Genomic DNA, 57,671 nt, shown 5'->3' with positions numbered 1-57,671 from the left:
GCGGACTTTAATCCTATAGTTCCTGAAAATTACAAAGATGCCGCTGTGGTTATGTTGGGCAACTTACACCCAAGTGTTCAGCTTAGTGTAATCAATCAAATGAAAAAGCGACCAAAGCTTATCATTTTAGACACCATGAATTTTTGGATGGACAATACTCTGGATGAACTGTTGGCCGTTATAAAAGAAATCGATGTTATTACCATAAATGACGAGGAAGCTAGGCAATTAACTGGAGAATACTCCTTAGTTAAGGCGGCAGAGAAAATACATACAATGGGCCCCAAATATGTTGTTATTAAAAAAGGAGAGCACGGCGCCTTATTGTTTCATGACCAGCATATCTTTTTTGCACCTGCTTTACCCTTAGAAGAAGTATTTGATCCTACTGGGGCAGGTGATACTTTTGCCGGTGGTTTTGCCGGTTATTTAGCAGCAACGGAGAATATTTCGTTTGAGAATATGAAAAACGCCGTAATACACGGTTCAAATCTGGCTTCTTTTAGTGTAGAGAAGTTTGGGACCGAGCGTATGCAGGCTTTAGATAAAACAGAAGTCGATAGTAGATTGCATCAATTTAAAGCATTGACACAATTTAATATTGAATTACAATAACCCACGCCCTGAACAATCGGGGCTTTTTTATTTTATGGAAACATGAGTGATGCCATTAAACACGAATGTGGAATTTCTTTAATTCGATTGTTAAAACCCCTCGAATACTACAAAGAAAAATACGGTACGGCTTTTTACGGCGTAAATAAAATGTACCTGATGATGGAAAAGCAGCACAACCGAGGCCAAGACGGAGCTGGTTTTGCAAGCATTAAACTAGATATGAACCCAGGGGAGCGCTATATGAGCCGGGTAAGGTCTATAGAGCAACAGCCTATTCAAGATATTTTCAAGCAGATTAACGGTAGAATAAATGCTGCAATTACAGAAGATTCTTCGCTAGCGACAGATGTTGCCCGTCAGAAAAAAGAAATCCCATACATAGGTGAGCTTTTATTGGGCCATGTTCGCTACGGCACTTTTGGAAAAAATAGTATTGAAAGCGTGCACCCGTTTTTAAGGCAGAACAATTGGATGCACCGTAATCTGATTGTAGCCGGTAATTTTAATATGACCAATGTTGATGAACTCTTTGGGAATTTGGTGGAATTGGGTCAGCACCCAAAAGAAATGGCGGATACCGTAACCGTTATGGAAAAAATAGGTCACTTTTTAGATGATGCCGTTGCCAAAATATACAAGCAAATAAAAAAAGAAGGCTATAATAAAAGAGAAGCTTCTCCATTAATTGCTGAACGTTTAAAATTGGCCAAGGTACTGCGCAAAGCAGCAAAAAACTGGGATGGCGGTTATGCAATGGGCGGATTGGTCGGTCATGGCGATGCATTTATGCTGCGTGACCCGGCAGGGATACGGCCAAGTTACTACTATAAAGACGATGAAGTTGTTGTTGTCGCATCAGAAAGACCTGCTATACAGACCGTATTTAATGTAAAGTATGATGATGTAAAGGAATTGGACCCAGGTCACGCCATTATTATCAAAAAAAGTGGCGCCGTGTCTTTTGAAGAGATTCTTACCCCTACAGAACGTAAGGCATGTTCCTTTGAGCGTATCTATTTTTCTAGAGGAAGCGATAAAGAGATTTATCAAGAAAGAAAAGAGCTAGGAAAATTGGTTTTTCCTCAAATTCTAAAAGCGGTAAAGAACGATATACAAAATACCGTCTTTTCATATATCCCGAATACCGCCGAAACTTCCTTTTTCGGTATGGTGAAAGAAGCCCAGAATTATTTAAACCGAAAAAAAGAAGAGCAGATTTTAAATATTGGTGCCAGTATAACTAAAGAGCAACTACATGAAATTCTAGAAGTTCGCCCAAGAATTGAAAAAGTGGCTATTAAAGATGCAAAGCTAAGAACCTTTATTACTCAAGATAGTAGCAGAGATGATTTGGTCGAGCATGTATATGACATTTCCTACGGGTCTGTAAACAAAAATGATAATCTGGTTATCATAGATGATAGTATCGTGAGGGGAACAACCTTGAAAAAGAGTATTCTAAGAATGCTGGATCGATTATCTCCAAAGAAAATTATCGTGGTGTCATCGGCACCTCAAATTCGCTACCCTGATTGTTATGGTATTGACATGGCAAAATTGGAAGACTTTATAGCCTTTAAAGCAGCCTTGGCTTTGCACAAAGAAAGGGGAACTATGAATTTAATTGAAGACATCTACAAAAAGTGCTTGACCCAAGTAAACTCTAAAGATAAAGATGTGGTAAATTATGTGCAGGAGGTCTACAATCCTTTTTCACCAGAAGAGATTTCTAAAAAAATAGGAGAGCTTTTAAGTTCTGAGGCGATTAACGCAGAAGTTGAAATTATTTATCAGACTATTGAAAACCTGCACACCGCCTGTCCTAAAAATCTAGGTGACTGGTATTTTACCGGAAACTATCCTACCCCTGGCGGAAATCGTGTGGTAAATCGAGCTTTTATCAACTTTTTTGAAGGGAAAAACGAACGTGCCTATTAGTTTTTACACTTTGTCCTATAGTTTGTGTAATTCATCGATGAAAACAACAATTCACCGTCTTTTTAGTCGGTTTGGAACAGGCAAAAAGTAAATTAGTACTTGCCATAGCATAAGTAGGTTAAGTTCATGGTAAGATTTGGGGCAAAAAAGGTGGAGACTTCTCCGCCTTTTTTATTTATACTACTTTCATTCTAAACCACTGTACTCTTTTTCTTCAGCTTTTATACTACATATATTCAAGTAGGTATTTCAACGCAATAGTAAGGGTTCTTATCTAAAACCTTTTGTATACGCAACACGCTATCATACATTTGAAGAACCATAGCATAAGTAGGTTAAGTTCATGGTAAGATTTGGGGCAAAAAAGGTGGAGATTTCTCCGCCTTTTTTATTTGTGTTATTTTGCCCTTAGTACAATGTAGTTCTTTTCTTTCGCCTTTATAATCTGTTTATTTCTGTTACGTATTTCAACCGAATAATTGGGGGCTTGTCCAAAACCTTTTATTCCCCATGGGCAATACAATACATTTGTAGAACCATAGCATAAGTAGGTTAAGTTCATGGTAAGATTTGGGGAAAGAAGGCGGAGATATCTCCGCCTTCTTTATATTTGAACATCAATGTTTTATCTTCTCTTTACTCGAAAGAACAGTCCTTTACTTTATTTTTAAAATCAAAAAAGTGTTAAATATCCTTTGTTATTTCTCACAATACCAGTAATTTAGTTTCGCCATAGCATAAGTAGGTTAAGTTTATGGTAAGATTTGGGACGAAAAGGGTGGAGACTTCTCCGCCCTTTTCTATTATGCCAATTTGAGGAAACTCCATAAAAAAAGCGTGACTTAGAAAGACACGCTTTTTTTTAATTAGAAAACTTATTTCTTTTACTTGTTCGCCGAGTATAGCTCAGCCACTTTATCCCAGTTGATTACATTAAAAAAAGCAGATACATAATCCGGCCTTCTATTCTGGTAATTTAAGTAGTAAGCGTGCTCCCAAACATCTAATCCTAATATTGGATGTCCTCCACAACCAACACCTGGCATCAAAGGGTTGTCTTGATTTGGAGTAGAACATACCTCTAACTTGCCCCCTTGGTGTACACAAAGCCAAGCCCATCCAGAACCAAAACGTGTTCCTGCAGCTGCACTGAATTTTTCTTTAAAGGCATCAAAAGAACCAAAAGCATCATCTATTGCACTTGCCAATTCTCCTGAAGGATTTCCTCCTCCGTTAGGGGACATCACACTCCAAAAAAGAGAATGGTTGTAAAATCCTCCTCCATTATTTCTAACTGCTCCGTTAGACATATCTAAATCAGAAAGAATATCATCTATTGATTTTCCTTCAAGCTCAGTTCCTGAAATCGCAGCATTTAATTTTGTAGTGTATCCGTTATGGTGTTTCCCATGGTGTATTTCCATAGTACGGGCATCGATATGTGGTTCTAAAGCGTCATGCGAATATGGTAAACTCGGTAGTTCAAAAGGCATAATTGTTTGTTTTTAAGTTATTACTATTGTCTTTCAAAAGTACGGGTTTTAACATAAAAATTCATCCAATTTTATGTTAAGAACACTATAAGAATGTGTAATTTGCAAGCAAAACACTTGCTCACAAACGCCTTTAAAATATATAGTGCTTCTGCTGGTTCGGGTAAGACCTACCAACTTACCAAGGCGTATCTCAAACTTATTCTAGCGCCTCTTTCAAAACAAAAATACCGTGAGTTACTGGCAATTACCTTTACCAATAAGGCAGTGGCCGAAATGAAAGAACGAATTTTAGAAAGTCTCTATGCATTTAGTCAAGAAAAAGTGCCTGAAAACAAAATTGCGCTCTTTAACGATATGCTTAACAGCCTTAATGTGGCTCCTGTAGAATTGCGCTCAAAGTCAAAACAGGTTTTAAAAGAACTACTGCACAATTACGCCTTCTTTGAAGTATCTACAATTGATAAATTCACTCATAAAATTATTCGCACTTTCGCAAGGGACCTAAAAATTTCACAGGGTTTCGATGTTGTTCTTGACACTGACGCACTGCTTGAAGAAGCAGTTGGCAAACTGCTAAATCGGGCAGGTGAAGACCAGGAACTTACTCAGGTGTTACTAGACTTTTCATTAGAAAAAATTGAAGATGACAAAAGCTGGAATATTACCTATGACCTTTTCGAATTTGGAAAGTTACTTTTTCAAGAAAATCATAATTACCATTTAAAAGCCATTGCTAATAAAACCATAAAAGATTTTACCCATTTACAAAAAACCATTAGAAATGAGACTAAAGCCTCTGAACAGACCATAAAAAAATATGCTGAAGAAATTTTGGAACTTATTAATGCCAACCAGTTTGAGTTTACAGATTTTACGAGGTCTTCTTTTCCAAAATTCATAAAAGGATTGGCAGATGGCAACTTTAAAGTAGATTTTACCGCAAATTGGAAACAAAATTTCGATTCGGTCAAGCTTTACAATAAAACTTGCCCAGAGACCATAAAAGCAAAATTAGATAGCCTTCATCCTCAATTTTCAATTCTTTTCGCAAACATAAAAGAACAGGTTCATCGGTCAAGTTTTTTGAAAAATTGCTATAACAATATTGTGCCCTTAACTGTCTTGAATGAAATTTCTAAAGAAGTAAGAACGCTGCAAAAAGAAAAAGACATTTTGCCTATTTCTGAATTCAACACCATAATTTCAGAGGAGATAAAAAATCAGCCTGTACCTTTTATCTATGAAAGACTAGGAGAAAAATACCGCCATTATTTTATAGATGAGTTTCAAGATACTTCTCAAATGCAATGGCAAAACCTTATACCTTTAATTGGCAATGCGGTAGAAAGTGAAAATGAACGTGGAGAAAAAGGATCTTTACTTCTAGTAGGCGATGCCAAACAGGCAATATATAGGTGGAGAGGTGGAAGGGCCGAACAATTTTTGAATCTTCTAAGTTTAAAAACAAATCCGTTTGTTCTCGAACCAAAAGTTGAGAGCCTTGACACCAATTGGCGCAGTCTAGAAGAGATTATTGCTTTTAATAACAGTTTCTTCAACTTCGCCGCAAGCAAACTGAACAATTCAGATTATAAAAAATTATTTGAAGATGGAAACCGCCAAAAGACCAATTCAAAAAATGGCGGCTATGTAGAAATTGATTTTGTAAAACAAGATGTATCCATAGAAAATGATTCCTATTGTGAAAAGACATTAGAGCTTCTAAAAAAAGTTTTGAGCAATGGCTTTCAGTTAAAGGATATTTGCATTTTAGTGCGAGACAACAAAAAAGGGACTCTGCTTGCTGACTTTTTGACCGAGCAAGATATTCCCGTAATCTCTCCAGATTCATTACTATTGGCCAATAATAGTGAAGTCTCGTTTTTAGTATCGCTGCTGCAGTTCATTGAAAATTTTGAAAACAAAGAAGCGGTGTATGCGATGCTAGTATATTTATTTAAAGATGAAGGCAACGAGCATGATTTTATAATTCAACACCTTTTATCCTTTAAATCGTTCTTGAAAGAAGCGTATGGTTTTGACGTTGAGCTTGTAAAAACATTATCAAGCTATAATTTGTTGGAACTGGCGATTACCCATTTTCAACTGGCAGGAAATTCAGATGCGCACTTGACGCAATTTATGGATGAGGTTTTTGACTTTTCTCAAAAAGAAGATTCAAGTATTTTCTCTTTTCTTCATTTTTGGAGCCGCAAAAAAGAAAAGCTCAGTGTAAAAGCCCCCGAGAGTCTTAACGCCGTTCAAATAATGACGGTACATAAGGCCAAAGGCTTGGAGTTTCCAGTGGTGATCTTTCCTTATGCAGATGCAAAACTAATTGATCATAGAAGCAAAAAACTTTGGCTTCCTGTAGATGCCGCAACTTATGAAGGTTTTAACGAGTTGCTTATCAATTCAAATAAAGATTTAGTTAATTACGGTGATACCGCTGCTAAAATTTATAATGATGAACTTCAAAAATCTGAGTTAGATTCATTTAATGTGCTTTATGTGGCCTTGACCAGAGCTAAAAATGCCTTGTTCATAATCTCATCAGAAGAAAATACAGGCAATACCTATGCTGAATTGTTTATTGATTATCTAAAAGAACTTCATCTTTGGAGTTCTGAAAGATTGAATTATAGTTTTGGTGATTTTACAGAAAATAAAATAGCTTCCTATATTCAAGAGAAAGAACAAAGTATACCTTATATATATAGCCAAAAAAACAACTCAAACTTCAGCATAGTCGCTAAGGCCAATATGCTTTGGGATACGGAAAGGCTAGAAGCCATACAGACAGGCAATCTTATACACAAGGCCTTGTCAAAAGTTATTTTTTATAATGATGTCGAAACGGCAATTACAACACTTATAACTGATGGAGATATTACGGCTTCTAATGCGCATCAACTAAAAGAAATTTTAAAACAAGTCATTTTTCACCCACAACTAAGCTCTTATTTCAAGGATAATCTGATAGTGTATAATGAAATAGAACTGTTAACTCCAGAAGGTCAACTATTGCGCCCGGATAGATTAGTTGTAGCTGACCAACATATTTCAATAATAGATTATAAAACGGGAAGCGCCAATGAAACACATAAAAGTCAATTGTTAGAATATGCTAGTGTTTTAGGAAGGATGGATTATGTTGTCGAAGACATGATTCTCGTTTATATCAATGAAACAGTGAAGCCAATTTTTATATAAATTAATACCCATGTACGGAAAAATAAAAGAACATCTTCAGAAAGAACTAAAAGAAATAGAAGAAGCAGGATTATACAAAAAGGAGCGTATTATTACATCGCCCCAAGGGGCAGTAATCAAAATCTCAACGGGAGAAGAGGTTATCAATTTTTGCGCAAATAATTATTTAGGGCTATCATCACACCCAGAAGTTGTGCAAGCAGCTAAAGACACTTTGGATACCCACGGATTCGGAATGTCTTCAGTAAGGTTTATTTGCGGAACTCAGGATATCCACAAAGAGCTTGAACAAAAAATAGCCGAGTTTTACGGCACTGAGGATACCATTTTATATGCCGCTGCTTTTGATGCTAACGGAGGGGTTTTTGAACCGTTGCTTACAGCAGAAGATGCCATTATTTCAGATTCTTTGAATCACGCCTCTATTATAGACGGTGTTCGTTTATGCAAAGCAAAACGCTACCGGTACGCTAATAATGATATGAGGGATTTGGAAAAGCAGCTCCAACAGGCCAATAACGATAACGCTCGATTTAAGATTATTGTTACTGATGGTGTCTTCTCCATGGATGGGCTACTGGCCCCATTAGATGAAATCAGTGTTTTAGCAGAAAAATATGATGCCATGATACTTATCGACGAATGCCATTCCGCTGGTTTCATTGGAGAAACAGGTAGGGGCACACTGGAAGAAAAAGGAGTATTGGACAAAATAGACATCATAACCGGAACCTTAGGGAAAGCTCTTGGTGGAGCTATGGGCGGATATACCACTGGCAAAAAAGAAATTATTGAAATCCTAAGACAACGCTCAAGACCCTACTTATTTTCAAATTCTTTGGCTCCGGCAATCGTAGGGGCTTCAATAAAGGTCTTTGACATGCTCAAAAATGATACATCACTTCGTGACAAACTTGAAAAAAACACGGCATATTTCAAAAACGGCATGAAAAAAGCTGGTTTTGATATCATTGATGGCGACTCTGCTATAGTTCCTGTCATGTTATACGATGCAAAACTATCACAACAAATGGCCGATAAACTTCTTGAAAAAGGAATTTATGTCATCGGTTTCTTTTACCCTGTTGTACCCAAAGGCAAAGCGAGAATCAGGGTTCAACTCTCCGCTGCCCATGAAAAAGAACATCTTGATCATGCCATAAAAGCATTTATCGAAGTGGGTAAAGAGTTAAACATCGTTTAACGGTATGGTTTTTTCTATGTAATACGTTAAAAAAAATAAGTAATTGATTTTGTTAATAGTTCTTAACAACTTACATTTGCAGCTAATAAACACTTAAACTTAAAATTTTGAGCATGAAACATCTTAGCAAATTTTTAGTTGTTGCCTTACTATTTGTAGGAGTAAACAACCTACAAGCGCAAGACGAGAATAATCCATGGCAGGTTAGTTTTGGAGTAAATGCAATTGACACCTATCCGGCAAGTGCAAGCCAACTTTCTGAAGCCTTGGGCCAAACAAGTTCTTTCGGCAACCAATTCTTCAATGTGAATGACCACTGGAATATTTTGCCTTCTGTATCTTATGTATCTGTGTCTAGATATATTGGTGATGGATTTTCTATTGGAGCTAGAGGTTCTTTGAACAGAATAGATCAATTAGGAGATGTAAGTGTCGATGATTTATCTCATTATGCTATCGATGGAACTATCAAATATAACATACTTAAGAACACCAAATTAGATCCTTTTGTTGAAATCGGAGGTGGTTATACTTGGGTTGATGAAATAGGAGCTGGTACCGTAAATGGTGGCCTAGGCTTAAATTATTGGTTCACAGATAATCTTGGTGTAACTGTTCAATCTTCATATAAGCATGCTTTTGAAGATTACGGAGTAACTCATCTTCAACATTTAGCTGGTCTTAATATCCGTTTTGGTGGAACAGACACTGACGGTGACGGTATCTATGACAAAGACGATGCTTGCCCAGAAGTTGCTGGTCTTGAAGCATTTAATGGTTGTCCTGATTCTGACGGAGATGGAATAGAAGATGGTAAAGATAGCTGCCCTAATGCAGCTGGTTCTAAAGAAATGAACGGTTGCCCTGATTCCGACGGAGATGGTATTGCTGATAAAGATGATGCTTGTCCTAATGAAGCTGGTATTGCCGCTTTAGCTGGTTGTCCTGATGCTGATGGTGATGGCGTAGCTGATAAAGATGATGCTTGTCCTAGTGAAGCTGGCCCTGCTGAAAACAAAGGTTGTCCTTGGCCAGATGGTGATGGTGATGGCGTTCTTGATAAAGATGACCAATGTCCTCAAGTTGCTGGTACTGTAGCTAATAATGGTTGCCCAGAAGTAACTGAAGAAGTACAGAAGCAGTTGAATGATTACGCTAGAACTATATTGTTTGATACTGGTAAAGCATCTATAAAAGCTGAATCTACTTCAGTAATGGTAGATATCATTCAAATTTTGAGTGAGTATCCTAACGCTAAATTTACAGTTGAAGGTCATACTGATAGTGTTGGTAGCGCTAAGCTAAACCAGTCTTTATCTGAAAAACGTGCTAATTCAGTTCGTGATTTCTTAATCGATAAAGGAATTGGATCAGATAGATTAACTGCAATTGGATACGGAGAAGACAAGCCAATCGCAACAAACAACACTAGAGCTGGTAGAACTCAGAACAGAAGAGTTGAAATCAACTTAGTGAAATAAGTTTAAGACAAATATTTATAAAAAGCCTCAGCAATTGCTGAGGCTTTTTTATTTTTAAGAAATGCAAAGCTTCCTTGAAAATGTTCTTTTTCAATTAAACAAAGATGGTGATAGGTTAGAAGAATTAACCTATATCGTGCCTAGTAAAAGGGCAGTTATATTCTTAAATAAACACTTATCCTCTTATTTAAATACTCCTGTATTCGCACCTAAGATTTATAGCATAGAAGAATTTATAGCTGAAATAGCAGGTTTAGAATATGCAACCAATACTGAATTACTCTTTGAGCTTTATTCATCCTATTCAAAGGTTGCCCTGGAAGAAAAAGATGATTTCAGTTCTTTTCTCAAATGGGGGCAAACACTGCTTCAAGACTTTAATGAAATAAATCGATATCTGGTCGACCATAATTCGCTATTTCAATACTTAACATCAATTCAAAAATTAAACAACTGGGGCCTTAGCGCTAAAAAATCTGAACTAATAAGTAATTATTTAGCTTTTTGGAATAGCCTACCTGCAATTTATACGGAGTTTACTCAACACCTTCTTCAGAATAAAAAAGGTTATCAAGGTTTGGTATACCAACAAGCTTCCGCAGCCATTGAAAGCTATCTAAAGTTAAGTCCAAATAAAACATTCGCCTTTATTGGATTTAATGCCCTTAATAACGCCGAATCGAGAATAATTCAAAAATTTCTGGTTGATGGTAGTGCTAAAATATACTTTGACCTTGATGCTTACTTTTTAAAAGATCCTATTCACTCTTCTTCGCATTTTATACGTTATTATAAAAACACATGGCCTTATTTTAAAAGTAATGACCTTCTTGGAATCACTACTAACTATGCCTCTAAAAAGTCAATTCAGATTATTGGTGTGCCAAAATCCGTTCCACAAGCCAAATATGCTGGCAACCTAATAAGCAAGATCTATTCCACTAATCGGAATGATTTAAAAAATGCTGCATTAATTCTAGCAGATGAGAGTTTACTGGAACCCGTTTTAAATTCCATCCCCAATACACTTAAAAAAGTAAATATTACTATGGGGCTCTCCTTACAAAATACAGCCCTCGCAAGCTTTTTTGAAGCACTTTTTGAACTACATATCAATAAAAGTAAAAATGGATTTTTTTACCAAGACTTTCTCAAGTTTTTATCGAATCCATATACCGCAACACTATTTACTGAAGGAGTCATTGATTACTCCAAAAAACTACAAGAAAAGATACACAACAACAACTGGGTCTTCTTGAGCCTAAATCAAATATTAGCTGCGATACCCACACTTCAAAAATTGATTTCCAAGATTTTTATTGACCGTGTTAATGGGCAAGACCTTTTAAAAATTCATCAATATACTATTGAATTGCTAAAAGAAAAAATTAGTGAAAGAAACAGTTTTTATGACTTGGAACAGCTTTATCATTTCTATAGAATAACAAACCAAATTGAAGCCCATTTAGACACCTTTAAATTTGGGATGGACTTAAAGGCCCTTAAGAATCTGTTCTTTGAATTATTAAGTAAAGAAGCCTTAGATTTTAGAGGAGATGCAATGGAAGGTCTACAGATAATGGGAATGCTGGAGAGCCGGGTTTTGGACTTTGAAACCGTAATTATAACCTCGGTCAATGAAGGTATACTACCATCAGGTAAAAGTAATAACTCTTTTATTCCGTATGATGTGAAACAAGAGTTCGGCCTACCAACTTATAAAGAAAAAGATGCCATTTATACCTATCATTTTTATCGTATTCTACAGAGAGCGAAAAACGTATATCTTATTTACAATACGGAACCTGATGTTCTAGAAGGTGGTGAAAAAAGTAGATTTATCAATCAACTTTTAACAGATGAAAACATAAACAAATTTATTACCCACAGTATTGCCTCTTCAAAGGTAAAATCGAATATACCCAGAGAAGTGGTTATAAATAAATCTCCAATGCTACTAGAGGAGTTACAGGTACTTGCCGCCAAAGGGTTTTCACCTACATCACTGACCAACTACATCAGAAACCCGATTGAATTCTATCGAAATAATATCCTCAAAATAGATACTCTTAATGAAGTAGAGGAAAGTATAGCGCTTAATACTTTCGGTACTATTATACACGATGCCCTAGAAGATCTGTATTCAAACTTTGTTACTCAAAGACTGACACAAGACATGCTTTTAGATGCAAAGCAAAAAGTGCCATCAGTTGTTCAGCGTCATTTTAACAAAAGTCATTCAGAGGCTGATTTGACCAAAGGAAAAAACCTTATTATCTATAACGTCATCATAAAATATGTTGCAGATTTTATTGCATACGAAATAGAACAACTGAAAAAACATCAAATAAGATTATTGGGCGTTGAACTGAATCTTAGGTTGGAATTGAACATCCCAGAATTGGCCTTTCCGGTAGTTCTAAAAGGTAAAATAGATCGGATTGATGAAATAGATGGCCAACTAAGAATACTTGATTATAAAACAGGTACTGTCAACCCCAGTGAAGTAGAGCTTATGGAATGGGATAGTATTGTAACAGACAAAAAGTTTAGCAAGGCATTTCAACTATTATGTTACTCACTAATGTATCGTAGAAAAGAAAAGAAAGCCTCGTTTGAAGCTGGCATCATCTCCATAAAAAAAATAAGTGCCGGTGTATTTCGTTTCGCAACTAAATCATCAACAAGAGGCCCTAAAGAGCATACAATAGATTCTGATGTGCTTTCAGTCTTTGAATCACGTTTAAAACAACTTATCCTGGAAATATTTAATCCTGAGGTTCCGTTTACAGAAAAAGAATATTGACTATTTTAAATCGGGCCGAGTTGGTCTAACTTCAATTTTACTAGGTAAGGTTCTTGGATGCATGTTTAATAGGTCGACTACCAATTTTCCAATATCCTCAGGTTGAATTTTCCATGCATCCTTAACAGAAGGTTCGTTATCATTAAAATAAGTTGATACGGAACCAGGCATAATTGTACTCACCTTAATGCCATACTTTCTCAAATCTAACATTACGGCCTGGGTGAAACCTACAACTCCGAACTTTGTTGCATTGTACCCCGCACCCTGGGCAAAAAAATTGGTGCCGGCTAAACTGGCCAGTGTCATATAGTAACCCTCTGTAACTTTTAGAGCCTCAACGGAAGCCTTTAAGGTATGAAAGACGCCTGTTAAATTGGTGTCTATCATTTGTTTCCAGCTATCTTCTTCCATTTGGTCCACCGGAGCAAAATGACCTACCCCTGCATTCGCCAAGACCACATCTAATCTACCCCATTTATCTAAAATAGTGCTTATCACATCTTTTTCGTCGTCTAGAACAGTAACATCTGAACTTAAGGGCAGAACATAGTCTTCATGTTCTAAAGTCTTGGCAGCCGCTATAACCGTCTCTAAATTTCGGCCGCTTATTGCAACTTTCATTCCTTGCTCAAGCAAACTCTTGGCAACACCCAAGCCAATTCCTTTACTACCTCCTGTGATATAGGCAACTTTATCTTTTAACATCTTTAATTCTTTATTACAAAAATAGTATCATACTTCTGAAGAAATGCCTCATTGTGATAGATTAACTTCCTTTTAGTAAAATCTTAAATTGTTAAAAGTCCGGTTTATAATCGGTTGGAGGTCTTTTTCTTTTTAAGTGAATCTTGTATGATAGGAATTACCAAAACCAACATATACACAAAAGCGAATCCGGCCAAACCTAAACAAAGACCTAGAATAAGATTTATTGTAGTATCATTCATATTACTTTGATTGATTGTTGTACTACATTGGACACCAATCACTTAGAAAAGTCACTTTTCTATATATCTTTATCAAAAAAGCCTCCACATCTCTGAAGGCTTATATTTACTAAGTGGAGAATACCGGAGTCGAACCGGTGACCTCTTGCCTGCCAATCAACAGTCTTTCCAAACGGTCTAGCCGTTCGAGTATTAAAAAATTGTCCATTTTGTTTCTTTTTAGGGATGTGAAATGAACAAAAGCGGTTTTGTTTTCCTTCAATATTATTGTTGAATAAATGTATGAAAATAGGCGAATAAAGAAATGGACCATTACAACTAGTTATTCACAAATAACTGATATACAACAAATTAAACCAAATAATACTAAACTAGATAGTGCTAAAGGACCAGTAATTTTATTTGGTTTCGTTTGATACCAAACGAAACCATTCTAAATAAGAGTGTAATCTGTGATTTAGCAGAAAATTGTGGGTTATCAACAATTAAAAATGAAGGAATTAGAAAATAAGGACTTTAAAAAGACGGATTTTAATATCTAGGTTATTTTAATTAAGGTTTGAAATTTTATTAATGCGTGAAGAAAGATTGGTATTTCATTTGAAAGTAATGCCTCAAAAAACCTTCGTTTTACGGGACAAATTCTCAAATGAAGATATGAACGTGTTCATGTATGAGGAGTAGCGGATTTAAAGACTAAACCTGATACCTGTACTAGTTTTTAAAGGCTTTTTATAAAACTATCAAAATCCAAATCTTTATCAATGTTCAACTTCTGTTTTAAACGATACTTTGAAGTGTGAATACTTGCTGGAAGAACATTGAGAATATTGGCAATCTCACTATTGTTAAGCCCCATTTTCACATAAGAGGCTAAGCGCAGTTCTTTATCAGTAATTTTATTTGATAAGGACTTTAATTTCTCTTCAAAATCTTGGTGTACTTCTGAGAAATATGATTTAAATACTTCCCAATCTTTATCTGCGGCATTCTGCTTTTTTAAGAGCATTACAATACGTTTAAACTCTATTTTAAATTTTTCAGGAGAGTTCTTTAAGTTTTCAAGATTTTCTTTTATTTCTGCAATGAACTGACTTTTTTGAACCAAATGCAGCGTTTGACTCGTCAATTCTTTTTGTTTATGTTCTAATTCCTTGGAAATTTTTTCTTTTTCAATGCGATTCTTTTTAATGCGCTGTCGAAGCCCAAAAACCAATAGCCCAGATAAGGCTAGAGCAGAGGCCATGCCACCAGCATAAAGTCCTTTCCTTAATTTATCTACCTTAGCTTTTTCATTCAAGGTTTTAATTTCCTCTTGCTGCAAAGCGATTTCGGCCTCTTTCTTTTCGGTATCGAATATTATTCTCAGTTCTTCAATTTTTTTAATCTTTTCTGAATCTATCAGTGAATCATTGATTCTTTTGAATTGTTTATGTTGATTAAGTGCTAAACTGGTTTCTCCAACCTCCTCATTTGCCTTGCTACTAAGCTTGAGCGCAAATTTTAAAATTGATAAGTATTCAAATTTCCTTGCATATTCGATGACCTCATGCAAAATAGCATTTGCTTCTTGTGGTCTTTTTAACAAGATATAAGCCTCAGCAAGTTTATTTTTTGCTATGGCAACTCTTCTTAAGCTATTAATAGTTTCTCCTATTTCAATTGAATTTTTCAAGAATTCAACACCCTGTATAGGCTGTTCTAGTTGAATATAGGTGGAACCAATATTTGTTAAAGCAGCGACTTCTAGTGATTTTACTTTTGCCTCTTGAGATTTCTTAATGCTTTTTTTAAAATATTCCAGAGCCTCCGTTTCCCTTTTAAGGAGTTTTAACATGATACCAATATCATTAAGAGCTTGCGCTTGGTAATAGGTATCTTCATAATCTTCATAAATAGATAAAGACTTTTTATTGTATTCTAAAGCCTTTTCATAGTTTTTTAAGTTATATTCAAGTGTGGCCAAATGATTATAACAATCGGCTATGCGTATTGAATCTCCTATTTTTTCAAAAAGATCAAGACTTTTAAGGGCATATTTTAGACCAATTTCGTAAAAGCCCATATTTTGATTTATGTTTCCCTTGAAATCATATGATAATGCAATTCCAACTGAATCTTTTAGTTTTATAACATGTTCAAGATCTTTGTTGTTGATACTATCTGCATTTTTTAAATTGCCTTGTGCGAATTCCAATATGGCCAAGCCTCTATATGCTTTAGATATTTGTTTTCCATCATCGATTCTCTTTGCAATTTTAAGACTAGAGTTATAATAGAATTTTGCGGAATCAATTTTATCAAGATTGTTATAGATAATTCCTAATTGATAATTTGCCATCGAAACCCCCAAATCATAATCTAGCTGATTAGATAATTCCAGTTCTTTTAAGGCAAACATTTTTGCCTTTGTTGGATTCCGATACATATAATAATTAATTATGTTTTGAGCAGTATGGACTTTAAGGGTGTCAATTGGTTGTTCCTTAAAATGTGATAACAAACTATCAATACTCATTTTGTTTTGTGCTGTTAAGCTAAAACTGCACATTAAAAAAAGTATTAGGGCATTTTCTACTGTTTTCATCTTTCGTTGTTTGTTTTGGCAAGATACTCATTATGTAAACTAATTAAACATGTTGTCTATTTATTCAAAAGCGACTGTCAATACAATGTCTAGATATAAAATACACTTCGGTATTACTGAAATACTTGTCAGGTATTGTTTTTATTGACCTTATGGGTTTTTAAATCACTTGTGATATTTTACATGTCTATGCCATAGTTAGTGGTAATGCTAATCATATGTCTAGTATTTGTCTAGCTCTGTTTTTAGGTTTCAAGTCCATGTGCTTCTAGTTTTGGAATGTTGAATCTTAAAAACAAAAAATTATGAAAACAAATCAATCATCATTAAAAAGAGTCTTATCGCTAGCGCCCTTAGTACTAGTCTTTCTTGTGTTTGCCTGTAGTAAAGATGAGGTAACTCCTGAAGACCCAAATCAACCTGTGGGTTCAGGAGATGATATTACGATTAGCGAGGTATTAGCTAGAGGAATTATTGAAGATTATCCAGCATCTCGTGTGTCGGACACTCTTGAGGTATCTGAGCCTTATTATGAAGAGTATCTCGAAAGTGTTGCCGATGGTGACGTAACCAATACGTATTTATGTACCACTAAAAAAGTAAGTGTGTTAGATGGTAATGGTCAGTTTCCGCTTTTTAACCCAAATGCTGAGGTGATTTGGCCTGGCAACCTTTTGCAGGGTAAGACCCTGAACAATAATACACCTGAAAGTATAAATGTTAAACGGGCAGGAGGAACAATTTCTTATAATTTGATTAATGGAAATCCCGTTTCGGCAAGCTCTGTAGATGAAGTTGTGAAATCAAAAATACAGATAGCGCTAAATGAAATTGTGGCCAACGACCCAAACATTGTTCCTGCTAACTTTCAATTAGATGTTGAAGAAGTTTATAGTGAAGAACAAATGGCTCTTGAAATGGGTGTTAGTTATGAGTCTTATAATATTAATGCCTCAGCCAATCTTTCTTTTTCATCTGACAAAGAGTACAATAGGGTATTGGTGAAATTGACGCAACAGTATTACACCATGTCATTAGATCAAATAACTGGTTTGGATGATATTTTTGCACCAAGTGTTACAGGTAAGGATTTGTCACCTTTTGTTCAAGAAGATAATCCGGCGACATATATATCATCAGTAACCTATGGACGTATCTTTTATATGTTAGTTGAATCAACAAGTTCTATCAATGAGCTTAGAGCCAGAGTTGAAGGAACTTACCAGGGTTTACAAAATAAAGTGAAAGGCGAAATTGAGTCTAACGAATACAACTCGTTAAAAGAGGTCAAAACTAAAATCATTGCCTACGGAGGTAGTGCTAGTAGCGCCTTTTCGCTAACTGGAGTAATTGATATTAATACTATAGGTGAAAAGTTAGCTGAAAGCACCAATATTACTGAAGCACTGCCTTTATCTTATATAGTAAAGAGTGTACGGGAACCAAGCAAAACTGTTGGGACTAAATTGGCTACTGAATTTGATGCGGTAAGCTGTAACTTAAGAGGCGAACGACCCCCACAAGGTTATAGCAATTTGGTTGGATTGTTTGAAGATGGTGTTGGTGCCGCTACTGCCGTTGCAGGTTCAAATTCCATTTTATTTAATGGAGCTGGTACCGAGTATGTTTGGTTTAATGGCAATACGGGTACTATTTCCCCGAAGTATTCAATTAATGATGCGAGCACCCCTTTAGGAGCCATCGATTTTGCGGCTATAGACGCTGCAACGCTTTATATTCCTGGTGAAATCTGGTTATATGATAAAGAGAGTCTTGATATCCTAATTTTGAAATTTAATCCCGAACCATATGCTGGCAATAACAATACAATACCAACCACTTTTATTGGTGGAAATTACTTGGGCCCTTTTAATGTCAATCAAGTTCATAATGCAAACGTTGAAGGAGGAAATAGCTTTCCAATGTCAAGTTCTGGTTTTGATGCTGTTGCGTACTTGGGTGTTGAAGATAAAACTTTCGAAACGAATACAACTTTTACTAGAACGGTCACTAGAGTAATAACTCGTAAACATGAATATTTTGAAAAAGGCAACAATAATTTTAAGGCAATTGAATCTTATGTCGTAGAATTTAGTATAACAATAAATCTTTTGACTGGTCAACGTACTGAAAATACTGAAGTATACCGTACATGGAGCTCAAAAACTAATATTTCAGAAAATGATAATTTTCCATTAAAAAATATTGGTGCAGCTTGTAAAATAACCTTGGGAAGTTCCGAATCAGGATTTAAAATACTCAATTTTGATTCTGAGGGTAAGACATTTTTTATTAGAAATGGTGTTGGGGGAAGTGTTGATGGTCCTTACGTAATCGATTAATGTACATTCATGCAGTCGGCGCCTAAAGTTGCGATTCAACAACTTGGTGTCGGCTGTTATTTTAAGATAATTTCAATAATATGCTGTTTGGAATGGCGACTGATTTTTCGGTTTTATAAACTGGCGGTTAAAAAGTAAGAGTTAAGAAATTGGAGCGTGTTTCAAGAAAGGTTCCATTTACAGTATTCTTCAGAACATAGGCAATGCTCCTTGGGTGGTGTCGTAGCTTCTCATAAGTTACTATGCACTATACACATTATGGCGTTTCGTTATTTATGTTTAGATAAAACTCCCAGTTTTTCACCCATTAATATATGCTGATATGATTGACCATCCTCTTGCATTGGGGCTTCCAAACTGAAAGTAACTCCATCCTGAAAGATCATTATAAAGTCTGATCCACCAAAGGCAAAATGTCCAAGCATATCACCTTTTTTTACACTTGTGCCGGGGATAACATTTTTTTCAAAATTTACCGAGCTTACTGCTCCCATCCCAATTGGCATTAAGGCGACAAGTCCGTATTCATTAGTTTCAAGGATAACACATCCTCTGGTCTCAATAGATTGCCATCCCGTTTTGGCGCTTGGATTAAAGGCATATCGATTGTTTTCATTATCCCACCAGAGTTGTCCGCCCGGAGGGTTGATACCTGGTATAATTCTAGCCTCTTTTATGGTGCCGCTCAAAGGGAAATGATATCTGTGATAGTCATTAACATTGAGGAAGGAATGGGTAAATGTGCCATTAGAAAATGCGTCTTTGTACTGACTATCATCACCGATAAGTTTTGATATAGATTTAAGTGTAGCAGACTTTACTGGAACCCCTCCTTCATCCATTAGATATGAGTTGCCATCGATGTCCCATACGTCCTGCGGTTCTGAGTCAGCAAATGACACCACTACAGAATCTAAATCTGGACTTGCAACAGGTCTCATGTCAGGAGACTTAAGGTATCTGGCAAAGAATTGGTTAAAAGTCTTCCAGTTTTCCGGATCTTCATACCAACCGTTTCGCAGACCGAAATTGGGGTCATTTAATGCCATTTGATAATGTTCTTCATTCCAAGATTCTTCAGTATCCAAAAAAGACCCCCATGATTTACTGAAAGTGACCAGCCATTTGGCAAATGGTTCATAATACTGCAAGGAGTTGTTCACCAATCCTTGACCCTCCAACTCTGGAAGTGGTTGATCGATTAAAAAATAAAACGCGCAAAGACCCTGAAAGATATTATCAAATATTTCTGGGTATTCTTCTTTTTTAACGATGGCCCAAGGCATTGTTGTTTCTGTCCATGTAACGAACCTATAATATTCCTCAAGGTTTTGAGCAGGATTTGTATTCCTGTCGGGATTAATTTCTTTTGCCTTCTCCAGTGAAGAAACAAGCAATGATTTTAGTTTAGGGTCATTATCTAAAAGGACTATTAACTCTTTTGTTGCTTCACCATATTCAATATTTTTTTCGGGAGAATCACAGGAGAAAACACCAATGATGGTCAATAGTGTAAGTAAGAGATTTCTATAATGTTTCACTTTAATTGTTTTTTGTGTTGGTTAATGAACCCCAAAGGGCTCGGCTATTCGTATTTGCGGTTAGCATCTATTGTTGTGCGTTCTTGCTTTTATTCAGATTTGTGTACTTCAAGTTCGATTTCGACCATAAATTCCGGTAATGCCAATCCTTTTACTTCAAGCCAAGAACCAGTTGGGAATCCATTTTTATAAATTTCAGCTCGATATGCTGATTTTTCTAGCATTTGTGCCATATCAGTTGTGAAAATATCTTCTTTTATTACATTGTCAAATGTGCAACCAAAGTGTTTTAATATTTTTTCCAAATCAGCATAACAGTTTTTCATCTGCTGTTCTATATCGCCAACCGCAGTTGGGTTTCCGTCATCGTCCATACTTACTGCTCCTGAAATTTTAATGCTATTTCCAATTTTCACAGCATGGGAATATCCGTAAGCTTTCTCCACTTCTGGTCTTAACAGAAAATATTCAGGTTTATCAGATTCAACGATTACTTCTTTTTCCACTTCTTTAGTTTCTTTCTTTTCTTTTTGTTCACAACTTTGGATTCCAAAAGCCAATGTAAAAAGTGCTGCGAGTAAAGTCAGTCGGTTGGTTTTTATTTTCATGATTTAGATTATTTAGTGCCTATTTTTTTTTGCTTTCGTTATTTTTTACAATTCTTTCAAACGGTTAGTTATTAACTCCAGTATTATTTCAATTTCTTTATTCAATGGGTCGTAAAATGCCTGATTAGTGACATTTGAGCTAGACTGATATAAAACGATTTGATTTAAGAAAGGTAATGAGTTTAGCATAGATTTTATTCCTGTACTTTCAAAAGTGGTATTTACATATGCTTTTCTGATTCCTAAATCTGCATAAACTCTTTCCATATTTCCTTCATTTATCATTTGTTTAATAGCTATGATTCGGTAATCGAGAACTTCTTTCTCTTGTTGTTTAATTTCATCAATCTTGCTTTGTAATCCCGCCAATTTATGTTTTAACTTGTTGTTTAGGATAAGTTTTAACTGACCAGAGCTTATAATTTCAGTAAGAACGCCAGTTTCAGGCTCAAAATTTATTTCTTTACCAAAGGTTTCACTACCATAAATTGCTATTATTTGCTCTGAAATAGTGTCTTTAGATGTACTACTAAAGGATTGAATCATCTTTTCTGCGCCTGAAATATTTTGATTATTTTGCTGTATAACTTCTTGAATTTTAGTTTTATTTTTTGAAAATTCTTCCTGAAGTGCTAGAAGGTTCTGTTTCTCTGTTTTTCTATCTTGTTGTGTAATATTCCAATTGTTAATTTGTAACGCAATAAGAATCCCAATAACAACAAGTACAATCTCTCCAATGGCATAAATCAGATACTTACTGAATTTATTTTCAGAGAGTAGTTTTTGACGGATTTTCCCAAAGAATTTAAGCATTATGATTTCGACATTTAGAATTGAGTAACTCAATCATGGATAAGATTTCATTTTTGAGCCTTGTTAAAAGCTGTCTACTTCTTGAATTGACCGCTAAATAAAATATCGCATCATTCATCATATTTTTTCTAATTTCTTTAGTAAAATTGATTTCTGATTTGAGCGATTGGTATTTGACTTTTGTAGTATCTATTGCATTAAAATCTTCTATTAATTTTATCCATCCAGAACTTATTAAATCTTCACTTTCAAAAAATCGTTTATCTGTAATTGCATTTCCATTACTTTCTATAACAGCACTTGTATTTGCCAGAGTTTTGTAATAGGCTGCTAATTGATTTTTTATAGATAAATCCTTAATAATATTTAAGTTTCCACTCGATTTAATATCTTCAAAAGCATCGGTTGTAGCTCTGGTATCTCTAATGGAGTATTTTATAGATTTTAGAACAAGTGGTGCTATGCTGTCCAAAGACATTGAATCGTCTTGCAACCTCTGGATTAGGGTGTTATTTACGTCTATTTTTTCGTTTAAGAGAACAACATAATCGTTATAGTTTATTAAATCTTGATTAACATCTTCCAATAATCTACAATAATATTGCTGTTCTAATTTTCTATCCTTCTTGTCTTGGTTCCAACCATCTATTTTAAGGGCAATCAAAATACCAATGACCACCAAAATGATTTCACCAATGCCATAGACCAGATACTTTGAAAAACGATTTTCTTCAAGCAATTTTTGCCGGATACGGCGGAAGAATTTGATCATAAGAGAATAGTTGGTTCCTCTAAAGATATGACTTTATGAAGTTAATGGATTTAAATAATGGGGTTGATAGTCTCATCAACGCGCGGTTAAGAAAGCTAGGGATAGTATTGTCAGCTCTTACTAAACCGAAGATGCAGGGACAGAGCTATTATGTACTCAGTCTCTATGTTATACATATAGTTTTTTTAATTGGCGGTTAAAAAGTAAGAGTTAAGAAATTGGAGCGTGTTTCAAGAAAGGTTCTTTTTATCGGCCAATATACAAACACAGAAATGGGCTAGAATTTATGTTCATTTAGTAAAGGTCATAGGTAAAGAAAACTTACTTTTTATAAAGAACTTAAGAAAGTGGTCAAATCAGTTTCTTTGTCAAGATTCAGTTTCTTTTTTAAACGGTATTTAGAGGTTAAAATACTTTCAGGTAAAACATTCAAGGTGGCTGCAATCTCTTTGGTTGTCAAATTCATTCGTAAAAAGGCTGCTAGGCGTATTTCTTTCTCAGAGATATCGGCATAGAGTGTTTTTAGCTTTTGGTCAAAGTCATTGTGAACCTCGGCGAAGTAGGTTTTAAAGACTTCCCAGTCCTTATCAGAGGCATTCTCTTTCTTTAGAAGCATTACAATACGCCGAAACTCCATTTTAAATTTTTCAGGAGAGTTTTTGATATTCTCAAAATTTTCCATCAGTTCTTGAATAAACGTATTCTTCTGTACGAGGTGAAGGGTTTGCGAAGTGAGCTCTTTCTTTTTATATGCAATTTCTTGTTTGTAGATTTCATCTTGTTTTTCGCGGGCAATGTGGTTTTTTTTGATGCGTTGACGGTAACCAAAAACCGATAACCCAAACAAGGCAAGTGCAGAAGCCATACCACCGGCATAAAGGCCTTTGGTAAGTTTATCAACTTTTGATTTTTCATTTAAGGTGTTGATTTCCTCTTCTTGTAAGGCAATTTCTGTTTCTTTTTTTTCGGTTTGGTATTTAATTTCCAAATTGTTTATTCGCTCCCTAACGTCTAAGCCCCTAATACTATCTTTTAAATCTGCATACATTCGATCATACTCATAGGCGTTCTTATAATTTCCTAAGGCGGCATGTACCTCAGCCATTTTCATATAACCGCGAATGAGTCTAACACTGTTCTTTGACTCTTTGGCAATCATAATTGACTTTTCAATATTCTCCAGAGCTTTGGGGTAATTTTGCTCGGCAAAGTAAATTTCACCCAAATTCCTTATAATAAGACCTGTCAATTGTGGTTCTCCATATTTATCGGAGGTTTTTAAAGCTTTTTGGTAGTATTTCTTTGCTGTTTTAAAATCGCTCATCTTGTCGTAAACAACACCGATATTGTTATATATCCTTATCAGCGTCACACTAGGTTTTTCTTCCAATAATTTAAGACTCTTACCATAGTATTCTAGCGACTTTTCATATTTTTTAGCGTCCGTGTAATTAGCAGCAATATTCCCCCACACCTTAGCTAAAAAGTCATTTAAGTTATTGTCAATACCAATTTTTTCAGCCTTTTTATAGTTTTCAGTTGAAGATTTAAAATTTCTTATCTCGGCCATAACGTTGCCCATATTCAAATAACTTCTAGCTAAATCAATTGGCTTTCCCTTTATTTCCATATTAATATCTGCTGATTTCTGATGATTTAAAAGAGCCCCTTCAAACTTTCCTAAATATTTTTGTGTTATGCCTAGTTGGTTAAGGGCATATGGTAGGTGTTCTTTTTGATTCAATGAATCAAGTATGTAAATGCCCTTCTTGATTTCTTTTTCCGATTCGATGAAATTTGAATTTAAGTAGTGGTAATATCCTAAGCCGATATTGCCTCTAGCAATGAAATAGTTATTGTCAATTTTATAGGCAAGGGTAAGTACACTATCTATATGTAATTTTGCACTATTCTTATCACTATCTTTAAGTAGTTCGAACAATTCATGATGTAGGTAAAGCCTTTTTGTAACATCTTTTGTAGCGCTCAAAGTATACTTTATGCTATCTATTTTTTTGGTTTCTTGACAATAGACATTCGCTGCCAGTACTGTACATATTACTATATTTAAAATTAGTTTCATGACTGCTCTCTTTAAGATTTATTCAAAATAACAACTGGGTGCCGACTTTTATTTTATAAGTAGTTAGAGAAAGACGACAAATCAGTTTCCTTATTAAGAGGATATATTTTTTTTCGTCAGATACTGTTTTAATGATTTTCAAGATAGACAATATATCAATCGTTCTCAACTATTGATTTGAATATAAAAACCCTGTTGTCTATAAAAAGTCTATGTTTATTTTCAATAGAAATATTATTATAAAACTCCTTAGCTATATATTTTAAAGGTGTTTCAAGAATTTTATTCAATTTTTGATATTTGGGATGTCCATAATCGAATGTGTTAAAATCTATTTAACCTGTCGATACTTTGTCTATACCTAAAATTAGCTGAGGGTTTGTTTTGCATCTAGTTTCGCCGTGTTGAATCTTTTAAAACCAAAGAAATTATGATAACAAAACAAACAATTTTAAAGTACGTATGTGTAATTGGGCTTGGCTTTGCATTAAATGTGGGTTGTAGCTCTGATGATTCTGGAAGACTACCCGAAGTACCTGAACTACCCGAAGAAGGTGATTTAATTGAAGGAGATGGTATTAGTGAAGATGAATTGGAAACCTTCATGGGCGAGATAGGTATATTGTTAGATGCACGCCCTTACATTCGAAAGGGTCAACCCATTACTAAATTAAGAGTTACACCCACTGATAGCGATTACTTTGAGCCAATGGTATTAGAGGTAGACCCATTTACCAATTATGCTAGTTTTAAATTTGCCCTAGAAAATTTGTCTAGTGAAGCAGAAACTGCCTTAAGAAATGGTATCGATTTAGAAGTAGACCTACTCGATGAAAACGACAATGAACTTTTCAAAGAAATTTTGGAAAATACCTTGTTTACGGAAAATGGCAGCAATGTAGAATTACGTGGGGATGGCGTTGAGGATCTAAATACAGAGGTTCATTTAAACCCAGACACGCCCTATTTTTTACAATTGGTAACTGATGACGGCCAAATAGAGTCTAAGGCATTGGACAATGAGCCAAATCTAGTATTTGGCGATTCCTTTGCTAACGGTATTTGCACATCTGCACTAGAATATCAGAACTACCCTTCCCTGAATTCAGAAGCTGATTTTTCCAGTAATAACACTACACAGCAGTTTTATTTTCAAAAACATGAAGGTGAAGAGAATGTATACAGTATAATTTCCCGACACTCAAATAGATATTTGGCTTTTAAGAGTATTTTTGCTATTGGATTTATTTCTAAGGAGGTTTATACCTCAGAGGTAAATAAAACAGACGATTATACGTCTTTAAGCGACGCATACAAATTTCAAATACGAAAAGAAAATGGTACATACCAACTAGCTCCCTATAGTGATGATCAGCCCTTCATATTTAAAACCACAACTAGAAATTGTACTGGGTTGGGGATAGATTTTGAAACAACTATACTAACAAGCAGTTTTACAAGTGGGGCAGGTCAAAATTTTAGATTTGCTACTACAGATGTTGAGTATGAGGCTCAAAGTATAGAAACTTGGTATGGACAACCTATATTGCCAGGTGCGGAAAATTCATTTAAGGTGAATAGTACGCTTACCAATTGTACCTCTGCAGTAATCTCACAAGACGTAGGCGTCGACCTAACGGAAACAAAGACGATGTCTGTTTCTTGGCAAGAGACGATAGGCCTTACAGCAGGGGCTACATTAACAACCGAAATAACCGTAGGTACAAAGGCTGGAGTCTCCTTTTTTGGTAAAGGAAATGTGGAGGCTTCCGGAGAGGTTAGTGTAGGACTGGAATTATCCGTGGAAATGTCAAAATCGGCCACCAATGCGGAAGAAAAGACAACAGAAATAGGAAGCACTATTTTTACGAAACGAGTGGTACCTGTTAATCCAGGAAAGCAAGTGCTAGTCTACGACGCAGTGCAAACCTATCCCGCTATTAGGGTTCCTTTTGTACAACGAATTAAGATAACGGGGCGTAATTCAGACCAAGTTGCCCTAACAGGAGAGGAATTAGCTACCCAAAGTGCTTTTGGAGGCTTTACAGGCACCATTACCGAAATTGGTACTAATTCTATAGAAATAACCGTACGAGGGATGACCACCTTCGATAATACAGCGGAAATTCAACTCGAAGCGAGCGAGACCGATGCCGATTGTAATTAGAGGTAATTTTTAAAACGCAGTCGGCGTCTAAAGTTGGTAGATTCAACAACTTGGGTGTCGGCTGTTATTTTTTGGATGTTTTCTAAAATTCACTATCAAATATCGGTAGTTTTCTAGAAATTTACGAGTCATAAAACCGCCGTTTTACGGGGCTATTATGTAAAATCAGGAAACTTATTCTAGGCGGGTCCCATTCATGGTCTCTTTTAGTAGTTTCGTTAATTGACCTTTTATGGGTCTTAGATTCCTTAATCTAATATTGAAGTTAAAGCACCCAATAAATGTGATGCTTTTTCAAAAAATACTCTGTAAAGAGTGAAGGGGTATTAAAATAGACCAATTTGAATCAAATAATACCATGGTTAAATTAAAACCAGTTTTGCGTGCAAATTGCGTGCAAATGAAAAAAGCTTCAAAAGTCAAAAACTCTTGAAGCCCTCGTTTTCTTGGTGGAGAATACCGGAGTCGAACCGGTGACCTCTTGCCTGCCAGGCAAGCGCTCTAGCCAGCTGAGCTAATCCCCCTTTGCTAGCAAAGAAAACACAATTTAAATTGGTTTCAAAATTGATTTAGTGTTTAGTACTTCTTTACACTTAGTACTAGAACAGGTACAGGTGCAAAGAATTCAGATTTTAGTACCGTACTCTTTTCCCAAAGCTTTTTGAAAAAACCTCTTTTTCTTCGAAATACGCAAAGTAAATCTGGCTGCGTTGTTCTAAAATGTTCCAAAACCCCTAAATACGTAGTGGCATTTTCAGAAATGGTAAGGTTCTTACTAATGTCTAGAAGCGAAGTATTTACTTGTAAATCTTCTTCTGAATACCCTGGGGTTTTCACCAGTAGTAAATTAACCTCAGCATTATTCTTATTCATTATAGCCACTAAAGGGTGTAAAATTTTACTTCGCTTTAAAATACCCGATTTAAATGCCGTTAAAATACTCTTTATGGGCTTATACTTTGTTCCTTTTGGAACTACTAGGGTTGGTATATTGGTCTGTTTAATTATTCTTCCTGAAGTGTTTCCTAAGTAATATTCTTCATTGATGTCATTACTTCTTGGGGCAATAACAATTAAATCTATACCCAATTCCTTTTTAATTTCTAAAAGCCCATCAACGATATCACCATTGTAAGATGCAATTTTTACATCCAATCCTTTTGTATCTATTCTACCAACAATACCCTTTATATTCTCCCTGCTACTTTGGGCCACTTTCTCTTGAATATTTCCAAGACTACCCGTTCCAGAAGTTACCGTAAAAACATCCATTATATAGATATTTGCTCCAAAATCGGATGCAAAGTCTACCGCATATTGCAATGTTTCGTGTGAGTCGGGTGATGTGCCTAAAGGAACCAATATATTGTTCATGGTCAGGTTATTAAGATTATACTATAAATTTACAACTTAATCCAAGTCATTTAATGATACGACGTGCAAAGATATCTGAAATAAGCGATATAATGGCAATTACAAGAGAATGCGCTGCATTTATGATGGCCAAAGGCATTTACCAATGGAATGAGCACTACCCTTCTAAAGAAGGATTTTTACTGGATATAAAACGAAACGAATTGTATGTGCTCAAATCAGAAAAAAAGGTCATCGGCACCATAGTGATTTCAACACATATGGATGCCGAATACATCCCCATTAAATGGCTGACCGAAAACAAAAACAACTGTTATATACACCGCCTAAGTGTGCATCCAGATTTTCAAGGAAAAGGGTATGCTCAGAAAATGATGGATTTTGCTGAAAACACTGCAAGGCAAAATGGATTTTTATCTGTGCGCTTAGACACTTTTTCTCAAAACAAGCGCAATCAAAAATTCTATAAGACTCGAGGTTATCATAAACTGGGAGACATTTTTTTTCCGAAACAAAGCGAGCATCCCTTTCACTGTTATGAATTGGTGCTGTAACTTGTAGCCTGATTTGAAAACTGCCGTAAACCTAAAGAACATTAATAATCTTGCAATTCCTGCGACCATCTCGGGCATTGCAGAGCCTATTTTATCTATAACAGATACGGCTATTGTTGGCAATATTCCTGTAGATGGATTAGAATCTCTTGCGGCAGCGGGAATTGTAGGCTCGTTTTTATCAATGCTTATTTGGGTATTAGGGCAAACACGGAGTGCTATCTCGGCCATTATCTCGCAATATTTGGGAGCAGGTAAAATTCATGAAGTCAAAGACCTGCCTGCACAAGCAATTTTCTTCAATATTTTGTTGAGTTTGTTTCTTTTGCTTTCGACCATTTTTATCGTTGAAGATATTTTTAGGCTTTTTGAAGCTTCGGGCAAAATTTTAGAATACTGCGTCTCCTATTATTCCATTCGGGTTTGGGGTTTTCCGTTAACACTTTTCACTTTTGCGGTTTTCGGAATTTTCAGAGGACTTCAAAACACCTATTACCCCATGCTCATCGCAATTATAGGAGCAGTTTTAAATATTGTTCTTGATTTTATTTTTGTTTATGGTATCGAAGGTATGCTACCGGCCATGTACCTAGAGGGTGCTGCTTGGGCAAGTCTGATTTCTCAAGGTGTTATGGCCATCTTGGTTTTCTTCTTGTTACGCGCAAAAACGGACATCAGTCTAAAACTTCGTTTTCCGTTGAACAAAGAATTGAAACGACTTGTTTTTATGAGCCTAAATCTTTTTGTCAGGGCCTTGGCCTTAAATGCAGCTTTGATTATTGCGGTACGAGAAGCAACCGCTTTGGGCGACCGGTTTATCGGAGCCCATACCATTGCTATTAATCTATGGTTGTTCTCTGCCTTTTTTATTGATGGCTATGGCGCTGCCGGCAATAGTATGGGAGGTAAACTTCTGGGAGAAAAAGATTATAACGGCTTGTGGACGTTGGCAAAAAAGATTATTACTTATGGAATGATTGTAAGCCTAGTACTCATGCTAGTAGGCTTTATTTTCTACTATCCATTAGGACGTATTTTCTCTAATGAAGAAATTGTCCTTCAAACCTTTTATGGTGTTTTCTTTATTATGATCTTAGGGTTGCCTATGAATACGCTTGCTTTTGTTTTTGATGGTCTATTTAAAGGTTTAGGTGAAATGAAATACCTGCGTAACGTGCTCCTTTCGGCAACCTTTTTGGGCTTTGTTCCCACTCTGTATTTAGGAAAATACTTTGGATTAGGTTTTTATGCCATATGGATTGCCTTTGTGGTTTGGATGGCTATCCGAGGAGGGGCTTTGGTTTTTAAGTTTAGACGAAAATTTCGCCCCCTCTTGCAAAACCAGTAATTTTAAACTTTACAAAAAAATAGCTCTTAATTATGCAAACAGATAGACCAAACGGAAGTCTTTATACCAATATCAGCAATCAAATTGCAACTTTAGAGTTCGGCCACCCGGCCAGTAATTCTTTCGTATCGGAATTATTGCAAAGACTAACTAATGAAATTAATCAACTTTCATCAAATGATGAAGTCTCGATTATTATTTTAAAGTCTGAAGGTGACCGGGCATTTTGTGCCGGAGCATCTTTTGATGAACTCGTAGCCATTTCAAATATGAATGAAGGAAAAGCCTTTTTTAGTGGCTTCGCCAAGGTTATTAATGCCATGCGTAGTTGTGACAAACCGGTTATTGGTCGAGTACAAGGCAAGGCCGTTGGTGGTGGCGTTGGCTTAGCAGCTGCCTGCGATTATGTTTTTGCTACTGAAGGAGCATCTATAAAACTTTCTGAAATTTCAATCGGTATTGCACCACTCGTAATAGCCCCTGCGGTGGAACGAAAAATTGGTAAAGATGGCCTAGCAGAGTTGGCCTTATCTCCCACAGAATGGAAAAATGCCTACTGGGCTAAAGAAAAAGGGCTTTTTTCCAAGGTTTTTGATTCCATAAAAGGCCTTGATAAAGAATTAGAGGATTTTAGCTTAAAACTAGCTTCGTATAACACAGAAGCATTGACAGCGATGAAGAGAGTCCTTTGGGAAGGTACAGAGAACTGGGATTCATTACTTCTGGACAGAGCCGAACAGTCTGGAAGATTAGCCTTATCTGAAGCAACGAAAGCAGCACTGGCCAAGTTCAAAAAGTAATTTGTTTAAAGCTTATAATTCTTCTACACTAAAATTGGCATAGAATATACTTTCATCCCTAAGGTCTTGCGCATTGAGCAAACTTCTATAAATACCCCATTTCGGTCTTACAAATTCAGCATCTTGTCTCCAATTTACGATGGAACTATTAGAATATTCAAATAGTATGGCATCATCACTAATTCTTTTTATCTGCAAGTCATAGGTTCCAGATATCCCATAAGTAATTGTCTCCGTTACCTCGAGCCATTCATTGACTAGCGGTGCTAAATCTGTTTGCGACAGGGTAACCTGCCTATCGGTTTCTGCATAGCGCAATTCCAATCTATCCGGACTACCTTTTCTTGTAGTTAAAGTATACATAGGCATACTAGCAAGTGGGCCACCGACCGACTTTAGCTGATGTAAATGTGTAAAATTTGGAGATGACTGAAAACCAGATGGTAGCTTAAACTTCCACTTATATACTACTCTTTCGTTTTCAACACCCAATAAATTATCCGGTGATTTATCGTACGATTTTATCTCGTTCCGCTGTCTATCAAAGTTGATACAACGATCATTATCAGGGGTTACATGAATATCGAATTGAAAAACATTGGTATTTAATTCATTATCAAAAACCTCACTGATGTGCTCCCCAAACCCTTGATGATTACAATCCGGAACTTCAATTGGGTCATGGCCAGGAGCCAATACCGAAGTAATCAGTGCATACGTATCGCCAGGTCCGTCAGCATTTAATTCTACAGCGTTAGTTTCCGTCGCTTCATCTTTATCCAATTCAATTAAAACTGAATTATTGGATAGATTATCGTCACGATATTTGGTTTGAAATCCTTCTTTAAAATTCACTGCTACGACGACTTGTGTAGAATCTGTATTAAACCTAAATGTTTTTTCAATCTCACTTTCTAGAGCAACACCGTAGGTATAGGTTAAGGCGTTTTCTAATTTCGAGGTGAGGTCTTCATCATCTATCCATGGAATAGTTGTTTCAGCACTAACCACCGAAATGTCTGTAACAATTATAGCTGTCTCTTCCGATTGCTCTTCAGCCATTGGTTCACTATCACTTGCGCAACTGCTTAAAATAAGTGATAATGTTAGTATTTTACCGAGATGAAAACGCTTTTTCATAATATCTTAAGCCGTACTTTAATTCTTTAATTTAGGCTAAATTCAATAGCCTAATAACTAAGCCTTCTATTTGGCACATAATAGGCTTTTTAGTACCATTGTTTAGTCAAAGCTAAGTTTTTATAAGCCATTGCCCTAAGTATAACGTTTTTTATCTTAGAAAGTTTCCACTTAAATCACCAAAAACAATGAAAAAATTCACGACTGAAATTAAATGGGCCCTATTGTTTACGATTGCCGGTTTGTTATGGATGCTATTAGAAAAAATACTAGGCTGGCATGATGAGCATATCGCCAAGCATGCTGTCTACACCAATTTTTTCGCTGTTATTGCCATTGCTCTATATGTTTTCGCACTCGTAGAAAAACGCAATAAAGACTTAGGAGGCAAAATGACTTGGTTTCAAGGAGTTGCATCAGGTATGTTGATAAGTGTGTTTGTTGCTATTTTAAGTCCGTTAGCGCAGTACATTACGTATGAGTTTATTAGCCCTGATTACTTTACAAATATGATTACGTATGTTGTTGAAAATGATAAAATGACACAAAATAATGCGGAAGTCTACTTTAGTCTTAAGAGTTATCTATTGCAAGCCGCTTTTGGGGCTTTAGGTATGGGCGTGGTAACTTCGGCCATTGTAGCCCTATTTGTGAGAAAAAAATAAAGCCTTAAAAAGTTCGTTGTTAGTTATATAGTAAAAAGACGTCTTATAGCAAGAGGTTTAAATTAAACGATATCTATGGACATTCTCTCCATCTTAAATAGCGACCTGGTATTACCTACCGTAGCATTACTAGTAATAGCTATCTACATTTTTACAAGAGTTAGAAATAGAAGAAGGTTCAAACGTTAGAAAGCAATAACTATCTTTGCCTTAAATGAATACCCTTACCATACCAAAAGGCAAAAAGGTCTACTTCGCTAGTGACAACCATTTAGGTGCTCCAAGCTCAGAAGAAAGTCTTCCTAGGGAGAAAAAATTTGTCGCCTGGTTAGATAGTATCAAAGAAGATGCCGCGGCCATATACTTAATGGGTGATCTCTTTGATTTCTGGTTTGAGTATAAAAAAGTAGTGCCCAAAGGTTTTACAAGAACATTAGGCAAACTTGCTGAACTCTCGGATGCCGGCATTCCAATTACCTATTTTGTGGGTAATCATGATTTATGGATGAATGGTTATTTTGAGGAAGAGCTCAAGATTCCTGTTTTCCATAAACCACAACAGCTTAAAATCAATGACACCTCTTTTCTTATTGGGCACGGAGATGGATTAGGACCAGGTGATAAAGGCTTTAAACGTATGAAGAAGGTTTTTACCAATTCACTTAGCAAATGGCTCTTTAAGTGGTTGCATCCAGATTTAGGTGTCCGATTAGGGCAATACCTCTCTGTAAGCAATAAATTAATTTCTGGGGAAGAAGATGCCAAGTTTTTAGGAGAGGATAAAGAATGGTTGGTGCAATACTGCAAACGAAAGCTCGAAACAAAACATTACGATCATTTTATTTTTGGTCATAGACATTTGCCTTTGGAAATTAAGCTAAATGAAAAATCCACCTATACCAACCTTGGCGATTGGATTAACTATTTTACTTATGCAGTATTTGACGGTGAAAAGTTAGATCTTAAGAAACTTTCATAAGAATTGTATCATTCATCGATTAAACATCTTGTAATCCTTTGCTTGCAAAATTATAATATTACTTCGCAACAAATCTTTTTTAAAACCTACATTAAAAGAGCAGCCCTTCCCCCAAAAAAGGGCTTTTTTTATTCTAATTATTAATCCTCATTTTCATGGTCCTCTACATCTTTAGATAAATCTAGCCTTCTAAATGTTGGTGAAACGATTGCTGTTGTTGCCACGGTCAATAAGGTCATGCATCCACCAAAAACTACTGCAGTAACTGTTCCTAAAAGCTTAGCTGCCAAGCCACTTTCAAAAGCCCCAAGTTCGTTTGACGAACCAACAAAAATGGAATTAACCGATGCCACTCGTCCTCTCATATTATCTGGAGTTTTCAGTTGTAGGATAGTTTGTCTTATTATCATAGAGACTCCATCCACAGCACCGCTTAAGAATAAGGCCGCGACCGAAATCCAGAATGATGTTGAAATACCAAAAACAATGATACAAATACCAAAGGCAAAGACAGCCCATAACAACTTTTTACCAGCATATTTATGTAAAGGAAATCTTGTAGAGCCCAGCATCGTAATTGATGCGCCTACTGCTGGTGCTGCCCTTAAAATGCCAAAGCCTTCTGAACCTACATGTAAAATATCTTGGGCGTAAATTGGCAGCAACGCCACAGCACCACCAAAAAGAACTGCTATCATATCCAATGTTAAGGCCCCAAATACCGCTTTACTATTAAAAACAAATTGAAGTCCGTCTTTTAAACTTTGTATTATCGGCTCTCCTATTTTCGGATTTAGAATAGGTTTTTTTGATATCCTAAAAAGAAATAACAACGCTAAAATAGAAAACCCAAAAATGATGCACATAGACCAATGAACACCTATCCAACCTATTGCAAATCCTGCAAAAGCTGGCCCCAAAACAGAAGCCATTTGCCATGTAGAACTGCTCCACGTTGCAGCATTTGGGTATATTTTCTTTGGAACTATCAATGCTATTAATGAAAAAATTGTTGGCCCAATGAACGCTCTTACCAAACCTCCCAAGAATACCAAAGCATAGATAACATAGAGTATTGTTTTGGTAGGATAGTCTGTTTCAATTGATGGTAATGTTATTAAAAAAAGACCCAAGGAAACCACAGAAAAACCTAAAATACATTTAACCAATAGATTTCGTTTTTCACTTTGATCTACAATATGTCCTGCAAACAAGGCAATACTTACAGCAGGAATAATCTCCATCAATCCGATAATCCCTAAAGAAAGTGGGTCTTTAGTCAACGAATAGACTTGCCACTCAATGACAATAAATTGCATGGACCAAGCAAAAACCATCGCAAAACGAACCCCTAAAAAAATGTTAAATTCTTTAAAACGTAAGGCGGCATATGGGTCTATTCTATTTTCCACAAGCCTATTTTAAGTCTTTAAGTTTTAGCTGAAGGCTTACATTGCCCTGCCATTCGTTTTCATCTAAAGTAAAAGCGATGTCAAAACGATTTTTAGTTTTTATCTGCCCAATTTTATTTCCTAGATTAAACCCAATGGCACCAATTGGTTTTGAACCTTTTTGGGTAAGGGATAATTTCAAATGCTTTTCATATTCGCCAACACCCTTACCATATCCTGTATCCTGTACATTTTCTGCCATAAATGTTGGGGTCATATTTCCTGGTCCAAAAGGGGCAAACTGCTTTAGAATGCGCATCAATTTTGGGGTAATCTGTTGCATTTCAATCTGCATATCAATGTTCAGTTCTAGAGTCAATAGTTTTGGGTCAATCGATTCAGATACAACTTCTTCAAACTTAGCTTTAAATACTTTATACTGCTCTTCAAGTAGTGTTAAGCCAGCTGCATACTTGTGTCCGCCAAATTGCTCAATACATTCGGCACAACCTTCTAAAGCATTATAAACATCAAACCCCTTTACCGAGCGTGCAGAGGCGGCGAGTTTATCTCCACTTTTGGTAAAGACCAGTGTAGGGCGGTAATAGGTTTCTGTTAAACGCGAAGCAACAATACCAATAACTCCTTTATGCCAATTTTCATTATAAACCACCGAGGTAAATCGGCCTTCTTCTTTATGTTCTTTTATTTGTTTAAGGGCCTGTTCTGTAATCTCTTTGTCAAGGTCTCTTCTATCGGTATTAAATTTCTCGATTTCAGCAGCAAAAGTTTCAGCCTGACTTAGATTTGTTTCGGTAAGCAGGTTTACCGCGTGTTGACCATGTTTCATACGCCCAGCGGCATTTATTCTAGGTGCGATTATAAAAACAACATCGGTAATCGTGAGCTCTTTCTTTTTTATTTGATTGATAATTGCCTTAAACCCTATTCGAGGGTTGGAATTAATGACTTGCATACCAAAATAGGCCAAAACTCGATTTTCTCCCGTTATCGGAACAATGTCCGCCCCAATAGCAGTAGCTACTAAATCTAAATAAGGCACTATTTCTTCTATAGCATCACCCTTGGTAGATGCAAGCGCCTGTATTAATTTAAAACCTACACCACAACCGCAGAGTTCATCGTACGGGTATTCACAATCTTCTCTTTTAGGGTCAAGAACCGCAATGGCATTAGGTAATTTTTTACCTGGTCTGTGGTGATCACAGATGATAAAATCGATCCCTTTCTCTTTAGCATAATTTACTTGGTCAATCGCTTTAACCCCACAATCCAACGCAATAATCAATGAGAAATCATTGTCTTCCGCAAAATCGATTCCTTTTAAAGAAACCCCGTAACCTTCATCATAACGGTCTGGAATATAAGTGGCCACATTAGGGTAATTCTCTAATAAATATGATGAAAGTAGCGCTACTGCCGTGGTACCATCCACATCATAATCACCATAAACCAAAATGTTCTCTTCGTTATTAATTGCCTTTTGAATACGCTCCACAGCTATATCCATATCCTTTATTAAAAAAGGATTATGCAAATCTGAAAGTTGGGGTCGGAAGAATTTTTTTGCTTCCTCGTATGTTGAAATCCCTCGTTGCAGGAGAAGCTGCGCAACTAAGTGTTCAACTTTCAATGCCTTAGAAAGTTGTTCTATTTCTTTTTGCTCAGGTTTAGGTTTTATAGTCCAGCGCATGGTAAAATTCAAATACAAAAGTCAAACTCAAATACAAAAGTCAAAGCTTGTTAGGTTGATTATGATTCTATTTTTTATTCTTAATTATTGTTGCAATAATCTTTATCAACTGTTCTGTTTCATCTAAAAGCTTTACTCTAGTTTTAGAATCGCCGTATTCAATTTTAGACAGAATCTTCAAGTTCATTCTTGATTCTTTTAACTCTTTGAGTGCGATAGTTGCTTTATTTTTAAAATCTCTATCTGATTGTGCTCCTTGCATTTCTCCAAAATTTAAAGCGGAACTTCCAGATGAGCGCAAAAGTTGATGCCCATAATACTGTCCTGTAAAATCATTGGTCATTTTTCTACAAAATAAGGCTGTTTCTGCAGCATAATTAACCAATCTTTCCTCAAGGTCATACGCTTTAGGCATTGAATTTTGTGCTTGAGTTTGACACTTGCGCTTAAACTTTATTTAGAATGAAAAATCGTCTTAATCTCTAACTCTGCAAACCGTCTAAACATCTCCATAACCCCGCAATATTTTTCTATGGATAAATCCACAGCTTTCTGAAGTTTCTCTTCTTTTAAATTAGAGCCATGAAAATGATACTCAATAACAACAGAGTCATAATATCTAGGGTGTTCATCAGTAAGATTAGCAATAGTTTCAATATGAAACTTGTCAACTTCAAGCTTCATTTTTTTCATGAGTGAAGCAACATCAAGCCCGGAACAACCCGCTAATGAAGATAACATCAATGCTTTAGGTCTAAAACCACTGCCATCTCCCCCATCTTCTTTTGCAATATCTATCTTAAAATTATGCCCTGAAGGGTTATTACTTTCAAAGGCCATATTACCTAGCCATTTTGTGGAAATATGATTTGTGGTCGCCATAAATTTTTGTTTCTTGTGAAGGATAAAAATACAATAAAAGAAACCAAATGGCATTAGTACAACCGCTTGACCCTAACCACGATCCAGACACAAAAAAATTGGCTGAATTCTTTAATGAAACCTTGGGATTCTGCCCAAATTCGGTGTTAACTATGCAGCATCGCCCTGCAATTTCAAAAGCGTTTATTAACCTAAACAAGGCCGTTATGGCTAATGAAGGTAGAGTTACCTCGGCACTCAAAAGGATGATTGCGTGGGTAAGTAGCAATGCAACTGGATGTCGCTATTGCCAAGCGCATGCCATACGTGCTGCAGAGCGTTATGGAGCCGAACAAGAACAGTTAGATAATATTTGGGAATACAGAACGCATCCTGCTTTTTCTGAAGCAGAACGTGCCGCTTTGGATTTTTCTTTACAAGCATCTCAAGTGCCCAATGCTGTTGATGCCGAAATTAAAGAACGCTTATACCAACACTGGAACGAAGGTGAAATTGTAGAAATGCTCGGTGTTATTTCTTTATTTGGCTATTTAAACCGTTGGAATGATTCTCAAGGTACAGACATTGAAGATGGTGCGGTTGAAAGTGCCAACCAATACCTTGGCAAGCATGGTTGGGAAAAAGGCAAGCATGATGGGTCTAAGTATTAAAAAACTGACTTTAAATTATGAGAAAATTAGTTTTTATTTCAATATTTCTTTTTCTCAGTTGCAAAACAAGTTACCGGTCTCCTTACCTTATTCCCTACAAAATCAAAGAATCACCAACTAAAATCTCTCGACATGGAGATTTTGAAAGAATTCCATACCGTGATAGATATATCTATTTTATGACCGCATATTTTAAAACCTTTGACAGCCAGGCCACTTGTAGTAACTGCCAAGTAATTGCTATAAGATACCCTCAGAGTTATGACCTTTTAAAAACTATACAAGTAGAATCACAAAATTTTGGTCGAATTCCTTTAGCAATACATCTAAATCAGGTAGGGGCTTTCGACCATCAAGAATCATTATTTATTAAAGAAATTACATCTAATGTTTCAAAATCTAAGATAGATTCCGTTAAAAATGACAAAATTCGGATAGTAATAGATAAAGATGTAAGGGTCAAACTTGGATTTTAATAATTCTATGAACTCTGTTCTTTAATTCTTGGACAACCATGTCCTCAAACCAAGGATTCTTTGTGAGCCAAAATCGATTTCGCGGTGATGGGTGTGGTAAAGGAAAATACTTTGGCAAATAGTTACGATATGACATGACGGTTTCGGTCAGGTTCTTTTCCATCTGTCCTTTCAAATAATAATTCTGGGCATAGGTACCTATCAAAATTATTAATTCTAAATTGGGCATACTGTCCCACAATTTTTGATGCCACAAAGGCGCACATTCAGGTCTTGGTGGCAAATCTCCTCCTTTACCTTTTCCTGGATAGCAGAAACCCATAGGCACCAAAGCTATTTTAGTTTCATCATAAAACACCTCATCTGAAACTCCTAACCATTCGCGTAACTGCCTGCCACTGGGGTCGTCCCAAGGGACTCCTGTTTCATGCACTTTGGTACCCGGTGCCTGACCAATGATAATAACCCTAGCCTCTGAGTGAGCAGCTACAATGGGTCTTGGGCCTAAAGGCAGGTGCGCAGAACACACTTCACAGGCCCTAATCTCTGAAAGTAATTTTTTCATTTGCCTAAATGTATAAAAAACACCAAAGCACATCAATCATAAGATCGACATGCTTGGAGCCATAACCAACCAAAAGTCTTTAGCTGTTTTATGTGAAAAAGAACATTGTTTTTTAGGTGTTCTAAAGTGCCTAATAGTACATCAATATTTTATGGCGTCATTTCTGCTTTGTGCAAGCTAACTACCGTAAGTACCGCAATTCCGTTAATCCAATAGAAATAAGCATCTATTCCTTCAAAAGAGAAAATAAAAGGCGCCAAAATAAATACAATGGCCACTGCAAAATCTACTATCAAGTGAAACTTATAAGGAATGACCTTAAATGCCCCTAAATGGTGATCTGTTAATAATGTTAGAACAAATGCGGCTATTCCTGTAGCTACTGAAAGCTGCAGTGCTATTGGATTAGAACTTCCTAATCCTAATAAGAATGGAAGTGCTATTAAGGCAATAGCTACCGGATAATCTAAAAATGCGTAAATTCTCTTGGTTATGAATTTCATGATTTAAAATTTTAATTATTAATTGTTTTGTTTGTTGTTTTCATTTTTAAAGAACAAGACCGTTCTTACTTTTCTAATAACCAGGTTTGTTCTTGCTTGTTACCTGATCGGCACCTAGAATCCCACTGGCGAGTTTGGCCTGGTATTGCCATTTGGTCCTTATTAATAAGCTTCCTAAATCCATCCGGCTGCTCCGATGCCCTTTTCTCTGTTTTATATTAGAAAAATAGAGGTGCATTTATTCTGCGTTAAAATATTCTTCTTGAATTACCTTTCCCTCATCGTTCCATACTCTTCGAATGATTTCGTGCCAGTAAATTTTACTGTCATCTTTCATGTTAAAATCGAATGTGAATTCTGATGCTGAAACGTTACCATCAACAATAGAGTGATGATGTGTTATTCCATTTACCGCGGCAATAGCCCCGGCAAAACCTTTCATTTTGGCAATCATTTCGGGTTTGCCCTTTGTTCCGCCATTTCCGTAATCTGAAGTGATGGCATCTTCTGCGAAAAATTCTTTCACAGCGTCAACAATAGCTCCTTGAGCTACTATTGCATCCATTTTTGTTACTTGTGTCTTAATATTCATCTTTATTATTTTTAGTGAATTTGTACACTGCAAAGATGAGTTAAGAGCTAAGTTAAAAGACTACAAAAAAGGCGCTAAGAATTGTACTTTTCTAATCTATACGCTGAAGGGCTTATGCCTGTATGATGTTTAAAGAAGTTGGAGAAGTGATTGGGTTCTTCGAAACCCATTTTGTAGGCGATTTCATTAATAGGCGTGTTTACGGCTAATTCTGACTTAGAAGAATTTATGAGCTCGTTCCTAATGAGTTGGCCTACCGAGATGTTCAATTTATTTCTGGTTTTTTTTGAAAGTGTCTTAACAGAAACATTCATTTTATCGGCGTAAAAATCTAGAGACCGCTTTTCTTTATGGTAGTCTTGAATTAGATTAATAATATCTTGCACAAAGATATCTCGCTCTTCATAATCAAAATTGGAACGAAATTGAGAAGGTGTATGTCCTGTAGTATTCTTGAAAACCCGGTTAAAATAAGCATCATCATTATAACCCATTTCAAAAGATATCTCTTGTATACTTTTATCGGTAAAGGCAATTTTGCGTTTGCTCTCCACCAGCCTTTTTTTACTTAAGAGTTTTGAAATTGATATCCCCACTTTCTCTTTAACTAAAGCCTGAGCGTCTATCCCATTTTTATTGATTAAATGCACTAAATCTGCATTTGACAACCTATTGGAGAAGTGTTCGTCTATAACTTCTTTGACATCAAAAATAATTTGATATTCACTTTTACTGGCCTTAAAAGGGTTTTGCCAAAACCACTGTTTCGAAGAAATATCTATAATCTGCTTGGTTTCTTCAGAGAAAACAGAATTATTCAAAAAGTTTTGACAATCTGAGCATTCATTAAAATCGATGTAGCCCAGTGATATTAAATGCTTAAAAAGAACACGAACATCTTTATTTCTATACATGGCCTCGTCAGGGAATTCAATTTTTCGAACCAAAAAATCATCAGATAGAAACTTAATGTACTGCCCATTTTCTAAGTAGATAGCCTTGTCTTGCCAATCGAAATAATTTTCAAAATCTACCTGAATATTACCTTTTCCTGATAGGATGTGGATTAAGGTATACTTCTCAATAAAGTAAACTTTGTCAATCTCTGGAAAAAGCTTAGTGACCACTGGTAGTTGGATTTTAATCCTTAGTCGTAGTTCTATTCAAAAAATTAATTTTTATTATTTATAGAACAAAAAAGCTTTCCAATAAGTAAATCGTCAACATCCCCCAAAATGTTCCCGTAGCCATGCTTAAAATTGCCAAAACAATAGCGTGAGGCATCCATTTTTTTTGATAAGCCGCAGTTACTGCTGGGGCAGTAGCTATTCCACCAACGTTAGCCATACTTGCTATTGGAACCCATGCCATATTAACATTTAAAGCTTTTGCAGTTAATACCATGAAAACAAAATGGCCAACCAACCAAACTAAGAGAAAACCAAAAAAATACAGGTCAAAACCTAAAGTTTCAAATTGAAGTTTTAATCCTAAAACTGCCATCACACAAATAATTAATACAGCCCCTGCCTTAAGTGAAAACTTAAAATTCCAACGAGGAATAAAATTTCCTAAAAGCAAACCAACGATTGATAATGACACAACTTTCCAAACGAAACCAACTACCAAATAATTGGTAATTAAAACTAAGACTAATAAGACTACTATTGTGAGCCAAACTGGCAAAGTTTTTTGGCTCTCTGATCGAATTTCCTCTGGCAATTCTTTATCTGTAATTTTAAACCATTTATTGAGTTTATTGCTTTTTTTAATCCCCTGAAACATTAAGATTGTCCAAACATTTACCAGAATATTATCCATGACCAAAATCGAAAGAAAAATTGCTTCCGGACAATTGACTAATTCTTTCAATACCAATTGACTTGTGCTACCGCCAATCCAACTACCTACTATGGGGGGAATGCCTTTCCAAAACTCCTTTTCGGAGAGGGCACTAACAACTAGATCTGACTCACTAAAGGCAAGTATAAATACCACAGGAAACAGCGCGATAAAAACAGACCCTGCCAAGAATACCAAGATAGGCTTGTAACCTACGGCTTTTAATTGCCCCAAAGATAAACTAGCCATTACAGAAAGTATCGCCAAAGGGATAAAATAGTCTTTACTAAAACTATGTATTGTAGCTTGAGAATAATCAACTGAAAAGAAGTAGGAGATCAAAGCAGGTATTAGATACGCCAATAAAATAGCAGGAACCCAATCAAATAACGATTTTACGTGTTTATTTTCCCATCGGTCTAAATAATAAACCAGTAGAACCGTAAAAACGGTAATAATCCAGGGTGTTATCATTTTTCTAAAATGCCAAGATGAATAATTCTACCTCCTGATATATTTACAGGGTTAGTGCTTTTTCCAATAACAATTCCGTCTTCTGGTGCTCTATAAGTTGCTATTAATTCTCCAAAAGAATTTCTTAGTATCGCTATTAGCTCATCTTTCTTTAGTTTTTGGTTTAGACTCACCTTAACATCTAAATAACCACCCTTATCGGTATAAATCCAGTATGATTTTGAGCATATATTATCAATTGTAGATGTCACAATTTCACCCTCTCTTAAGCCTAAATGAATAATTAAGTTTTTAAGGCCTTTTACGCCTCTTTCAATCATGTCCTTTTGATAAACTTGCGGGTTTCCATATTCCATGGTTACGGATTTAACCCCTTTACTAATTGCAAATGCCCTCATGGTCAATCCTGATGCTGAACCAAAACTAGCTTTCCCTCTGTTAGATACAATAATATCTGGTTCTAAGACCTGTAGCATACTAGCTAAAGTTTCGTCTTTCATGTCACCGCGCCCGTAAAGACTGTTTATTCTTCCAAAACTTGCTGTATGTAAATCTACATGGTAATCAAACAAAGGGATAATTTTTTCACCAATCTTATATGTCATTTGTTCAGAGCCATTACCATTAGGTTTTCCTGGTAAAATGCGATTTAAATCTACCCTATCAAGAAATTCACGTTGATTACGTGCAACCGCCAATGAGTTTAATCCTGGAATAGCAATTATGGTTCCTTTTAACTTAGTCACATCAATCTTAGAAAAGAACTGATGTATAATAGCAATACCATTTAACTCGTTCCCATGGATAGCGGCGGTTAATCCTAAAACTTTGGGTGTTCCATCTCCTTTTGCAATTAATACCGGTACTTTTATGGGTTCTGATAATTCATTTTCACCAAGTTGAAGCCAGAGCTTATGAATTTTGCCGCTTTCTAGCTGTTCCAAATGCAAATCCTCTACCACCAGTATTCCATTATTACGGGCAGAAACGTTTTCTTGACAAAACGAATACGAGAATAGGGAAGTAGTTAAAATTAAAAAAAGCTTTTGATACATTGCTAGCCGTATTAGCTTTCTAAATATAATCTTTTAATCAAAGCGCAATAAAACTTTTAAATTTCAGCAAATAAAAAGCCGCTAAAAAGCGGCTTTTTCAAGATTTTGCGATGTTCTTTCTAATTAATAAACAGTTGTTAATGCCGTTTGATCACCAGAAGTAAATGGTCTATTTGTACCATTGCTACAAGCTAACATCCAAGATCCAGCTTCTGGACCAGTTGGTGTGCCTGGAATGTAAACTGCGCCAACACCAGCATCTCCCTCGTTGCCAGCTCTTCCGCAACTAAATTCTCTTTGATCATAGTCTGTATGTCTAAAACCAATAGCATGTCCAATTTCGTGAGCTATTACCGTTGCTGCATCGGCAGGAATACCACCTCTTCTCGGGTTGTAAATATCTGAATTCAGTACAATTGGTGTTGCAGGATCTCCATTGGCATCTGGGAAACCTGCACTACGACCAAGAATTACGCCTCCACCTCGTACTCTCTTAAGCTTTTGAGACAGAATATCGATGTCTGCACCAGAACTATTGGCTCTTTGAAATGTGATATCTAAATTTAAGGAGTTATATCTATTAATTGCATCATCAAAAGCTGCTTGCATGGTGCTATTGAATGCGGCATCCATATAAACACTTACGACCCTACCATCTGGGCCTACGATATTATTTGTTCTATAATGTTCCGTGCCAACACCAGAGGCGGGTGCCATTTCATTAATTTGATCTCTTGTTAAAAAGATATCTCCCTCTACTGTAAAACCGTCTACACCGTTCAACGAATCTTCCGTTAAATTGTCTGTATTAAAACCTAAAGATTCTAATTTAGCACGAACTTGAGTGTCAATCAAATCAATTTCTTCGTTATTTTCAGATTCACAAGAAACAACGATTGTTCCTACCAAAACGGCAGAAAGGGCGAACTTTAAAAAATGGTTACTTTTCATGTTTTAAATTTGTTAATGATTAAGATTATTTTTTAATTCGACCGAATATATGTTAAAAAATTAACATATTCCGAAAACGTTATAGTAAATCGATAAGATGCAAAAACGAGCAATTTTGAGACTTTCCATTCTTATCCTATTTTTCTGTGGACTGATGGAATCTATTTCACAAGAGAAATTGCCATTCAAAGGATTTAAAGGCGGTCTTCAAATAGCAAAGGACAAATATAATTTGCCCAACCGTTATGCCGAGAATATTTTTTATACCCTTTCTAAAAATCGAAACGTTTTTTTCTTGGAGCATAAAATTCCGAAAACAGAAACTCCCATATCTGCCGCTGATTTAAGTGTCAATGCAATTACCAATGCACATGCAGTATTTCCCAATGCCAACGGAGCAAATGTATCGGTTTCCATAAAGGAATTACTCTTTAATGTGAATGACATTGACTATTCAGAAAGGGTCAGTTTAAACGGAAATGAAGCAAACACCCTTGATCAACATGCTACGGCTATGGCCACAATAGTTGGGGGCAACGGCAATTCTGGTCCAAAAGGACTTGGAGTGGCCCCCAACACACAGCTAAGCTCCTCGAGTTTTCTTAAGTTGTTACCTGACGATTCCCAGCAACTCATCACAGATGGGATTTTTGTCCAAAACCATTCCTATGGGGTCTCCATAGAGAATTTTTATGGTGATGAAGCTTCGGCTTATGATGAACAGATTTTTGTATTACAAGATATGGTTCATGTTTTCTCCGTGGGCAATAGCGGTACTGAGGTGGCCGTAGACGGACCATATGCAAACCTTGAAAGTTTTGCAACGCTGACCGGTAACTTCAAGCAAGCAAAAAATGTAATTACCGTTGGAGCCACTGACGCTTTGGACAACATTAGTGAAAGGAGCTCGAAAGGCCCTTCTTTTGACGGAAGAGTAAAGCCCGATTTGGTGGCTTATGCACCTGGTGGAACTTCCGATGCCGCGGCCTTGGTTTCTGGAACTGTGGCCTCTATACAAGATCTATATTTTAAGAAAAATGGTGCAATACCATCTTATCCGCTTGTGAAATCTTCTTTAATTGCTGGGACCGAAGATGCTGGAGTGTCAAACATTGACTATGAATCCGGTTATGGAAAGCTAAATGCCAAAAACAGTCTGCAAATTATAGACAATGGTCAATTCTTTGAGGGAACGATGGCAGCCAACGGACAGACCAATAATTCAATCACTGTACCAGAGAACACAAAATCTTTAAAAATTGCTCTTTCTTGGTTAGATACAGAATCCATAGCTGGCAGCACTGATTTATTGAACAATGATTTGGACTTGGTGGTCAATGGTCCAAACAGCAACGAATACCTTCCTTGGATATTGAGCAGTTCTGCCAATGCCGACTCTTTAAAAAGACAAGCATTACGTGGAATCGATAACCTAAATACCCTAGAGTTTATTACTATAGAAAATCCTTTTCCCGGCACCTACGGCATAAATATAAGCGCGGATAGTGAAAATACAACCGAAGTCCCTTATGCGGTAAGTTATTCCCTGGAGAATTCGGGGATTTTTGAATGGCAGTTTCCATTGAAAAACGAGACACTTTCTAACCTTGGTCTGCCGGTGCTGAGATGGAAAAATACTACGGCTTTGAACGTGGGAAGTCTATCATATCGTGTTGAGGGAGGCGAGTGGGTTTTGATCAGTAATACCATAGATTTAAATAATCAGTTGTACCAATGGGAAATTCCAGAATTGAACGAAGTTGTAGAATTGCAAATGGTCTCGGGCACTCAGGTTTATACTTCTGATAAATTTTTTGTTTCCCAAGAAATTATCCCCCAGGTAGAATATAATTGCCCTGATGAAGTTGGTATTTCATGGGAAAGTGTTTCTAATGCCATTGCCTATGAAGTGAAAACGTATACAAACAACTCGCTTCAGGTAATTGCAACTGTTTCGGAACCCTTTTTCGTTAACCAAAAGGCTGAAAATGGTTCTGTCTATTTTTCGGTAACCCCAATTTTTAACGATGGTAAGGGCCTTAGAAGCAACACCATTAATATTGAAGATTCAGGGGTTCAATGTTATTTCAGGGGTTTCATAGCATTGCTCAATGACGATAATGAAGTGGACCTTGCCCTTAGCCTAAGTACCGGGATAAATATAGAGCGTATAGATTTTGTTAAAACGATTGCTGGGCAAGACTTTATTATAAACAGTTACTCCGACGGATTTGAAGACCTTGTTGTAACAGATACGGATAGCATTTTGGTTCCTGGAAACAATAGGTATAGGGCAGAGATTATCCTCGCCAACGGAAATATTGTGCAAACTGATGAGGTTGAACTATTTATTCCGGATAAAAATGAACTTATCCTATTTCCTAATCCTATTGAAAACGGATTTGATCTCAACTTTACATCGCAGGGTTCAAAATTTCAAATCTTGGATATGACGGGTAAAGTTATCGTTCAAGACTCCGTATTATCCATTCAAGATTTTATTGGAATAAATCTTTCCGCTGGCATATACATATTTCATATGGTAGACGAAAACAATAAGACGATTGCTGCAAAAAAGCTTATTGTGAAGTAAACGGCCGCTAGGCCTAATTCATACCTTGTCGCTTGGTTAATAGATTTTTATTTCTTCCCACTTACGATAATTACGATTTCGCCCTTTGGTGGTTTTTGGGTGTAGTGTTCTAAAACTTCCGAAATGGTACCTCGAATAGTTTCTTCGTACAATTTGGTGAGTTCACGAGATATTGAGACCGGTCTGTCTAGTCCAAAGTATTCTCCAAATTGCCCCAATGTTTTCAATAGTTTGTGAGGCGATTCATAAAAAACCATGGTTCTGGTTTCCTCAGCTAAAAACTCCAATCGGGTTTGCCTCCCTTTCTTTACCGGAAGAAAACCTTCAAAGACAAAGCGGTCATTTGGCAGCCCACTATTGACCAAGGCGGGTACAAATGCCGTAGCCCCGGGAAGGCATTCCACCTCAATATTATTCTCTACACAGGCTCGAGTCAGTAAAAAACCAGGGTCAGAAATTGCCGGTGTACCTGCATCGGAAATCAGGGCAATTGTTTCCTTGTTTTGTAGGCGCTTTATGATGCTATCCACCGTCTTATGCTCGTTGTGCATGTGGTGGCTATGCATTGGGGTCTTAATCTCAAAGTGTTGCATTAGTTTGCCACTTGTGCGGGTATCCTCGGCCAAGATCAAATCAACCTCTTTCAATACCGTAATTGCCCTAAGTGTAATATCTTCTAGATTACCGATTGGTGTAGGCACCAAATATAACTTCCCCATGAAGTAAAGTTAAGGTCTTACTTCTTTTCCTGTAAAATAAGAGATTAAAACTACAATAAAAGCTATGACAGCACCCATGTGTTCACCGTCACTTACCATATAGTGGGCAAAAAAAGCTAAACCGGTATTAAAGAAAAAGCCTGCATAGGCCCATTCTTTTAACCACTTCGAAAAATTACCCCAAACTGCAACTAATCCTAAGATTTTGGCAATTGCCAGAGGGTAAATAAGATAGATAGGATAGCCCATATTTACGAAGAAATCTACAATAGCTTGGTGGTTAAATAAGTAGTTGTAAACTGAAAAAAACATGATAAGGGTCAACATACCTGTAGAGACCCAATAGAGAATTTTCTTTACCATCGGTGATTAAGTTAAATTGTAAAACTAAATGTAATGATATTTAGCAACCTAAGCGAACTTTCTGGTTATCAGTGTCATAAAACGATTTTCATACTCGTCTTTTCCTTCCCAGTTCTTATACTCTGGCTTCACCATATTATTGATAAAAGCCACAGAACGCTCTTCAGTGTCAATAGTGTTTAATTGCGAAAGCACGCGATTGTAATCTTCTACATTGTCGTGAAAAAGATGCTTTACAAAGGCCAACTTATCATTTAAGCCAATTTGAAGTTCTTTGTTTAATCTATCGTTCAAAGATTTTGGTACAGTATTATCTTTTGTTGGCTCTGGTGCCAACAAGTCTTTATCGTTTTTTATAGTTTCAGGCTTGGCAATAAAATCGCCAAAAATATGTTCGATAGCTTCTGTTGGCATTTCAGAAACCATATCTTTTATGGTATCCATACCTGGATGCGTAATAATATCCTCTTCATGCGGATTGTTTTCTGGCACTCCGGTATTTCCGCTCATTACAGAACTTGCCAGTTTTTCAAAACGCGATGCAAGTACATTTTTAGAAACATCGACCTCAACATCGCTAAGTTTTTCATCTATAAACTTTAAAACCGCCAACTTTTCGTATAATTCCTTAGCTACTTCGTACAAGTCAGCAAGTTCTTTATCTTCTCGAGAGGTAATTATATCCGTAGACAATTTTACCAATTGTTCTCTTATCTGTCGTTTCATCAACTTAATCTTTAACTATATAAATGTACTACCAAATTCTATGCCTTTTTAAAAACGAAAGGTTAAATTTAATACTAGCGTCTAGGGCTATTTTTTTAGTAATTTTAGCACTGCTATAACAAGAACGAATAAACCCCTATTTTCGTTTAAAAGTACAATATGTTTCTCGAAAACACCGTAAACCATAAAGAACAGTTCGGATGGATAGAAGTTATCTGTGGTTCTATGTTTTCAGGAAAGACCGAAGAACTCATCAGAAGACTAAAGCGTGCCCAGTTCGCCAAACAGCGAGTGGAGATTTTTAAACCTCAGGTTGACACTAGATATAATGAGGAAATGGTAGTTTCTCACGATGCCAATGAAATACGCTCTACACCGGTCCCAGCTGCTGCAAATATTCGATTATTGGCAGATAATTGCCAGGTTGTGGGCATTGATGAAGCCCAGTTCTTCGATGATGAAATAGTTACGGTCTGTAACGATTTGGCGAATCGCGGCGTAAGAGTGGTCGTAGCAGGATTGGATATGGATTTTAAGGGTAACCCCTTCGGACCAATGCCGGCATTAATGGCCACGGCAGAATATGTTACTAAAGTGCATGCTGTTTGTACCAGAACAGGAAATTTGGCCAACTATAGTTTTAGAAAATCTGATAATGACAAATTGGTTTTATTAGGTGAAACCGAAGAGTACGAGCCCTTAAGCCGAGCCGCTTTTTACAAAGCCATGCTAAAAGAAAAAGTAAGTCAGATGGATGTTGACGCCGAAGAAGTTACTTCCAAAAAAAAGGCTGCTAATGGGTAATATTCGAGAGACTACTTTAGAGATCGACCTTTCAGCTCTGGAACACAATTTCAATTTTATTAAAGCCAAACTCAAAAAAGAAACCAAGTTTTTAGCAGTGGTAAAGGCGTTCGCCTATGGTAGCGATATGGCTATTGTAGCTAAAAAACTGGAAAATTTGGACGTTGATTATTTTGCAGTTGCCTATGTAAAAGAAGGTGTGCTTTTAAGAGATGCAGGCATTACCGCACCTATTCTGGTATTACACCCGCAACCTATAAATTTTGAAGAACTCATTGACCGCTGTTTAGAACCCAGCATATATTCCCCAAGAATTTTAAATTCTTTTTTGGAAACCGCTAAGAAAAAGAGACAAACCAACTATCCTATTCATCTAAAATTTAATACCGGCCTAAACAGATTGGGTTTCTGGCACAACGACATCTCTCTTATTTTAAAAAAGTTAGGCCGTGAAACTGCACTTAAAATAATATCGGTTTTCTCTCACCTAGCAGCTTCAGAAGACAAAAAGGAACGTGAGTTCAGCCTTCAACAAATTGAAAGCTTTAAAAAAATTAGTGATGAACTATCTGAAAAACTTGGTTCTTCCCCTATGCGACATATACTGAACACCTCTGGTGTTCTAAATTATCCTGAAGCGCAATTTGAAATGGTCCGAAGTGGAATTGGGCTTTACGGCTATGGAAACGAATCAGTTATTGATGCACAGTTAAAACCTATTGCCTCCTTAAAAACCATTATCTCTCAGCTCCATCAAATTGAGCCCAACGAAAGTGTGGGTTACAATCGTGCTTTTAAGTCTAAAGACTATCGGGTTACGGCTACCTTACCCATAGGGCATGCCGATGGTATCTCTAGGCAATATGGCAATGGTAAAGCCTTTGTGCAGGTTAATGGGCAAAAAGCACCCATTATCGGTAATGTTTGTATGGATATGGTAATGATAGATGTTACTGGAATAGATTGTAAAGAAGGTGACGAAGTCGTGATTTTTGGCGATACACTATCTGCCGAAAACTTTGCCAATACAGCAGACACCATATCGTACGAACTGCTTACGGCAATATCGCAACGTGTAAAGCGGGTCGTGAAATAGATTGCGCTTCAATAATTTTAACATTTCTTTAGTCTTTTTTTGTAAATTGTGCAGGTATTAACCACTTAAACTATAAATACAATGCTTAAAGAATTTAAGAATTTTATCATGACGGGTAACGTCATTGAATTTGCTGTAGCTGTAATCATGGCCGGTGCCGTAGGCTTGGTAGTAAACGGATTTGTTGCCGACATAGTAATGCCAGTTGTTGGTCACTTTGCAGGTGGAATTGATTTTGCAGATATGAAAGTAGTACTGGATGAAGCTGTCATTGCAGCAGATGGTAGTGTTACAAGTGCAGAAAATGCAATCCGTTGGGGTGCATGGGTAAACACTATTGTTAATTTATTAATAGTAGGTTTTGTAATGTTCTTGATTGTTAAGGCTTATAACAAAACAAAAGCTCCAGAACCAGAAGCTGCTCCAGCTGGGCCAACTGCAGAAGAGTTGCTTACTGAAATTCGTGATGCTTTAAAAAAATAGTGAGACCCTGAAATAAATTCAGGGCAGGCCGCTACATCACACATTTAACTAAAACCGTCAGTTTGTTCGCTAACAAGCTGGCGGTTCTTTTTTATTCCTGCTTTCGCAGGAATCTGATTAAGTGTTTTATCTTAGTATGCACACAAGCAAGACAGCATCAATGATGCTATCTAATTGTTGTGCTTCATTAAGATAAACCAAGTAACCAATGATAAAATTCTTTAGAAAGATTAGGCAAAAACTACTATCTGAAAACAAATTCAGTAAATATCTGATTTATGCCATCGGAGAAATAATTCTTGTGGTTATTGGTATTTTGATTGCACTACAAATTAACAATTGGAACGAAGAAAGAAAAAGTAATATACAAGGAAAGGCGTATGTCTCGGAAATTTATAGAGAGGTAAAAAAAGATATTAAGAAGATAGCTGATATTCTTGACAAATTTGAAGCGAATAAAATAAAATCTCGACGCATACTTGAAATTTTAGAAAGTGAAAGTAGATATATAGCCGATTCGAGTTTGTTTACAAAAGATGTATTAAATATTATCGGGGTCATAGATGTTGGTCGACAAAATAATACCTGGGATGAGTTATCATCTTCAGGGAAAATTGCAATAATAGATAATGATTCATTGGATAATCAATTGAAAAACTTCTATGAATATTATGATAAACAAGTGATTCAATTTTCAGAGACACCTGCAAAAATGAGAGAGAAATGCAGAAATACCTACGGACAATGTCTGGATATTGCAAGTGTGGATAGATATTGGAAACCAGATGGCGATCAGACCAACAGTAGAAATTGGTTTACTTGCTTTCTCAATAATAAAGAAGTTCGGAAGGATATCAACGCTATACACGTGTCGTCCTACTGGCAAATTTATCATTTTGCAAAAATTAAAGCTGAAGGGCAATCAATTATAGATTATATGGAACAAAATTTGAACCTATAAATATGTTGCCTATGAGAATAACGAAAGCATAACACTGTGCATGAGATCAGACTCGCTATCGCTTCGTCCGCTCCATACACTTGGACGTTGTGAACAATTGAAAGACAAAACATAATGAGCTATAGATACATCAGTTTTAACGAATTTGGAGGTCCTGAGGTATTGGTTGTAGAAACAGCGGAAAGACTTCCAGAACCCAATCAAGGTGAGGTAAGGATTAAAGTGCAAGCGGCTAGTATCAACTTTACTGATACGTTAATCCGCAGAGGTATTTATCCTGATGTTAAAAAGAAGCCTCCCATTACGCCAGGTTATGACATGGTCGGAGTTATAGACAAACTAGGTGCTGGAGTTACCGATCTTAAAGTAGGTCAAAAAGTGGCAGAACTGACCATAATCGGTGCTTACTCAGAATACAATGTTCTACCTGCCAAGCAACTAGTTACCGTTCCAGAAAATGTGAATTCGGTTGAGGCAGTCTCAATGATTCTGTCATATGTGACAGCTTACCAAATGCTAACTAGGTCAGTTAAAGTTAAAGAAGGAAGCAAAATTCTTATTCACGGAGCTGGAGGAGCAGTTGGTAGTGCCTTACTACAAATTGGGGCTATCTTAAAGCTAAAAATGTACGGTACTGCATCAGTAGACCAGCATGACATCTTAAAAGAATTAGGCTGTAAACCAATTGACTATAAGTCTGAAGATTTTGTTCAAGTAGTCACGGATTCGGAACCAAATGGACTTGATGCAGTATTTGACCCATTTGGTGGAGACCATTTCAAACGTTCTATCAAAACACTTAACAAAAAGGGGAAACTAGTGGCTTTTGGTGCGTACAATGCAAAAACGAAAATGGACTTGATAAAGAGTTTTTTACGTGTTCAAATTTGGAATTTCACACCTTGGATGCCTTCTACCAAATTCTACTCTATTGGTGCGTGGCATAAAAAGCATCATGATTGGTTTGAAAGTGACTTAAAAAAGCTTTTTAAACTTCTTTCAGAAAAGAAACTAAAGCCCCTTGTCTCCAAAACCATCAAATTAGAGGACGCAAAAGAAGCACATGAACTAATTGAAAAAAGAGGATTGAAGGGGAAACTAATTATACAAATGGAAAATTAAAAAAACTGCTCGCAACAATGGCCGTAAAAAATAGGGTGGACAAGGTTGTAGCCTTGAAATGTCCTACTTTTCATAACCAGAATATTAGAGTACATTTCTACCAATTAACAAGGATGTAAAATTGTTAAAAATAAAACATTTTGTTGTATTTTGATTATTCCCTTTAGTTTGCTTGACAATCTAAAATTCAGAATTACCTTTGCCCTGTTAAATTAAAAGAAATGAAAGTAGCAGTAGTTGGTGCCACCGGTATGGTTGGCGAGGTCATGTTAAAAGTATTGACAGAACGTAATTTTCACATCTCAGAATTGTTATTGGTAGCCTCAGAACGTTCTGTAGGTAAAAAATTGAGCTATAAAGACAAAGAGCATACCATTATTGGTTTAGAAACTGCGGTGGCGGCCCGACCAGATATCGCCATCTTTTCAGCTGGTGGTGATACTTCATTAGAATGGGCGCCAAAATTTGCCGAAGTAGGTACTACAGTTGTAGATAATTCTTCCGCATGGCGTATGGATGCTACTAAAAAGTTAGTGGTTCCAGAAATTAACGCCTCAGAATTGACAGCAACGGATAAGATTATTGCCAACCCAAACTGTTCTACCATACAATTGGTCATGGCATTAAACCCGCTTCATAAAAAGTATAAGATGAAACGTGTAGTTATTTCGACCTATCAATCCGTTTCAGGTACAGGAGTAAAAGCTGTAAAACAATTAGAAAATGAAATGGCAGGTGTACAAGGTGAAATGGCCTATCCATATCCCATCAACAGAAATGCATTGCCCCATTGCGATGTCTTTTTAGAAAATGGCTATACCAAAGAAGAAATGAAGCTCGCTCGTGAGCCTCAAAAAATATTAGACGATAGAACCTTCTCTGTTTCGGCCACTGCAGTACGTATACCAACTGCAGGTGGGCATTCAGAATCGGTAAATGTGGAGTTTCATAATGATTTTGACTTAGCCGAAGTTCGACAGTTATTGAGCGATACTCCAGGGGTCACCGTGCAAGACAATCCAGATACCAATACCTACCCCATGCCTATTTATGCGCATGACAAAGACGATGTTTTTGTAGGTCGTATCCGTAGAGACGAGACTCAGCGCAATACACTCAACATGTGGATAGTGTCTGATAATCTCAGAAAAGGAGCGGCAACCAATGCGGTGCAAATTGCAGAATATTTAGTAGAAAATAAATTAGTGTAATATGATTGCTCGTATTTGGCATGGAAAGACATCAGCCAAAAAATTTGATGATTACACTGAGTTTCTCAAGAAAGTCGCAGTCCCAGATTATAACAAAACTGATGGCTTTATAAGTCTTACTTTTTTAAAAAGATTGGAAAATAATGAAGGGCATTTTACCCTAATTACTTTTTGGGAAAACCTAGATGTTATAAAAAACTTTGCTGGTGAAGATTTTGAAAAAGCAAAATACTATCCAGAAGATGATAATTTTCTTTTAGAGTTTGAAGAAAAAGTCCTGCATTACGAGGTCTTTGCCTAGTATTTATACGTTTTAGAATATACTCGCTCGGTAATAGTTAAAAAACGTTAACAAAAGTCAGGCTTAACATGACTTTCTACTCTTTTATGGTATTTTCGGGAGGTTAAATCCACCTAAAAATGAAAAAAATCACCTTCTTATTGGCAGTGCTAGTTTTGGCCGCCTGTGAAACCGAAAAAAAAAGAGATCCTATCGTTGTGAATTATCCTACCACCCAAAAAGTTGATACCGTAGACACCTATTTTGGAACTGAAGTAAAAGACCCTTATCGCTGGTTGGAAGACGACCGTAGTAAAGAGACTGAAGCATGGGTAAAAACTCAAAACAAAACCACTTTTGGCTACCTGGATAGTATTCCGTTTAGAGAAGATTTAAAAAATAGATTGGAAAAACTATGGAACTATGAAAAGTTGGGTTCTCCATTCAAAGAAGGCGAATACACCTATTTCTATAAAAATAACGGACTGCAAAATCAATATGTGGTCTATCGCAAACAAGGTGATGGTGCCGAAGAAGTGTTTCTTGATCCGAATACCTTTTCTGAAGACGGAACTACCTCACTGGCAGGCCTTAGCTTTACCAAAGATGGTTCTCTAGCCACTTATCTTATTTCTGAAGGCGGCAGCGATTGGAGAAAAGCGATTGTTATCGATGCGAAGACCAAGGAACAAGTAGAAGATACTTTAGTGGATATAAAGTTCAGCGGAATCTCTTGGAAAGGAAACAAAGGCTTTTACTATTCCAGCTACGATAAACCTAAAGGAAGTGAACTTTCGGCAAAAACAGACCAGCATAAATTGTATTACCATGAATTGGGTACTCCACAGGCTAATGACAAACTGATTTTTGGGGGTACCCCAGAAGAAAAACACCGCTATGTTGGTGGTTACCTTACAGAGGACCAGCGTTACTTAATAATAACAGCTTCAACCTCAACATCTGGCAATAAATTATATCTAAAAGACCTTACTACAAATGGAGATTTAATTACCATTTTAGACAATACGGATTCTGACACTTATGTGATGGAAAACGAAGGTTCTAAACTATTTATGGTCACCAATATGGATGCGCCAAATAAAAAGATTGTTGTTACCGATGCTTCTAACCCTACACCTGACAATTGGACAGATTTTATTCCAGAAACTGAAAACGTATTAACTGCCGGTTCCGGTGGTGGATACTTCTTTACAGAATATATGGTTGATGCTATTTCTAAAGTGCTACAATATGATTTTGATGGAAAACTGGTGCGTGAAGTTAAACTTCCCGGTGTTGGTAGTGCCGGCGGATTTGGAGGAAAGAAAGAAGACAAAGAATTCTACTTTTCTTTTACCAATTACAATACTCCAGGCTCATCCTACAAATACAATGTGGAAACGGGCGAATACGCACAATATTGGAAACCAGAAATTGATTTTAATCCAGCAGATTATGAATCTACTCAGGTTTTCTATGAATCTAAAGACGGTACAAAAGTACCTATGATTATTACCCATAAAAAAGGTGTTGAGCTTAACGGCAAGAATCCTACAATCCTTTATGGTTATGGAGGTTTTAATATTAGTCTTACTCCTTCTTTTAGTATTGTAAATGCTGTATGGATGGAACAAGGTGGTGTTTATGCTGTACCTAACCTAAGAGGTGGTGGTGAATATGGTAAAAAATGGCATGATGCAGGCACTAAAACGCAGAAACAAAATGTTTTTGATGACTTTATAGCTGCTGCAGAATACTTAATTGCAAATAAATACACGTCAAAAGAATATTTGGCCATTAGAGGTGGTTCTAACGGTGGGCTTTTAGTTGGTGCAACCATGACGCAACGTCCAGATTTAATGCAGGTAGCTTTACCAGCTGTTGGAGTTTTAGACATGCTCCGCTACCATACTTTTACTGCAGGTGCAGGTTGGGCTTATGATTATGGAACAGCAGAAGAAAGTCAAGAAATGTTTGAATACCTAAAAGGTTACTCACCAGTACATAACGTGCAAGAAGGGGTAGAATACCCTGCCACTTTAGTAACTACTGGCGATCATGATGACCGAGTTGTGCCGGCACATAGTTTCAAGTTTGCAGCGGAACTTCAAGAAAAGCAAGCGGGTAACAATCCTACACTAATCCGTATTGAAACTAATGCAGGTCATGGTGCTGGAACTCCTGTAAGTAAAACCATTGAGCAATATGCTGATATTTTTGGTTTTACACTATTTAACATGGGTTATGACCAATTACCCAATCAAGCGGTTTTAAAAGAATTTAAGGACTAAGTTTGTATTAAAATAATAATTGCATAAAATCCGTTTCTAAAGAAACGGATTTTTACTTTTTTAACGAGAATGCTAAGTATTAAAAACATCTCTTTTTCTTATCAAGAAAGTAAAGTTCTTGATCAAATTTCTTTTTTGCTAGAACCAGGAAGTCACCTATCCGTTATGGGAGAAAGTGGTTCTGGTAAGAGTACTTTGCTCAAAGCGATTTATGGTTTGCTAGATTTAGATTCTGGTGAAATTTTTTGGAATAAGGAGCAAGTTTTAGGGCCTAATTTTAATTTAGTTCCAGGCGAAAAGTATATGCGATATGTGGCTCAAGATTTTGATTTGATGCCTTTTACCACAGTGGCAGAAAATATTGCTGAATTCCTTTCTGTTTTTGAACAAGAAAACCATGAGGCACGAATTCAAGAACTTTTGGAAGTTATAGAACTGGTTGATTTTG

The 57,671-nt window shown here is 36.4% G+C and carries 51 protein-coding genes and 1 tRNA gene (2 of these 52 running past the window's edge); 25 read left to right on the top strand and 27 right to left on the bottom strand.

Annotation, left to right across the window (positions count from 1 at the left end):
* Together ACFSQJ_RS11470 and ACFSQJ_RS11465 are read left to right on the top strand one after the other, a co-directional pair.
* Nucleotides 1-615, top strand: the 3' portion of a protein-coding gene (locus tag ACFSQJ_RS11470; RefSeq protein ID WP_377767089.1) for a PfkB family carbohydrate kinase. 312 nt of this gene lie to the left of the window's left edge; only the last 615 of its 927 coding nucleotides appear in the window; the start codon falls outside the window, past its left edge; the stop codon is at nt 613-615.
* Between the two features lie 42 nt (nt 616-657).
* The gene (locus ACFSQJ_RS11465; protein WP_377767088.1) at nt 658-2,556 is read left to right on the top strand and encodes an amidophosphoribosyltransferase; all 1,899 of its coding nucleotides are present in this window, start codon (nt 658-660) and stop codon (nt 2,554-2,556) included.
* 397 nt (nt 2,557-2,953) lie between these two features.
* Here ACFSQJ_RS11465 and ACFSQJ_RS11460 read toward each other — a convergent pair whose 3' ends face one another.
* Together ACFSQJ_RS11460 and ACFSQJ_RS11455 are read right to left on the bottom strand one after the other, a co-directional pair.
* Complete coding sequence (locus ACFSQJ_RS11460) at nt 2,954-3,118, bottom strand: hypothetical protein (RefSeq protein ID WP_377767087.1); 165 nt, start codon at nt 3,116-3,118, stop codon at nt 2,954-2,956.
* A 322-nt stretch (nt 3,119-3,440) separates the two neighbouring features.
* Nucleotides 3,441-4,049: a superoxide dismutase gene (locus ACFSQJ_RS11455; protein ID WP_377767086.1), complete on the bottom strand. Its 609-nt coding sequence runs from the start codon at nt 4,047-4,049 to the stop codon at nt 3,441-3,443.
* A gap of 93 nt (nt 4,050-4,142) precedes the next feature.
* On the opposite strand from ACFSQJ_RS11455, the gene ACFSQJ_RS11450 reads away from it, so the two are divergent.
* From ACFSQJ_RS11450 to ACFSQJ_RS11435, 4 genes are all read left to right on the top strand, one after another.
* Nucleotides 4,143-7,265: a UvrD-helicase domain-containing protein gene (locus ACFSQJ_RS11450; protein WP_377767085.1), complete on the top strand. Its 3,123-nt coding sequence runs from the start codon at nt 4,143-4,145 to the stop codon at nt 7,263-7,265.
* Between the two features lie 10 nt (nt 7,266-7,275).
* A complete protein-coding gene (gene kbl, locus ACFSQJ_RS11445; protein ID WP_377767084.1) occupies nt 7,276-8,469 on the top strand; it encodes a glycine C-acetyltransferase in 1,194 nt (397 codons plus the stop codon).
* 113 nt (nt 8,470-8,582) lie between these two features.
* Entirely contained in the window at nt 8,583-9,950 is a 1,368-nt protein-coding gene (locus ACFSQJ_RS11440; protein ID WP_377767083.1) for an OmpA family protein, read from the top strand.
* A 61-nt stretch (nt 9,951-10,011) separates the two neighbouring features.
* Nucleotides 10,012-12,756, top strand: a complete 2,745-nt coding sequence (locus ACFSQJ_RS11435; RefSeq protein WP_377767082.1) for a PD-(D/E)XK nuclease family protein — start codon at nt 10,012-10,014, stop codon at nt 12,754-12,756.
* On the opposite strand, the gene ACFSQJ_RS11430 is transcribed toward ACFSQJ_RS11435, so the two are convergent.
* The 3 genes from ACFSQJ_RS11430 to ACFSQJ_RS11420 all read right to left on the bottom strand — a co-directional run bounded on the left by ACFSQJ_RS11430 (nt 12,757) and on the right by ACFSQJ_RS11420 (nt 16,293).
* A complete protein-coding gene (locus tag ACFSQJ_RS11430; protein ID WP_377767081.1) occupies nt 12,757-13,464 on the bottom strand; it encodes an SDR family oxidoreductase in 708 nt (235 codons plus the stop codon).
* 104 nt (nt 13,465-13,568) lie between these two features.
* A complete protein-coding gene (locus ACFSQJ_RS11425) occupies nt 13,569-13,706 on the bottom strand; it encodes a hypothetical protein (RefSeq protein WP_377767080.1) in 138 nt (45 codons plus the stop codon).
* A 721-nt stretch (nt 13,707-14,427) separates the two neighbouring features.
* The gene (locus tag ACFSQJ_RS11420) at nt 14,428-16,293 is read right to left on the bottom strand and encodes a tetratricopeptide repeat protein (protein WP_377767079.1); all 1,866 of its coding nucleotides are present in this window, start codon (nt 16,291-16,293) and stop codon (nt 14,428-14,430) included.
* A 305-nt stretch (nt 16,294-16,598) separates the two neighbouring features.
* Between ACFSQJ_RS11420 and ACFSQJ_RS11415 the strand changes: the two genes are divergently transcribed.
* Nucleotides 16,599-18,635, top strand: a complete 2,037-nt coding sequence (locus ACFSQJ_RS11415) for a thiol-activated cytolysin family protein (protein ID WP_377767078.1) — start codon at nt 16,599-16,601, stop codon at nt 18,633-18,635.
* Between the two features lie 269 nt (nt 18,636-18,904).
* Here ACFSQJ_RS11415 and ACFSQJ_RS11410 read toward each other — a convergent pair whose 3' ends face one another.
* The 5 genes from ACFSQJ_RS11410 to ACFSQJ_RS11390 form a co-directional block, all read right to left on the bottom strand.
* A complete protein-coding gene (locus ACFSQJ_RS11410) occupies nt 18,905-20,176 on the bottom strand; it encodes a phosphatidylserine decarboxylase (protein WP_377767077.1) in 1,272 nt (423 codons plus the stop codon).
* An 89-nt stretch (nt 20,177-20,265) separates the two neighbouring features.
* Nucleotides 20,266-20,784, bottom strand: coding sequence for a RidA family protein (locus ACFSQJ_RS11405; RefSeq protein WP_377767076.1), 519 nt, complete (start codon nt 20,782-20,784; stop codon nt 20,266-20,268).
* A gap of 45 nt (nt 20,785-20,829) precedes the next feature.
* The gene (locus ACFSQJ_RS11400; RefSeq protein WP_377767075.1) at nt 20,830-21,597 is read right to left on the bottom strand and encodes a DUF6090 family protein; all 768 of its coding nucleotides are present in this window, start codon (nt 21,595-21,597) and stop codon (nt 20,830-20,832) included.
* Nucleotides 21,590-22,369 carry a DUF6090 family protein gene (locus ACFSQJ_RS11395; protein ID WP_377767074.1) on the bottom strand — a complete coding sequence of 260 codons (780 nt, stop codon included), beginning with the start codon at nt 22,367-22,369 and terminating at the stop codon, nt 21,590-21,592. The genes ACFSQJ_RS11400 and ACFSQJ_RS11395 overlap by 8 nt, the downstream gene beginning before the upstream one ends.
* A 328-nt stretch (nt 22,370-22,697) precedes the next feature.
* Nucleotides 22,698-24,452, bottom strand: a complete 1,755-nt coding sequence (locus ACFSQJ_RS11390; protein ID WP_377767073.1) for a tetratricopeptide repeat protein — start codon at nt 24,450-24,452, stop codon at nt 22,698-22,700.
* A 430-nt stretch (nt 24,453-24,882) separates the two neighbouring features.
* On the opposite strand from ACFSQJ_RS11390, the gene ACFSQJ_RS11385 reads away from it, so the two are divergent.
* The gene (locus tag ACFSQJ_RS11385) at nt 24,883-26,619 is read left to right on the top strand and encodes a hypothetical protein (protein ID WP_377767072.1); all 1,737 of its coding nucleotides are present in this window, start codon (nt 24,883-24,885) and stop codon (nt 26,617-26,619) included.
* Nucleotides 26,620-27,066: 447 nt separating this feature from the next.
* On the opposite strand, the gene ACFSQJ_RS11380 is transcribed toward ACFSQJ_RS11385, so the two are convergent.
* Nucleotides 27,067-27,143 (bottom strand) — tRNA-Ala (locus ACFSQJ_RS11380).
* Between the two features lie 52 nt (nt 27,144-27,195).
* The gene (locus ACFSQJ_RS11375) at nt 27,196-27,993 is read right to left on the bottom strand and encodes a universal stress protein (protein ID WP_377767071.1); all 798 of its coding nucleotides are present in this window, start codon (nt 27,991-27,993) and stop codon (nt 27,196-27,198) included.
* Nucleotides 27,994-28,046: 53 nt separating this feature from the next.
* On the opposite strand from ACFSQJ_RS11375, the gene ACFSQJ_RS11370 reads away from it, so the two are divergent.
* Genes ACFSQJ_RS11370 through ACFSQJ_RS11360 form a run of 3 tightly spaced genes read left to right on the top strand, consistent with a single transcriptional unit; the run spans nt 28,047 to nt 30,695 of the window.
* Nucleotides 28,047-28,547 (top strand): GNAT family N-acetyltransferase, encoded by a 501-nt coding sequence (locus ACFSQJ_RS11370; protein WP_377767070.1) that lies wholly within the window; start codon nt 28,047-28,049, stop codon nt 28,545-28,547.
* A 13-nt stretch (nt 28,548-28,560) separates the two neighbouring features.
* Entirely contained in the window at nt 28,561-29,895 is a 1,335-nt protein-coding gene (locus ACFSQJ_RS11365; protein WP_377767069.1) for an MATE family efflux transporter, read from the top strand.
* A gap of 32 nt (nt 29,896-29,927) precedes the next feature.
* Nucleotides 29,928-30,695 carry an enoyl-CoA hydratase/isomerase family protein gene (locus tag ACFSQJ_RS11360; RefSeq protein WP_377767068.1) on the top strand — a complete coding sequence of 256 codons (768 nt, stop codon included), beginning with the start codon at nt 29,928-29,930 and terminating at the stop codon, nt 30,693-30,695.
* Nucleotides 30,696-30,707: 12 nt separating this feature from the next.
* Here the strand turns inward: ACFSQJ_RS11360 and ACFSQJ_RS11355 are convergent, their stop codons facing one another.
* Nucleotides 30,708-31,835: a hypothetical protein gene (locus ACFSQJ_RS11355; protein ID WP_377767067.1), complete on the bottom strand. Its 1,128-nt coding sequence runs from the start codon at nt 31,833-31,835 to the stop codon at nt 30,708-30,710.
* A 188-nt stretch (nt 31,836-32,023) separates the two neighbouring features.
* Here ACFSQJ_RS11355 and ACFSQJ_RS11350 point away from each other — a divergent pair, with 188 nt between their 5' ends.
* Both ACFSQJ_RS11350 and ACFSQJ_RS11345 read left to right on the top strand, forming a co-directional pair.
* Entirely contained in the window at nt 32,024-32,500 is a 477-nt protein-coding gene (locus ACFSQJ_RS11350; protein WP_377767066.1) for a DUF4199 domain-containing protein, read from the top strand.
* A gap of 214 nt (nt 32,501-32,714) precedes the next feature.
* Entirely contained in the window at nt 32,715-33,479 is a 765-nt protein-coding gene (locus ACFSQJ_RS11345) for a UDP-2,3-diacylglucosamine diphosphatase (RefSeq protein ID WP_377767065.1), read from the top strand.
* 140 nt (nt 33,480-33,619) lie between these two features.
* Here the strand turns inward: ACFSQJ_RS11345 and ACFSQJ_RS11340 are convergent, their stop codons facing one another.
* From ACFSQJ_RS11340 to ACFSQJ_RS11325, 4 genes are all read right to left on the bottom strand, one after another.
* Nucleotides 33,620-34,879, bottom strand: a complete 1,260-nt coding sequence (locus ACFSQJ_RS11340) for an MFS transporter (RefSeq protein WP_377767100.1) — start codon at nt 34,877-34,879, stop codon at nt 33,620-33,622.
* A gap of 16 nt (nt 34,880-34,895) precedes the next feature.
* On the bottom strand, nt 34,896-36,584 hold the full coding sequence (gene recJ / locus ACFSQJ_RS11335; RefSeq protein WP_377767064.1) for a single-stranded-DNA-specific exonuclease RecJ: 1,689 nt from the start codon (nt 36,582-36,584) through the stop codon (nt 34,896-34,898).
* 67 nt (nt 36,585-36,651) lie between these two features.
* On the bottom strand, nt 36,652-36,999 hold the full coding sequence (locus ACFSQJ_RS11330) for a four helix bundle protein (protein ID WP_377767063.1): 348 nt from the start codon (nt 36,997-36,999) through the stop codon (nt 36,652-36,654).
* 38 nt (nt 37,000-37,037) lie between these two features.
* Nucleotides 37,038-37,466 carry an OsmC family protein gene (locus ACFSQJ_RS11325; protein ID WP_377767062.1) on the bottom strand — a complete coding sequence of 143 codons (429 nt, stop codon included), beginning with the start codon at nt 37,464-37,466 and terminating at the stop codon, nt 37,038-37,040.
* 47 nt (nt 37,467-37,513) lie between these two features.
* On the opposite strand from ACFSQJ_RS11325, the gene ACFSQJ_RS11320 reads away from it, so the two are divergent.
* Both ACFSQJ_RS11320 and ACFSQJ_RS11315 read left to right on the top strand, forming a co-directional pair.
* Nucleotides 37,514-38,116: a carboxymuconolactone decarboxylase family protein gene (locus ACFSQJ_RS11320; RefSeq protein ID WP_377767061.1), complete on the top strand. Its 603-nt coding sequence runs from the start codon at nt 37,514-37,516 to the stop codon at nt 38,114-38,116.
* Nucleotides 38,117-38,133: 17 nt separating this feature from the next.
* A complete protein-coding gene (locus ACFSQJ_RS11315) occupies nt 38,134-38,592 on the top strand; it encodes a hypothetical protein (RefSeq protein WP_377767060.1) in 459 nt (152 codons plus the stop codon).
* Here the strand turns inward: ACFSQJ_RS11315 and ACFSQJ_RS11310 are convergent.
* From ACFSQJ_RS11310 to ACFSQJ_RS11280, 7 genes are all read right to left on the bottom strand, one after another.
* A complete protein-coding gene (locus tag ACFSQJ_RS11310) occupies nt 38,576-39,157 on the bottom strand; it encodes a uracil-DNA glycosylase family protein (RefSeq protein WP_377767059.1) in 582 nt (193 codons plus the stop codon). The genes ACFSQJ_RS11315 and ACFSQJ_RS11310 overlap by 17 nt on opposite strands.
* Before the next feature lie 149 nt (nt 39,158-39,306).
* Complete coding sequence (locus ACFSQJ_RS11305) at nt 39,307-39,660, bottom strand: hypothetical protein (protein ID WP_377767058.1); 354 nt, start codon at nt 39,658-39,660, stop codon at nt 39,307-39,309.
* 238 nt (nt 39,661-39,898) lie between these two features.
* Entirely contained in the window at nt 39,899-40,252 is a 354-nt protein-coding gene (locus tag ACFSQJ_RS11300) for a hypothetical protein (RefSeq protein ID WP_377767057.1), read from the bottom strand.
* A gap of 74 nt (nt 40,253-40,326) precedes the next feature.
* Nucleotides 40,327-41,379, bottom strand: a complete 1,053-nt coding sequence (locus ACFSQJ_RS11295; RefSeq protein ID WP_377767056.1) for a helix-turn-helix domain-containing protein — start codon at nt 41,377-41,379, stop codon at nt 40,327-40,329.
* Between the two features lie 58 nt (nt 41,380-41,437).
* A complete protein-coding gene (locus ACFSQJ_RS11290) occupies nt 41,438-42,568 on the bottom strand; it encodes a DUF819 family protein (protein ID WP_377767055.1) in 1,131 nt (376 codons plus the stop codon).
* Nucleotides 42,565-43,623 carry a succinylglutamate desuccinylase/aspartoacylase family protein gene (locus ACFSQJ_RS11285; RefSeq protein WP_377767054.1) on the bottom strand — a complete coding sequence of 353 codons (1,059 nt, stop codon included), beginning with the start codon at nt 43,621-43,623 and terminating at the stop codon, nt 42,565-42,567. Before ACFSQJ_RS11285 ends, ACFSQJ_RS11290 begins: the two co-directional genes overlap by 4 nt.
* Before the next feature lie 123 nt (nt 43,624-43,746).
* Nucleotides 43,747-44,574, bottom strand: coding sequence for a M57 family metalloprotease (locus tag ACFSQJ_RS11280; RefSeq protein ID WP_377767053.1), 828 nt, complete (start codon nt 44,572-44,574; stop codon nt 43,747-43,749).
* A 97-nt stretch (nt 44,575-44,671) separates the two neighbouring features.
* Here ACFSQJ_RS11280 and ACFSQJ_RS11275 point away from each other — a divergent pair, with 97 nt between their 5' ends.
* Nucleotides 44,672-47,167 (top strand): S8 family peptidase, encoded by a 2,496-nt coding sequence (locus tag ACFSQJ_RS11275; protein WP_377767052.1) that lies wholly within the window; start codon nt 44,672-44,674, stop codon nt 47,165-47,167.
* 47 nt (nt 47,168-47,214) lie between these two features.
* Here the strand turns inward: ACFSQJ_RS11275 and rsmI are convergent, their stop codons facing one another.
* Genes rsmI through ACFSQJ_RS11260 form a run of 3 tightly spaced genes read right to left on the bottom strand, consistent with a single transcriptional unit; the run spans nt 47,215 to nt 48,975 of the window.
* A complete protein-coding gene (gene rsmI / locus ACFSQJ_RS11270) occupies nt 47,215-47,886 on the bottom strand; it encodes a 16S rRNA (cytidine(1402)-2'-O)-methyltransferase (RefSeq protein ID WP_377767051.1) in 672 nt (223 codons plus the stop codon).
* Between the two features lie 9 nt (nt 47,887-47,895).
* On the bottom strand, nt 47,896-48,249 hold the full coding sequence (locus ACFSQJ_RS11265) for a DoxX family protein (RefSeq protein WP_377767050.1): 354 nt from the start codon (nt 48,247-48,249) through the stop codon (nt 47,896-47,898).
* Between the two features lie 48 nt (nt 48,250-48,297).
* Entirely contained in the window at nt 48,298-48,975 is a 678-nt protein-coding gene (locus ACFSQJ_RS11260; RefSeq protein WP_377767049.1) for a hypothetical protein, read from the bottom strand.
* Between the two features lie 159 nt (nt 48,976-49,134).
* Between ACFSQJ_RS11260 and ACFSQJ_RS11255 the strand changes: the two genes are divergently transcribed.
* From ACFSQJ_RS11255 to ACFSQJ_RS11215, 9 genes are all read left to right on the top strand, one after another.
* The gene (locus ACFSQJ_RS11255) at nt 49,135-49,779 is read left to right on the top strand and encodes a thymidine kinase (RefSeq protein ID WP_377767048.1); all 645 of its coding nucleotides are present in this window, start codon (nt 49,135-49,137) and stop codon (nt 49,777-49,779) included.
* Nucleotides 49,772-50,875: an alanine racemase gene (alr, locus tag ACFSQJ_RS11250; protein WP_377767047.1), complete on the top strand. Its 1,104-nt coding sequence runs from the start codon at nt 49,772-49,774 to the stop codon at nt 50,873-50,875. The genes ACFSQJ_RS11255 and alr overlap by 8 nt, the downstream gene beginning before the upstream one ends.
* A gap of 81 nt (nt 50,876-50,956) precedes the next feature.
* Complete coding sequence (gene mscL / locus ACFSQJ_RS11245) at nt 50,957-51,358, top strand: large conductance mechanosensitive channel protein MscL (RefSeq protein ID WP_377767046.1); 402 nt, start codon at nt 50,957-50,959, stop codon at nt 51,356-51,358.
* A gap of 208 nt (nt 51,359-51,566) precedes the next feature.
* Complete coding sequence (locus ACFSQJ_RS11240; RefSeq protein WP_377767045.1) at nt 51,567-52,319, top strand: DUF6090 family protein; 753 nt, start codon at nt 51,567-51,569, stop codon at nt 52,317-52,319.
* A gap of 114 nt (nt 52,320-52,433) precedes the next feature.
* The gene (locus ACFSQJ_RS11235) at nt 52,434-53,441 is read left to right on the top strand and encodes a medium chain dehydrogenase/reductase family protein (protein WP_377767044.1); all 1,008 of its coding nucleotides are present in this window, start codon (nt 52,434-52,436) and stop codon (nt 53,439-53,441) included.
* 221 nt (nt 53,442-53,662) lie between these two features.
* Nucleotides 53,663-54,652, top strand: a complete 990-nt coding sequence (locus ACFSQJ_RS11230) for an aspartate-semialdehyde dehydrogenase (RefSeq protein ID WP_377767043.1) — start codon at nt 53,663-53,665, stop codon at nt 54,650-54,652.
* 1 nt (nt 54,653) lies between these two features.
* Nucleotides 54,654-54,953: an antibiotic biosynthesis monooxygenase gene (locus ACFSQJ_RS11225; RefSeq protein WP_377767042.1), complete on the top strand. Its 300-nt coding sequence runs from the start codon at nt 54,654-54,656 to the stop codon at nt 54,951-54,953.
* A gap of 119 nt (nt 54,954-55,072) precedes the next feature.
* Nucleotides 55,073-57,223 (top strand): prolyl oligopeptidase family serine peptidase, encoded by a 2,151-nt coding sequence (locus ACFSQJ_RS11220; RefSeq protein ID WP_377767041.1) that lies wholly within the window; start codon nt 55,073-55,075, stop codon nt 57,221-57,223.
* A gap of 69 nt (nt 57,224-57,292) precedes the next feature.
* Nucleotides 57,293-57,671: the beginning of an ABC transporter ATP-binding protein gene (locus ACFSQJ_RS11215; protein ID WP_377767040.1), read on the top strand. The gene runs 605 nt beyond the window's last position; only the first 379 of its 984 coding nucleotides appear in the window; its start codon is at nt 57,293-57,295; its stop codon lies off the right edge, out of view.

The sequence above is a fragment of the Croceitalea marina genome, assembly GCF_042684265.1.
Lineage (GTDB): Bacteria > Bacteroidota > Bacteroidia > Flavobacteriales > Flavobacteriaceae > Croceitalea > Croceitalea marina.
The sequence above is the reverse complement of the archived record's forward strand: the minus strand, read 5'-3'. Positions and strand labels throughout refer to the sequence as shown.

Coding starts and splice junctions, on each gene's coding strand:
- ACFSQJ_RS11465 (WP_377767088.1), top strand. CDS start 658: ATGAGTGATGCCATTAAACACGAATGTGGAATTTCTTTAATTCGATTG.
- ACFSQJ_RS11460 (WP_377767087.1), bottom strand. CDS start 3,118: ATGAACTTAACCTACTTATGCTATGGTTCTACAAATGTATTGTATTGC.
- ACFSQJ_RS11455 (WP_377767086.1), bottom strand. CDS start 4,049: ATGCCTTTTGAACTACCGAGTTTACCATATTCGCATGACGCTTTAGAA.
- ACFSQJ_RS11450 (WP_377767085.1), top strand. CDS start 4,143: ATGTGTAATTTGCAAGCAAAACACTTGCTCACAAACGCCTTTAAAATA.
- kbl (WP_377767084.1), top strand. CDS start 7,276: ATGTACGGAAAAATAAAAGAACATCTTCAGAAAGAACTAAAAGAAATA.
- ACFSQJ_RS11440 (WP_377767083.1), top strand. CDS start 8,583: ATGAAACATCTTAGCAAATTTTTAGTTGTTGCCTTACTATTTGTAGGA.
- ACFSQJ_RS11435 (WP_377767082.1), top strand. CDS start 10,012: ATGCAAAGCTTCCTTGAAAATGTTCTTTTTCAATTAAACAAAGATGGT.
- ACFSQJ_RS11430 (WP_377767081.1), bottom strand. CDS start 13,464: ATGTTAAAAGATAAAGTTGCCTATATCACAGGAGGTAGTAAAGGAATT.
- ACFSQJ_RS11425 (WP_377767080.1), bottom strand. CDS start 13,706: ATGAATGATACTACAATAAATCTTATTCTAGGTCTTTGTTTAGGTTTG.
- ACFSQJ_RS11420 (WP_377767079.1), bottom strand. CDS start 16,293: ATGAAAACAGTAGAAAATGCCCTAATACTTTTTTTAATGTGCAGTTTT.
- ACFSQJ_RS11415 (WP_377767078.1), top strand. CDS start 16,599: ATGAAAACAAATCAATCATCATTAAAAAGAGTCTTATCGCTAGCGCCC.
- ACFSQJ_RS11405 (WP_377767076.1), bottom strand. CDS start 20,784: ATGAAAATAAAAACCAACCGACTGACTTTACTCGCAGCACTTTTTACA.
- ACFSQJ_RS11400 (WP_377767075.1), bottom strand. CDS start 21,597: ATGCTTAAATTCTTTGGGAAAATCCGTCAAAAACTACTCTCTGAAAAT.
- ACFSQJ_RS11395 (WP_377767074.1), bottom strand. CDS start 22,369: ATGATCAAATTCTTCCGCCGTATCCGGCAAAAATTGCTTGAAGAAAAT.
- ACFSQJ_RS11390 (WP_377767073.1), bottom strand. CDS start 24,452: ATGAAACTAATTTTAAATATAGTAATATGTACAGTACTGGCAGCGAAT.
- ACFSQJ_RS11385 (WP_377767072.1), top strand. CDS start 24,883: ATGATAACAAAACAAACAATTTTAAAGTACGTATGTGTAATTGGGCTT.
- ACFSQJ_RS11375 (WP_377767071.1), bottom strand. CDS start 27,993: ATGAACAATATATTGGTTCCTTTAGGCACATCACCCGACTCACACGAA.
- ACFSQJ_RS11370 (WP_377767070.1), top strand. CDS start 28,047: ATGATACGACGTGCAAAGATATCTGAAATAAGCGATATAATGGCAATT.
- ACFSQJ_RS11360 (WP_377767068.1), top strand. CDS start 29,928: ATGCAAACAGATAGACCAAACGGAAGTCTTTATACCAATATCAGCAAT.
- ACFSQJ_RS11355 (WP_377767067.1), bottom strand. CDS start 31,835: ATGAAAAAGCGTTTTCATCTCGGTAAAATACTAACATTATCACTTATT.
- ACFSQJ_RS11350 (WP_377767066.1), top strand. CDS start 32,024: ATGAAAAAATTCACGACTGAAATTAAATGGGCCCTATTGTTTACGATT.
- ACFSQJ_RS11345 (WP_377767065.1), top strand. CDS start 32,715: ATGAATACCCTTACCATACCAAAAGGCAAAAAGGTCTACTTCGCTAGT.
- recJ (WP_377767064.1), bottom strand. CDS start 36,584: ATGCGCTGGACTATAAAACCTAAACCTGAGCAAAAAGAAATAGAACAA.
- ACFSQJ_RS11330 (WP_377767063.1), bottom strand. CDS start 36,999: ATGCCTAAAGCGTATGACCTTGAGGAAAGATTGGTTAATTATGCTGCA.
- ACFSQJ_RS11325 (WP_377767062.1), bottom strand. CDS start 37,466: ATGGCGACCACAAATCATATTTCCACAAAATGGCTAGGTAATATGGCC.
- ACFSQJ_RS11320 (WP_377767061.1), top strand. CDS start 37,514: ATGGCATTAGTACAACCGCTTGACCCTAACCACGATCCAGACACAAAA.
- ACFSQJ_RS11315 (WP_377767060.1), top strand. CDS start 38,134: ATGAGAAAATTAGTTTTTATTTCAATATTTCTTTTTCTCAGTTGCAAA.
- ACFSQJ_RS11310 (WP_377767059.1), bottom strand. CDS start 39,157: ATGAAAAAATTACTTTCAGAGATTAGGGCCTGTGAAGTGTGTTCTGCG.
- ACFSQJ_RS11305 (WP_377767058.1), bottom strand. CDS start 39,660: ATGAAATTCATAACCAAGAGAATTTACGCATTTTTAGATTATCCGGTA.
- ACFSQJ_RS11300 (WP_377767057.1), bottom strand. CDS start 40,252: ATGAATATTAAGACACAAGTAACAAAAATGGATGCAATAGTAGCTCAA.
- ACFSQJ_RS11290 (WP_377767055.1), bottom strand. CDS start 42,568: ATGATAACACCCTGGATTATTACCGTTTTTACGGTTCTACTGGTTTAT.
- ACFSQJ_RS11285 (WP_377767054.1), bottom strand. CDS start 43,623: ATGTATCAAAAGCTTTTTTTAATTTTAACTACTTCCCTATTCTCGTAT.
- ACFSQJ_RS11280 (WP_377767053.1), bottom strand. CDS start 44,574: ATGAAAAGTAACCATTTTTTAAAGTTCGCCCTTTCTGCCGTTTTGGTA.
- ACFSQJ_RS11275 (WP_377767052.1), top strand. CDS start 44,672: ATGCAAAAACGAGCAATTTTGAGACTTTCCATTCTTATCCTATTTTTC.
- rsmI (WP_377767051.1), bottom strand. CDS start 47,886: ATGGGGAAGTTATATTTGGTGCCTACACCAATCGGTAATCTAGAAGAT.
- ACFSQJ_RS11265 (WP_377767050.1), bottom strand. CDS start 48,249: ATGGTAAAGAAAATTCTCTATTGGGTCTCTACAGGTATGTTGACCCTT.
- ACFSQJ_RS11260 (WP_377767049.1), bottom strand. CDS start 48,975: ATGAAACGACAGATAAGAGAACAATTGGTAAAATTGTCTACGGATATA.
- ACFSQJ_RS11255 (WP_377767048.1), top strand. CDS start 49,135: ATGTTTCTCGAAAACACCGTAAACCATAAAGAACAGTTCGGATGGATA.
- alr (WP_377767047.1), top strand. CDS start 49,772: ATGGGTAATATTCGAGAGACTACTTTAGAGATCGACCTTTCAGCTCTG.
- mscL (WP_377767046.1), top strand. CDS start 50,957: ATGCTTAAAGAATTTAAGAATTTTATCATGACGGGTAACGTCATTGAA.
- ACFSQJ_RS11240 (WP_377767045.1), top strand. CDS start 51,567: ATGATAAAATTCTTTAGAAAGATTAGGCAAAAACTACTATCTGAAAAC.
- ACFSQJ_RS11235 (WP_377767044.1), top strand. CDS start 52,434: ATGAGCTATAGATACATCAGTTTTAACGAATTTGGAGGTCCTGAGGTA.
- ACFSQJ_RS11230 (WP_377767043.1), top strand. CDS start 53,663: ATGAAAGTAGCAGTAGTTGGTGCCACCGGTATGGTTGGCGAGGTCATG.
- ACFSQJ_RS11225 (WP_377767042.1), top strand. CDS start 54,654: ATGATTGCTCGTATTTGGCATGGAAAGACATCAGCCAAAAAATTTGAT.
- ACFSQJ_RS11220 (WP_377767041.1), top strand. CDS start 55,073: ATGAAAAAAATCACCTTCTTATTGGCAGTGCTAGTTTTGGCCGCCTGT.